The sequence below is a fragment of the Methylobacterium sp. CM6257 genome, from assembly GCF_054611515.1.
The window spans coordinates 6,270,461-6,324,940 of record NZ_CM137735.1 but is presented as its reverse complement, the minus strand read 5'-3'; the positions used below and the strand labels follow the sequence as shown (position 1 = coordinate 6,324,940).

54 protein-coding genes (1 of these 54 running past the window's edge) are annotated in these 54,480 nt (G+C 70.0%); 28 read left to right on the top strand and 26 right to left on the bottom strand.

Features of this window, described 5'->3' with window-relative positions:
* The 5 genes from ACYCO6_RS30800 to ACYCO6_RS30780 all read right to left on the bottom strand — a co-directional run.
* Positions 1–929, bottom strand: the 5' portion of a protein-coding gene (locus tag ACYCO6_RS30800) for a S41 family peptidase (RefSeq protein ID WP_459766486.1). It extends 397 nt beyond the left edge of the window; 929 of the gene's 1,326 nt are visible here — the first part of the coding sequence; it begins with the start codon at positions 927–929; its stop codon lies beyond the left edge, outside the window.
* Between the two features lie 131 nt (positions 930–1,060).
* Positions 1,061–2,059, bottom strand: a complete 999-nt coding sequence (locus ACYCO6_RS30795) for an ABC transporter ATP-binding protein (protein WP_459766484.1) — start codon at positions 2,057–2,059, stop codon at positions 1,061–1,063.
* A 57-nt stretch (positions 2,060–2,116) separates the two neighbouring features.
* Positions 2,117–2,806 (bottom strand): helix-turn-helix domain-containing protein, encoded by a 690-nt coding sequence (locus tag ACYCO6_RS30790; RefSeq protein ID WP_459766482.1) that lies wholly within the window; start codon positions 2,804–2,806, stop codon positions 2,117–2,119.
* A 122-nt stretch (positions 2,807–2,928) separates the two neighbouring features.
* Positions 2,929–3,153, bottom strand: a complete 225-nt coding sequence (locus ACYCO6_RS30785) for a hypothetical protein (protein WP_459766480.1) — start codon at positions 3,151–3,153, stop codon at positions 2,929–2,931.
* Between the two features lie 98 nt (positions 3,154–3,251).
* Positions 3,252–3,617, bottom strand: coding sequence for an SPW repeat protein (locus tag ACYCO6_RS30780; RefSeq protein ID WP_459766477.1), 366 nt, complete (start codon positions 3,615–3,617; stop codon positions 3,252–3,254).
* A gap of 298 nt (positions 3,618–3,915) precedes the next feature.
* Between ACYCO6_RS30780 and ACYCO6_RS30775 the strand changes: the two genes are divergently transcribed.
* The gene (locus tag ACYCO6_RS30775) at positions 3,916–4,233 is read left to right on the top strand and encodes a phasin family protein (RefSeq protein ID WP_459766475.1); all 318 of its coding nucleotides are present in this window, start codon (positions 3,916–3,918) and stop codon (positions 4,231–4,233) included.
* A 79-nt stretch (positions 4,234–4,312) separates the two neighbouring features.
* Positions 4,313–4,636 carry a hypothetical protein gene (locus tag ACYCO6_RS30770; RefSeq protein WP_459766473.1) on the top strand — a complete coding sequence of 108 codons (324 nt, stop codon included), beginning with the start codon at positions 4,313–4,315 and terminating at the stop codon, positions 4,634–4,636.
* A 14-nt stretch (positions 4,637–4,650) separates the two neighbouring features.
* Here ACYCO6_RS30770 and ACYCO6_RS30765 read toward each other — a convergent pair whose 3' ends face one another.
* The 4 genes from ACYCO6_RS30765 to ACYCO6_RS30750 all read right to left on the bottom strand — a co-directional run bounded on the left by ACYCO6_RS30765 (position 4,651) and on the right by ACYCO6_RS30750 (position 8,067).
* Positions 4,651–5,073: a BON domain-containing protein gene (locus ACYCO6_RS30765; protein WP_459766471.1), complete on the bottom strand. Its 423-nt coding sequence runs from the start codon at positions 5,071–5,073 to the stop codon at positions 4,651–4,653.
* Between the two features lie 264 nt (positions 5,074–5,337).
* Positions 5,338–5,727 carry a response regulator transcription factor gene (locus ACYCO6_RS30760; RefSeq protein ID WP_459766468.1) on the bottom strand — a complete coding sequence of 130 codons (390 nt, stop codon included), beginning with the start codon at positions 5,725–5,727 and terminating at the stop codon, positions 5,338–5,340.
* A gap of 191 nt (positions 5,728–5,918) precedes the next feature.
* On the bottom strand, positions 5,919–6,527 hold the full coding sequence (gene fixJ / locus ACYCO6_RS30755; protein ID WP_459766466.1) for a response regulator FixJ: 609 nt from the start codon (positions 6,525–6,527) through the stop codon (positions 5,919–5,921).
* Entirely contained in the window at positions 6,517–8,067 is a 1,551-nt protein-coding gene (locus tag ACYCO6_RS30750; protein WP_459766464.1) for a sensor histidine kinase, read from the bottom strand. The genes fixJ and ACYCO6_RS30750 overlap by 11 nt, the downstream gene beginning before the upstream one ends.
* Positions 8,068–8,375: 308 nt before the next feature.
* Here ACYCO6_RS30750 and ACYCO6_RS30745 point away from each other — a divergent pair, with 308 nt between their 5' ends.
* Positions 8,376–9,236, top strand: a complete 861-nt coding sequence (locus tag ACYCO6_RS30745) for a universal stress protein (RefSeq protein WP_459766462.1) — start codon at positions 8,376–8,378, stop codon at positions 9,234–9,236.
* A 14-nt stretch (positions 9,237–9,250) separates the two neighbouring features.
* Positions 9,251–9,460: a hypothetical protein gene (locus ACYCO6_RS30740; protein WP_459766459.1), complete on the top strand. Its 210-nt coding sequence runs from the start codon at positions 9,251–9,253 to the stop codon at positions 9,458–9,460.
* A gap of 59 nt (positions 9,461–9,519) precedes the next feature.
* Here ACYCO6_RS30740 and ACYCO6_RS30735 read toward each other — a convergent pair whose 3' ends face one another.
* The 3 genes from ACYCO6_RS30735 to ACYCO6_RS30725 all read right to left on the bottom strand — a co-directional run bounded on the left by ACYCO6_RS30735 (position 9,520) and on the right by ACYCO6_RS30725 (position 11,306).
* The gene (locus tag ACYCO6_RS30735; protein ID WP_459766457.1) at positions 9,520–9,891 is read right to left on the bottom strand and encodes a BLUF domain-containing protein; all 372 of its coding nucleotides are present in this window, start codon (positions 9,889–9,891) and stop codon (positions 9,520–9,522) included.
* Positions 9,892–10,167: 276 nt separating this feature from the next.
* Positions 10,168–10,494 (bottom strand): c-type cytochrome, encoded by a 327-nt coding sequence (locus tag ACYCO6_RS30730; RefSeq protein ID WP_459766455.1) that lies wholly within the window; start codon positions 10,492–10,494, stop codon positions 10,168–10,170.
* Entirely contained in the window at positions 10,494–11,306 is an 813-nt protein-coding gene (locus ACYCO6_RS30725) for a universal stress protein (RefSeq protein WP_459766453.1), read from the bottom strand. The genes ACYCO6_RS30730 and ACYCO6_RS30725 overlap by 1 nt, the downstream gene beginning before the upstream one ends.
* A gap of 310 nt (positions 11,307–11,616) precedes the next feature.
* Between ACYCO6_RS30725 and ACYCO6_RS30720 the strand changes: the two genes are divergently transcribed.
* The 8 genes from ACYCO6_RS30720 to ACYCO6_RS30685 all read left to right on the top strand — a co-directional run bounded on the left by ACYCO6_RS30720 (position 11,617) and on the right by ACYCO6_RS30685 (position 22,759).
* Positions 11,617–11,907, top strand: a complete 291-nt coding sequence (locus ACYCO6_RS30720; RefSeq protein ID WP_459766451.1) for a hypothetical protein — start codon at positions 11,617–11,619, stop codon at positions 11,905–11,907.
* Positions 11,908–12,103: 196 nt separating this feature from the next.
* Positions 12,104–12,994, top strand: coding sequence for a CBS domain-containing protein (locus ACYCO6_RS30715; RefSeq protein WP_459766449.1), 891 nt, complete (start codon positions 12,104–12,106; stop codon positions 12,992–12,994).
* Entirely contained in the window at positions 12,991–14,328 is a 1,338-nt protein-coding gene (locus ACYCO6_RS30710) for an HlyD family secretion protein (RefSeq protein WP_459766447.1), read from the top strand. The genes ACYCO6_RS30715 and ACYCO6_RS30710 overlap by 4 nt, the downstream gene beginning before the upstream one ends.
* 8 nt (positions 14,329–14,336) lie before the next feature.
* Positions 14,337–17,081: a ribosome-associated ATPase/putative transporter RbbA gene (rbbA, locus tag ACYCO6_RS30705; RefSeq protein ID WP_459773792.1), complete on the top strand. Its 2,745-nt coding sequence runs from the start codon at positions 14,337–14,339 to the stop codon at positions 17,079–17,081.
* 19 nt (positions 17,082–17,100) lie between these two features.
* Positions 17,101–18,222: an ABC transporter permease gene (locus ACYCO6_RS30700; RefSeq protein ID WP_459766444.1), complete on the top strand. Its 1,122-nt coding sequence runs from the start codon at positions 17,101–17,103 to the stop codon at positions 18,220–18,222.
* A 107-nt stretch (positions 18,223–18,329) separates the two neighbouring features.
* Entirely contained in the window at positions 18,330–20,177 is a 1,848-nt protein-coding gene (locus tag ACYCO6_RS30695) for a PHA/PHB synthase family protein (RefSeq protein WP_459766442.1), read from the top strand.
* Between the two features lie 12 nt (positions 20,178–20,189).
* Positions 20,190–21,587 carry a bifunctional enoyl-CoA hydratase/phosphate acetyltransferase gene (locus ACYCO6_RS30690; RefSeq protein ID WP_459773790.1) on the top strand — a complete coding sequence of 466 codons (1,398 nt, stop codon included), beginning with the start codon at positions 20,190–20,192 and terminating at the stop codon, positions 21,585–21,587.
* Positions 21,587–22,759 carry an acetate/propionate family kinase gene (locus ACYCO6_RS30685; protein ID WP_459766440.1) on the top strand — a complete coding sequence of 391 codons (1,173 nt, stop codon included), beginning with the start codon at positions 21,587–21,589 and terminating at the stop codon, positions 22,757–22,759. The genes ACYCO6_RS30690 and ACYCO6_RS30685 overlap by 1 nt, the downstream gene beginning before the upstream one ends.
* Here the strand turns inward: ACYCO6_RS30685 and ACYCO6_RS30680 are convergent.
* The 3 genes from ACYCO6_RS30680 to ACYCO6_RS30670 all read right to left on the bottom strand — a co-directional run bounded on the left by ACYCO6_RS30680 (position 22,731) and on the right by ACYCO6_RS30670 (position 27,435).
* Positions 22,731–24,302, bottom strand: a complete 1,572-nt coding sequence (locus tag ACYCO6_RS30680; protein ID WP_459766438.1) for a bifunctional aminoglycoside phosphotransferase/ATP-binding protein — start codon at positions 24,300–24,302, stop codon at positions 22,731–22,733. The genes ACYCO6_RS30685 and ACYCO6_RS30680 overlap by 29 nt on opposite strands.
* A 19-nt stretch (positions 24,303–24,321) precedes the next feature.
* Entirely contained in the window at positions 24,322–26,976 is a 2,655-nt protein-coding gene (gene mgtA, locus ACYCO6_RS30675; protein ID WP_459766436.1) for a magnesium-translocating P-type ATPase, read from the bottom strand.
* A 90-nt stretch (positions 26,977–27,066) separates the two neighbouring features.
* Positions 27,067–27,435 carry an SPW repeat protein gene (locus ACYCO6_RS30670; protein WP_459766434.1) on the bottom strand — a complete coding sequence of 123 codons (369 nt, stop codon included), beginning with the start codon at positions 27,433–27,435 and terminating at the stop codon, positions 27,067–27,069.
* A gap of 536 nt (positions 27,436–27,971) precedes the next feature.
* On the opposite strand from ACYCO6_RS30670, the gene ACYCO6_RS30665 reads away from it, so the two are divergent.
* Positions 27,972–28,634, top strand: a complete 663-nt coding sequence (locus ACYCO6_RS30665; RefSeq protein WP_459766432.1) for an RMD1 family protein — start codon at positions 27,972–27,974, stop codon at positions 28,632–28,634.
* Here ACYCO6_RS30665 and ACYCO6_RS30660 read toward each other — a convergent pair.
* Positions 28,624–29,190 (bottom strand): flavodoxin family protein, encoded by a 567-nt coding sequence (locus ACYCO6_RS30660; RefSeq protein ID WP_459766430.1) that lies wholly within the window; start codon positions 29,188–29,190, stop codon positions 28,624–28,626. The two genes, ACYCO6_RS30665 and ACYCO6_RS30660, sit on opposite strands and share 11 nt — an antisense overlap.
* 206 nt (positions 29,191–29,396) lie before the next feature.
* On the opposite strand from ACYCO6_RS30660, the gene ACYCO6_RS30655 reads away from it, so the two are divergent.
* From ACYCO6_RS30655 to ACYCO6_RS30635, 5 genes are all read left to right on the top strand, one after another.
* Positions 29,397–30,218 (top strand): universal stress protein, encoded by an 822-nt coding sequence (locus ACYCO6_RS30655; RefSeq protein WP_459766428.1) that lies wholly within the window; start codon positions 29,397–29,399, stop codon positions 30,216–30,218.
* 338 nt (positions 30,219–30,556) lie between these two features.
* Positions 30,557–30,976 carry a CBS domain-containing protein gene (locus tag ACYCO6_RS30650; protein ID WP_459766425.1) on the top strand — a complete coding sequence of 140 codons (420 nt, stop codon included), beginning with the start codon at positions 30,557–30,559 and terminating at the stop codon, positions 30,974–30,976.
* A 289-nt stretch (positions 30,977–31,265) separates the two neighbouring features.
* A complete protein-coding gene (locus tag ACYCO6_RS30645) occupies positions 31,266–31,796 on the top strand; it encodes an Hsp20/alpha crystallin family protein (RefSeq protein ID WP_459766423.1) in 531 nt (176 codons plus the stop codon).
* Positions 31,797–31,897: 101 nt separating this feature from the next.
* The gene (locus ACYCO6_RS30640) at positions 31,898–33,916 is read left to right on the top strand and encodes an erythromycin esterase family protein (RefSeq protein WP_459766421.1); all 2,019 of its coding nucleotides are present in this window, start codon (positions 31,898–31,900) and stop codon (positions 33,914–33,916) included.
* 40 nt (positions 33,917–33,956) lie between these two features.
* Positions 33,957–34,649: a dienelactone hydrolase family protein gene (locus tag ACYCO6_RS30635; RefSeq protein ID WP_459766418.1), complete on the top strand. Its 693-nt coding sequence runs from the start codon at positions 33,957–33,959 to the stop codon at positions 34,647–34,649.
* A gap of 152 nt (positions 34,650–34,801) precedes the next feature.
* Here ACYCO6_RS30635 and ACYCO6_RS30630 read toward each other — a convergent pair whose 3' ends face one another.
* From ACYCO6_RS30630 to ACYCO6_RS30620, 3 genes are all read right to left on the bottom strand, one after another.
* Positions 34,802–35,359 carry a hypothetical protein gene (locus ACYCO6_RS30630; RefSeq protein ID WP_459766416.1) on the bottom strand — a complete coding sequence of 186 codons (558 nt, stop codon included), beginning with the start codon at positions 35,357–35,359 and terminating at the stop codon, positions 34,802–34,804.
* Positions 35,360–35,521: 162 nt separating this feature from the next.
* Entirely contained in the window at positions 35,522–35,866 is a 345-nt protein-coding gene (locus ACYCO6_RS30625; RefSeq protein ID WP_459766414.1) for a hypothetical protein, read from the bottom strand.
* A gap of 70 nt (positions 35,867–35,936) precedes the next feature.
* Positions 35,937–36,587, bottom strand: coding sequence for a BON domain-containing protein (locus ACYCO6_RS30620; RefSeq protein ID WP_459766412.1), 651 nt, complete (start codon positions 36,585–36,587; stop codon positions 35,937–35,939).
* 243 nt (positions 36,588–36,830) lie between these two features.
* Here ACYCO6_RS30620 and ACYCO6_RS30615 point away from each other — a divergent pair, with 243 nt between their 5' ends.
* From ACYCO6_RS30615 to ACYCO6_RS30605, 3 genes are all read left to right on the top strand, one after another.
* The gene (locus ACYCO6_RS30615; protein WP_459766410.1) at positions 36,831–37,085 is read left to right on the top strand and encodes a hypothetical protein; all 255 of its coding nucleotides are present in this window, start codon (positions 36,831–36,833) and stop codon (positions 37,083–37,085) included.
* Between the two features lie 120 nt (positions 37,086–37,205).
* Positions 37,206–37,772 (top strand): YbhB/YbcL family Raf kinase inhibitor-like protein, encoded by a 567-nt coding sequence (locus ACYCO6_RS30610; protein ID WP_459766408.1) that lies wholly within the window; start codon positions 37,206–37,208, stop codon positions 37,770–37,772.
* A 103-nt stretch (positions 37,773–37,875) separates the two neighbouring features.
* Positions 37,876–38,751 carry a Crp/Fnr family transcriptional regulator gene (locus ACYCO6_RS30605; RefSeq protein ID WP_459766406.1) on the top strand — a complete coding sequence of 292 codons (876 nt, stop codon included), beginning with the start codon at positions 37,876–37,878 and terminating at the stop codon, positions 38,749–38,751.
* A 69-nt stretch (positions 38,752–38,820) separates the two neighbouring features.
* Here ACYCO6_RS30605 and ACYCO6_RS30600 read toward each other — a convergent pair whose 3' ends face one another.
* Positions 38,821–39,204, bottom strand: a complete 384-nt coding sequence (locus ACYCO6_RS30600; RefSeq protein ID WP_459766404.1) for a DUF6455 family protein — start codon at positions 39,202–39,204, stop codon at positions 38,821–38,823.
* A 130-nt stretch (positions 39,205–39,334) separates the two neighbouring features.
* Complete coding sequence (locus tag ACYCO6_RS30595) at positions 39,335–39,565, bottom strand: hypothetical protein (RefSeq protein WP_459766402.1); 231 nt, start codon at positions 39,563–39,565, stop codon at positions 39,335–39,337.
* Between the two features lie 163 nt (positions 39,566–39,728).
* Here ACYCO6_RS30595 and ACYCO6_RS30590 point away from each other — a divergent pair, with 163 nt between their 5' ends.
* Entirely contained in the window at positions 39,729–39,941 is a 213-nt protein-coding gene (locus tag ACYCO6_RS30590; protein WP_459766400.1) for a hypothetical protein, read from the top strand.
* A 57-nt stretch (positions 39,942–39,998) separates the two neighbouring features.
* Here the strand turns inward: ACYCO6_RS30590 and ACYCO6_RS30585 are convergent, their stop codons facing one another.
* Positions 39,999–41,834, bottom strand: a complete 1,836-nt coding sequence (locus ACYCO6_RS30585; protein ID WP_459766398.1) for an AMP-dependent synthetase/ligase — start codon at positions 41,832–41,834, stop codon at positions 39,999–40,001.
* A 2-nt stretch (positions 41,835–41,836) separates the two neighbouring features.
* Complete coding sequence (locus ACYCO6_RS30580) at positions 41,837–44,746, bottom strand: AMP-binding protein (protein ID WP_459766396.1); 2,910 nt, start codon at positions 44,744–44,746, stop codon at positions 41,837–41,839.
* A 275-nt stretch (positions 44,747–45,021) separates the two neighbouring features.
* Between ACYCO6_RS30580 and ACYCO6_RS30575 the strand changes: the two genes are divergently transcribed.
* The gene (locus ACYCO6_RS30575; RefSeq protein ID WP_459766394.1) at positions 45,022–45,390 is read left to right on the top strand and encodes a hypothetical protein; all 369 of its coding nucleotides are present in this window, start codon (positions 45,022–45,024) and stop codon (positions 45,388–45,390) included.
* 158 nt (positions 45,391–45,548) lie between these two features.
* Positions 45,549–45,947 carry a group III truncated hemoglobin gene (locus ACYCO6_RS30570; RefSeq protein ID WP_459766392.1) on the top strand — a complete coding sequence of 133 codons (399 nt, stop codon included), beginning with the start codon at positions 45,549–45,551 and terminating at the stop codon, positions 45,945–45,947.
* 100 nt (positions 45,948–46,047) lie between these two features.
* Here the strand turns inward: ACYCO6_RS30570 and ACYCO6_RS30565 are convergent, their stop codons facing one another.
* Positions 46,048–46,362 carry a hypothetical protein gene (locus ACYCO6_RS30565; RefSeq protein ID WP_459766390.1) on the bottom strand — a complete coding sequence of 105 codons (315 nt, stop codon included), beginning with the start codon at positions 46,360–46,362 and terminating at the stop codon, positions 46,048–46,050.
* A 146-nt stretch (positions 46,363–46,508) separates the two neighbouring features.
* Between ACYCO6_RS30565 and ACYCO6_RS30560 the strand changes: the two genes are divergently transcribed.
* On the top strand, positions 46,509–46,748 hold the full coding sequence (locus tag ACYCO6_RS30560) for an alpha/beta fold hydrolase (protein ID WP_459773788.1): 240 nt from the start codon (positions 46,509–46,511) through the stop codon (positions 46,746–46,748).
* Positions 46,749–46,896: 148 nt separating this feature from the next.
* Here ACYCO6_RS30560 and ACYCO6_RS30555 read toward each other — a convergent pair whose 3' ends face one another.
* Positions 46,897–47,307 carry a DUF6894 family protein gene (locus ACYCO6_RS30555; RefSeq protein ID WP_459766388.1) on the bottom strand — a complete coding sequence of 137 codons (411 nt, stop codon included), beginning with the start codon at positions 47,305–47,307 and terminating at the stop codon, positions 46,897–46,899.
* A 993-nt stretch (positions 47,308–48,300) separates the two neighbouring features.
* Between ACYCO6_RS30555 and ACYCO6_RS30550 the strand changes: the two genes are divergently transcribed.
* A complete protein-coding gene (locus tag ACYCO6_RS30550; RefSeq protein ID WP_459766386.1) occupies positions 48,301–49,083 on the top strand; it encodes a PAS domain-containing protein in 783 nt (260 codons plus the stop codon).
* Positions 49,084–49,179: 96 nt separating this feature from the next.
* Here the strand turns inward: ACYCO6_RS30550 and ACYCO6_RS30545 are convergent, their stop codons facing one another.
* Positions 49,180–50,430 (bottom strand): polyhydroxyalkanoate depolymerase, encoded by a 1,251-nt coding sequence (locus tag ACYCO6_RS30545; RefSeq protein ID WP_459766384.1) that lies wholly within the window; start codon positions 50,428–50,430, stop codon positions 49,180–49,182.
* 1,003 nt (positions 50,431–51,433) lie between these two features.
* Here ACYCO6_RS30545 and ACYCO6_RS30540 point away from each other — a divergent pair.
* Both ACYCO6_RS30540 and ACYCO6_RS30535 read left to right on the top strand, forming a co-directional pair.
* On the top strand, positions 51,434–53,338 hold the full coding sequence (locus ACYCO6_RS30540; RefSeq protein WP_459766382.1) for an adenylate/guanylate cyclase domain-containing protein: 1,905 nt from the start codon (positions 51,434–51,436) through the stop codon (positions 53,336–53,338).
* Positions 53,339–53,475: 137 nt separating this feature from the next.
* Positions 53,476–54,462 (top strand): phosphatase PAP2 family protein, encoded by a 987-nt coding sequence (locus ACYCO6_RS30535; protein WP_459766380.1) that lies wholly within the window; start codon positions 53,476–53,478, stop codon positions 54,460–54,462.
* Positions 54,463–54,480: the final 18 nt, after the last annotated feature.

Sequence of the window (54,480 nt, the reverse complement as noted above, 5' to 3'; positions counted from 1 at the left end):
ACGACCAGCGGCAGGCCGTCGATCAGGTCCCCTCCGGTCCTGTCCAGCGCGAACCGCTCGACATGGTCGGCGCCCCGACCGACCAAGCGGACAATCTCCCCGCGCCCGAGAAACGCGCCGGCCACCGCGATGGCCTGCACGACGAGGCCGCCCGGATTTCCGCGAAGGTCGAGGACGAAGCCGGTGAGAAGGCCGCGGCCGATGCCGGCCTTCAGATCCGCCACTGCCCTAAGCAGCCGTCCGGTGGTGAATTCGTCGAAGTGGTCCAGGCCGACATAGCCGACCGTGCCCAGGGCGCGCAGGCGCACCGGATGCAGCGGCAGCCATTCCCGCGTCAGGACAATCTCGGCCGGGGCCCGGTCCGTCGGGCGGAGGACCCGCAGGCGCAGCGCGGAGCCCGGCTCGCCGCGCAGACGGTCCACGAGTTGGTCGCGTCCGAGCGCCTCGACGGCGATGCCGTCGAGGCGCTCGATGACGGTCCCGGGCACGAGGCCGGCCCGCGCCGCGGGCGCATCCGGAAGCGCGGTCCGGACCCTGCCGCCTGCCTCGACCTCAACGCCGATGCCGGCATAGCTTCCGGTGTCCTGCTCATCGAGGCGACGAAACTCGGCCGCGGTCAGGTACCGTGAGTGCCGATCGAGCGAGGCGACCATCGCGGCGATGGCGGCATCGACCAGCTGGCTCTCCCTGCGCGACTCGACTGCCAAAGTCCGGACGGCGTGGAACGCGTCTCCGAACACGGCGAGAGCCCGGTAGGGCTGCGCGACGGAGGCGGCCGGCTCGGGGCCGGCAACCCGCGAAGCCGGGCTCGCCAGGACGGCCAGGATGGCGCCGAACAGGCCGGCGAGCCCGACGATCCATCGGACCCCCGTGCCGCGGCGGCCGGGTCTGCCGCCTGCCGCCGACCCGCCGCGGGTCGTGCCCCTCATCGTCCAACCCCAGTCTGCGCGGAGGCCGGCACCTCTCGGAGGCGGCCGGTCCCTCGTGACGGCCCCTGCCGCCACCGGACCGGCCTCGAGCGAGGCGTGCGCCCTGGCTGCCTCGCGGGCCTTGAGCTGGATCAAGATGCGGGCTGCCCGGGCAGGGCGTCGAGCGCCTGGCGCAGCAGCCCGTACTTCGCCTGGGTCACGCGCAGGTCGCGGAACCAGTCGACCAGACCGCCCCAGGGATCATTGAGCTGCTTCAGGCCCGCCACGAACGCGACGACGGTTCCGACCTCCGCCTCGCCCAGGACCACGAGGTAGCCGCCCAGGCCCAGCGTGCCCGCCACGCCGGCATGGTGCATCAGGTTCATCAGGAAGTTCATCGAGAACTTCAGCTTGAAGATGCCCATGTTGAGGCCAAACACCCGGTCGACCCGCGTCATCTGCCGGTCCGGCAGGACGAACTGAGGTGTTTCGATGATGCCGCCGCCGATCCGGCGCAGGATGTTGGTCCTCACGACCACGCGACGGTTGATGGCCCGCTGCATCAGCGGGACGAAGACCACCTGCGGCGCGAACACGGCCAGAGCCAGGGCCGCCATCGGCGGGTTGAGGTAGAGCATGTAGGTGAACGTGCCCGCCACGATCCCGCCCTGCAGCACGGGCTCCGACACGCTCAGGCCCACGAAGGCGCCCACCGGTTCCACCTCCGCCAGGACGAGGGAGACCTCCACGCCCTCCACCTTCGGGAGCGCCGCGGGATTGAGGTCGCGCAGGTCTCTCAGGAGCGTGTGGCGGAGCCAGCGAACCGCATTCTCGCTGACGTAGCTCCGGTACACGTTGAGCCCGAGCTTCAGGACGCCCATCGCGAGAGCGACCGCACCGTAGAGTGCGGCAATCAGCACGATGGTCCGGGCGCTTCCGCCCAGGACCGTCGCGTTGACGATGCGCCGCTGCAGCTCGAGGGGCGCGAGGTCCGCCAGGAAGAGGGCGCAGGAGAGCGTCACCAGGGCCAGCTGGTGCGGTGCGCTGGCCGTCCTGATGAAGGCGGCCAGCGTACGCGGTGTGAGGACGCCGCGTTGCGGGCGGCCCAGGCCGCGCAGGCCCGGTCCGGCGGCCGTCAGAGCGAGGGACATGACAGGCCCCTGGTCCCAGGAGGCGGCTGTCGCGCCGCGGGCGGCGCGGCCGCCGGCTCAGTCTTCGACCATCCGGTGCAGGCGGTCCCGCCGGAGCGTGACCGTCCGGGTTCCGGATCGCAGCAGGGCCTGTTCGCCCTCCAGCTGCGAGAGGGTGCGCGACACGGTCTCGATGGTCAGGCCGAGGTAGTCGGCGATGTCGCGCCGGGTCATCGGCAGGGCGAAGGTGCCCGTCGCGCCGAGCCGCTCGTCGGCATCGAGGAGGAAGGCCGCGACGCGCTCCAGGGCCGAGCGGCGCCCGAGCAGGAGCGCGAGATCCTGGGCTTGACGCAGATTGTTGGTCGCCATGCTCCAGAGCTGGCAGGCGACCTCCGCCCGATCGGTCGCGGCACGCTCGATCTGGCGCCGCTTGAAGATCAGGACCTTCGTTTCCGACAGGGCCTCCGCCGTATGCCGGTGGGTTTCGCCCTGCTCGAAGCCGAACAGGTCGCCGGGCAGGTGGAAACCGGTGATCTGCCGGCGACCGTCGCTCAGCACCTTGTGGGTGCGCACCGCGCCGTCGAGCACCTTGTAGACGAACTCGGCCTCTTCGCCCTCGCCGTAGACCTCCTCCTCGCGGGCGTAGGAGAAGGGCGTCCCAATGAGTTCGGGGCAGTTGGCGAAGAGGATGCTGCCGTGGACGCCCGCCGCCGTGACGAAGGCGGTCGAGACTCGCGGTGCTTCCGGCGGCGTGAACTCGGTCGTCATCGCTCTTCTCCTCACCTATGTTGGTTGAGGGGAAGGTGCCCGGGACACGTCCGCGGCGAAATTCCGGTCGGTCGCTTAAGCAGGTCCGCTTAAGGAAAACTACGTAGGCGCGGCCCTCGGGCTCAGACCCCGGCGACCGCGACGAACATCCAGCCGCCGAGGGATTCCGGAAGCGCGGGCAGGTTGTTCCGGGCCATGAGCAGGGATGCGACCGCGACGACGAGCCCGTAGGCCAGGGCGGCAAGGACGGGCGTGACATGCTCGGCCCGATGACCCAGGGCCTGGATCGACGCGCAGCCTACCGTGAATACACCGGCAATGACGAGGGCGAAGGGGTCGAACGGCATGGCTCTGCTCTGCAACCGAGGGACAGACGCCGCCGGCGGCATTGAGGCCCCACGCGGCATGCACCGGCGCGCCCGTTCACATGACGGGTGCACCGCGATCAGAGGGCGTGCGGACGGGGCGCGTTGAGCTGCCGAAGCTCGATCCCCGCCATGGCGGCGACCGCGATCCCGATGACGACGTGAACGCCCATGGCGTACTGCATGTCTGCGAAGCCCAGCGCCCAGGGCGCGATCGCCACCCAGAACCCGAGCGCGAGGTTGAGGTACTCCTCCCACTCGTAGGCTTTGCTGAGGGCGAGCACCGCGATCGCCGCGATGGCGCCGCCGCAGATCCAAGCATTGCGCGCGGCGGCGCTTTCGTTGGCCAGTCCCAAGTACCAGGGCGCCAGGAACAGCGCGACGCCGAGGACGACGATCAGCACGTTCAGGACTATGTCCTCGGTCCGGTTCTCGAAGGTTCGCATCGGCTCCTCCTCTCGGAAGAAGGCCCTGGCGCCCAGAGAGTTGGATCGCATTGGCTCCGGGGCCGGACAGCAGACGGTCTACTGCCCTCGATAAGCGAAGCATTTCATGAGAAGCGCCCGAGGCATTGATTTGGCTCAAGGCTGGACTGTCGAATCGGTGGCTGTATACCTTGAGTTTTATTAACCTATCATAGAATTCTGGTCGGGATTTGATTACGCTGGGGCGGGGTTGATCTGGATCAAAGCGGCGGCGGAGCTGATGGGGACCGATGCCGGGCACTGCATCAGGAGACGCCCCATGGATTCCGGACCCACCACGCTTCCGCACCCCGAAGGACCCACCAACCCGGCCGAGGCCTTCGGCGTCGGTCTGAACGCGTGGCACTCCCTCGCGATCGGTCTGCCGCTTCGGATCGCCGCGGAGACGATACGCTTCACGGGGCGCCGCCTGCAGGCGCAGGCGGATCATCTGGCGGCTCTGGCCCGGTGCGGCTCACTCAAGGACGCGGTCGAGCTTCAGACGACGTTCCTGACCGAGAGCGTGTCCGATTACCGCGCCGAGGCGACGACCCTGTCGCAAGACGTGAACGCGGCGGCCTTCCCCAGAGCGGCGTGATCTGGCGTCGCCGGGGGCGTTCGCGGCTCCGGCGCAGCCTGCCGACCTTATCCGACACTGCCTCAGCAGGATGGCCCGCTTGCCGATCAGACGAGCCCTGCCGACCTTCTATCGCGTGTTCCAGTGCCGGCGGAAGCCGGGGCTGTGCTGTGCCGTGCGCCGGGACATGCTGATCCCGGACTTCATCCGCTCGCAGAGCTGGGACTTCGGCGCCGATCTGTGCGAGAACGACAGCCTGCCCTTCGGCTTCCAGCCTGCCCCGGCGCGCGAGGCCACCGCGGCTCTCGGCTATTACCTGTTCCACCATCCCAGCGAGACCCTGGCCTCGCGGCATTCGCGGCATTGGACGCGAGATCTCCCGGCTTCAGGAGACTTCGTACGGTCAATCCAAGTCGAGGCCTGAGAGGCGGCTGCCGGCTACCCCTCGTCCTCGTCGGTCAGCCGGCGGCCGCCTCTCGTGACGGCGCTCCGGGGACCAGGGTCGATCTGAATGCGGTTCACGACGGCGCGCACCCGGGCGACGCTGCGCACACCATATTCCACGGCTTTCCTGGCCTCCGGGTGGTCCACCGCTCCGGTGAGCCTCACGACGCCGTCCGTGACCGCGATGCCGATCCGCGCGGGCTCGAAGGCCGGCACGAACGCCATCGCGTCGAGGATCCTGCGCCGGAGACCCGCATCCGCTGCGGCTCCGGAGGCGTTGCCCCGCAGATCCGGGCGCGCTCCGGCGACCTCCGGCAACCGGCGCAGCACGCGGAGGATGTGGAGACGGAGCGCGGGGCCGAGATCGGGCTGGTTGTGCTCCGGCGTGGGCGCTGAGGGGGATCGGGGATACGGCACCGGTAGAGCCTCCTCCTCAAGGTGGCGGGGCGTGACCGTGCCGTCCCGATGCACCGTCTCGAAAACCTGCTCTCCTGAGCGGCCGACGCGGGCGCCGCCCGGCGCGATTGCGGCAGATCAAGGTCGTGCCGCCGAGAGCCGGTCAGACATGAGGGTCAGTCGGATGGGGAAGGCGCACGCTGCCCCTCAACGTGCGCTCTGGGCCGATCCGCGCAAGCCGCCGCGCCCGCGAACTCCTGCGGCGGGCTGGCCGCATGCCGGGTCTCAGGACGGGGTTGCGGAACGCCCGTCGCCTCCGCCGGCGGCGAGCATGCCCAGGAGCGCTTCGAAGGCGAGGGGCTTCTCGACCAGCGGCACGCCGGCCGCATGGGCCCGGGTCCGGATGCCTGGATCGGGGTGCCCGGTGATCAGGACCACGGGCACCCGGGCATCGAGGCCGCGCAGCCGGCTGCAAACCTCGAGGCCGTCGATATCCGGCATGAACTGGTCGAGGAGAACGAGCGCCGGGCTCGGACCGGGAAAGGCTGCCAGAAGCTCCTGCCCGCTCGCGAAGGCCGCAACAGGGTGGCCCTCGCTCTCCAAGAGGAAGCGGGTCGAGTGCAGGACGGCCGGATCGTCGTCCACGATGTAGATAGTTGAGTCGTTCGACGACATGATACGTGCACCGGTGCTGATGTCAGGCGGCTTAGAGCCATGCCCGATCACCGCGCGGTGGAGCATGGCCCAGAGCCTTCGATGTCACGGGCTCGCCGACGAGCCGGCATCCACGGCGCCGGCGAGCGTTCGAGACCGGGAACCTCTAGCGGGAGCGGCGTCCCTCGGCCTTGATCTCCCTCAACTCGCGCTCACGCGAGGCCGGCCAGCACCGTCCGGCGCACCAGCTCCTGCAGGCTGCCGACCTGCGTCTTGGCCATGAGCTTGGCGCGATAGATCTCGACGGTCCGCGGGCTGATCGCGAGGGCGCGGCCGATCTCCTTGCTGGTGCTGCCGGTGACCAAGTGCTCCAGCACCTGCCGCTCGCGTTCGCTCAAGGTGTCGACCCGGCGGACGAAGTCCTGCAGCATCGGATCGGGGGCCTCGGTCGCGCCGCTGCGCTCCAGGGCGGCGTGCAGGGCCTGGACGAGGGCGGCGTCGTCGAACGGCTTCTCGATGAAGTCGCAGGCCCCGAGCTTCATCGCGGCGACCGCCAGCGGGACATCCCCATGCCCCGTCATCATGACGAAGGGCAGGTGGTGGCCCGCCGACTGCAGGCGGCGGAGCAGTTCCAGCCCGTCGATGCCGGGCATGCGGATATCGGTCAGGACGCATCCGCGTGCGGACTTCGGGAGCCGGTCCAGGAGGCTCGACCCGCTGTCGTAGAGCGCCACGTCGAAGCCGGCGGCCTCGAGCAGGAAGGCGAGCGAGTCCCGCATGGCCGGGTCGTCGTCCACCACGTGCACGAAGCTAGCTGCCATGGGCATCATCTCCATCGTGCGTCGCCGGCAGCGTCAACCGAAAGGTCGCCCCTCCGTCGCCATTGCGCCCGGCCGTCAGGCGGCCGCCATGCGCCTCGACGATGGTCCGGCAGATCGACAGGCCGACGCCCATGCCGCTCGTCTTGGTGGTCACGAAGGGGTTGAACAGCCGGTCCGCGACCTCCTCGGCGATCCCGGGACCGGTATCCGCGACCGCGATCTCGATCATGGCGTCCGGGAGCGGCTGCACGGTGATGACCAGCTCGCGCCGCTGGGAGAGCTGCATGGCTTCCCGGGCATTCCGGATCAGATTGACCAGAACCTGCTGCACCTGCACCCGGTCGGCCAGGACCGAACCGACTCCGGGATCGAGCCGGACATGCGCCCGGGTGCCTTCCTCGCGGGCCCCCACCAGGGCCAGAGCGCCGGCTTCCTCGATCAGCTGCGCCACCGGCTCGGCCCGCTTCTCCGTCTCACCCCGCGCGACGAACTCGCGCAGCCGGCGGATGATCTGCCCGGCCCGCAGGGCCTGCTCCGCGGTCTTGTCGAGCACCTCGATCGTCCGGGCGATCCTGTCCGGATCGGGCTGGGCGAGGAGCCGGCGGCATCCCCTGGTGTAGTTGCTGATGGCGCCCAGCGGCTGGTTCAGCTCGTGGGCCAGCGTCGAGGCCATCTCGCCCATCTCGCTCAGGCGCGAGATGTGAACCAACTCGGCCTGAAGCTCCTGGAGCTTGGCCTGCGTGCGCCGGTGTTCGGTGACGTCGTTGATGAAGCCGGTGAAGAACACCTGCTCGCCCGAGCGCATCTCGCCGATGGCGAGTTCCATCGGGAAGGTCGAGCCGTCCCGCCGCAAGCCAGTGACCACCCTGTTGGTTCCGATGATGCGGTGCTCCCGCGTCCGCCGGTACCGGTCGAGATAGCCGTCGTGCTCGCTCCGCATGGGCTCGGGCATCAGCATGCGGACGTTCTGACCGACCGTCTCGGCCGCCGTGTAGCCGAAGAGGCGCTCGGCCGCCGCGCTGAACGAATGGATGACCCCGGCCTCGTCGATGACGATCATCGCCTCCGGGATGGTGTCGAGGATGGATTGCAGGTGCGCCTCGCGGGCGCGGAGTTCTGCCTCGGCGCGCTTCTGCTCGTCGATGCTGAAGATGACGCCGCGGTGCCGGCATGGCCGTCCGTCCGGGTTGAGCTGCACCTGGCCGCGCGAGCGCAGCCAATGGCTATGCCCGTCCGGCCGCATCACCCGGTAGTCGACTTCGTAGCTGCCTCCGGTCCGCAGCGCCCGCTGGATGGCCTCCGCCCGGGCCTGCCGGTCGTGCGGGTGCACCAGGGCCTGCGACGCCGCGAAGGTGGTGAGTGCCTCGGGCGGTACGCCGAAGAGCCGGGCGCAGGTCGGCAGCACCATGACGCGCCCGGTCGGGATATCCAGGGACCAGATGCAGACGCCGACCTCGTCGAGCGTCTGACGGAGCTCGCCGGTGGTCAATGCCCCGCTGTCGCCTTGAGCCGTGCTCGGCAGAGCGACGGAATCTGTCATCGGTCACCCCCCCCCCGCGGAGTCGCCCGCGACGCGACCGCGAATCTCCCCTGAGCCGACGATGCACCGGAATACTGCCGTACCTCCAGATTGGGCTGCTGATAACGAGTCTTCCGCAATGCGTCCGGTTTCTGATAACCCAAGTTACTGCTAATCGGCCGTGGGGAACAGCCGTAAAGCCGGCGCGGATCGGGTGTCAGATCCGCCATTGGTGCAACCCGATTCGCCTCGGCGGCCGCTTGCGTTGGATCAAGGCTGCCCGGACAGGGACGGCCGATCATGGGGCCGGTTCAGACCGGAGACGACCCATGTCCAAGACCGTTCCATCTGCTCTCTCGGCTATCCGCGACGTTCTCGTCGGCGTCGCGGTGGAGAGCGAGAGCGAGGAGGCTTCCTCGGCCATCGGCTATGGCCTGACGCTCGCCAAGGCGGCAGGCGCGCACCTGACGGTGCAGTCGGCCGCTTGGCGCCTGTCGGGTGACGATGTCTGGCTCGGCGAGTTCACCGACGATGGCTTCGCGCGCCTCGACCGCCGCCTCGACGAGATGGCCCGCTCCCTCGCGGATCGCGCGGCCGGTGACGCGGCGCAGGCGGGGGTGGTCTGCACCACGGAAGCGGGGAGCCTCCCTTACCCGGATCTCGTGAGCCGGCTGGCGGCCCGGGCGCGTCTGCACGATCTGACGGTCCTGGATTCGGGGCCGCGGATCTGCGACCTCGACCGCGAGACCGTCGAGAAGACGGTGTTCCAGAGCGGCCGTCCGACCATCGCGGTACCGCCGGGGCACGCGGCCTTCGCCGCAGGGCGGATCATCGTCGCCTGGGACGGCAGCGCTCAGGCCGCCCGCGCGGCGAATGACGCCCTGCCGTTCCTGCGGGCGGCCGAGGCGGTGGAGATCGTCTCGGTGGGCGAGGAGAAGGAGATCCACGACTCCGTGCCGGGCGCCGAGTTCGCGCCCCACCTCGCGCGGCACGGCGTCAACGTGACCGTCAACGACCTGCCGGTCTCGGGTAACGTGGCCGACACGTTGCGGAGCCAAGCCGGGCTCTTCCGGGCCGACATGATCGTCATGGGGGCCTACCGGCATTCCCGCGCCCGGGAGTTCCTGTTCGGCGGCGTGACGCGCTCGCTCCTGCGGAGCAGTCCCGCCCCGCTGTTCCTGGCGCATTGACGAAGGAGGTGCCCATGGCCCGGCGAGAAACGCTGCGCCCGGCCCGTACCCGGGCCCTGCGGAGGAACAATCCCCTCCACCGAATCCGGAAACCCCGCCCGGCCCGGCCGCGACCCGACGAGGCGACCGCGCAGAAACCTCCGCTGCCGGCGCTGGACGGTGTGCCGCCCCTGGACGAGGAAGGCCTCCGCGCGCTGGAGGCCGGCTGGCAGTTCATGGAATGAGCCGCCGGTCTGTCCCGAACCCGCCGGCCGCGCCCGGCTTCATGCGCGACGACGGTTTCTCAACGGGCATCCCGCGCAAAATCCTGCATCACCCCGATCAGACGCCGCAGGTGGTGCGGGTCCGGGTGCGGTGAGGTCCGGTCGGCCAGGGCCATGATCAGCCCCTCGACAAAGGTGGAGGCGCCGGAATAGGCGAGCGACCAGCCCGGAAAACGCCGCCGCTCGATGTCGTCGTACAGGAGCACCTCGACGTCGGTGTGACGTCCGTCGCGGCGAATGCTGTCCATCAGCGCGTCCACGGCAGACCGCTGACCCTCCAGGATCTGCGCGAACCGGCCCCGGGACGCGATGAGCGCCCCGGTTACCTGCCACTGGGCGTTCCTGGCCCGCGACACGGCGACGATGTCCTGAACGTCGTCGGCCGTCGCCAAGGCGCCGGCTGACGTAGAGCAGCGACCGCTCCAAGCCCCTCTCCCTTCACCAGCCTCCCCGGAGCACGCTCACGCGCCGAAGAGGCATCCGGTTCGGCACAGGAGAGCGTGTTCAGCCAACGCTCTAGGGCATATGCAGGACAATGGAATTCAGTTTCCGGCAAGCGTCACAAAAATCGCCGTGAGATCGCGCCGGCTGCGCTGTCCCTGGAAAAGCCGCACGCTCGGGTCGCCCGTCCTTGGTTTTACGAAGCCGCCGCTCCCGAACGGCCGGCCTCACCGCCGCAATGTCTTGAGGTAGGCTGTGAGGTCGGCAGCCTCGGAGGGGGCGAGCCGAACGTCGGGCATGGACGGATGGCGCCGCTCGACCCCCTCGACCAGGACGTCGGCGAGGTCGTCGATGGGGAAGCGCCCGGCGAGCGCGCGGAACGGCGGCGCCGCATGCATCGGGCTCGCGCCGCGCGCACGGATCGCATGGCACCGCGCGCAGACAGCCCGGGCGAATGCCTGGCCGCGCGCGGCTCCCGCCTCCTCCGCCCCGGTCGGTCCGGCCAGCAGAAGGAGCGCGGCGGTCGTGCCGAGGAGGCGAGCACGCCCGCGCATCAATGGCACATCAGGCTGCAGATCGGCGAGCGGTCCAGCATGTCGCGTGTGACGCCGCCGAAGATCCACTCCTGCAGCCGGGAATGGCCGTAGGCGCCCAGGACGACCAGGTCGGCATCTTGGAGGAGCGCGAAGTGCAGGATCTCATCGCTCACGCGGTCGACCGCCCGCAGGTGATGCGCGGTGACGCTCGCCCCGTGCCGGGCGAGGTGGCCGGCCACGTCCTCGGCCTCCCCGGGTTGGGCGCTCCCGCCGACGGTCGCCACGAAAACCTGGTCGGCTTCCCGGATCAGGGGCAGGGCGGCCGATACAGCCTGCCGCGCCTCGGGCGCATCCTGCCAGGCAACCACGATGCGCGCCGCCTTCAGGTGAACGGCCCGCGGCGGCACGACCAGGACAGGCCGGCCGGCCTCCATCAGGATCGGCTCGGGCGTCACCCCGAGCGGCCCCGGGTCCTCGTCGTCGGGTCCGCGGCGGCTCACGACCACGAGATCGGCGGCGCAGGCCTGCGCGACGAGATGGGTCACCGGATCGTCGAAGCTCGAATGCCAGTGGGTGTTGACCCCGGCCCCCGCGCTGCGTGCGAACAGCTCGCGCGCCTGTTTCAGGAGGCCGCGGACCCGAGCCGCGTTCTCTTCGATGTGGTCGACGGCGTCGCAGACGTCGCGCACCAGGATGGGAACGGGGATCTTGTGGGCGGCGACGCCCGTGAGGCTCGCCCCGAAGCGCCGGGCCAGGCCCGCGGCGAGGCTGATCCGGTCCGCGGCCGCCTCACCGAGGTCGGCGGAGACGAGGATGTTCGCGTAGTCCATGAGCCCACTCGCCATCCATCATTGCCGAGGCGGCACATGCTGGGCCCGGCTCGCCCCCTGTGCCTTGATCCAGCGCAAGGCCCGGAAACGGTCCGTCGCCGGTACCCCGGGAAGGGCACAGCCTGCCCTGATCCGGCGATCCGGATCCGATCACGCCCCGAGCGGCCGCTTCCCTCGCCATGCCGCGGTCGCTCCCGGCCGTCGCCACGTGCTGACGGTCGCATTGCACCTCCAGCTCTCACCTTGCGCTGGATCAAGGCCCAGGCTGCGCCGGCGAGGATGAATGGCAGGACCGCGAAGAGGTGAAGCCATGAAGCGCGATCTCGCCACGAGCCTGAGCGAGGAGGCCGAACGGGCCAGCGCTCGCATCGACCGGTCTTACAGCAAGCTGGCAACCAAGCTGAGGCGGCGGGCCGACAAGGCAAAGGCCGCCATGGTCAAGAGCAAGAACCGCATCAAGCGGGCCGTCCTCCAGCGACGGTTCGAGATCTACGCGAATGCCGCGCGCGATATCGACCAGTCGGTGATGGACCGGCAGGCCTATGCGGGACCGGTGCTGCGGCTGAAGCCGGACGAGCGCGGCACGCCCGCTCAGCCGTGACGGCACAAGCCGCGGCATACCCGCCGCGGCCGACCGGGCTTGATCCAGCGCAAGGCGAGCGGAACGCCGGGATGCGCAACCTGCTCCGGTGGCCGGCGATCCCTGCGGGATGCCGGCTCGGTCGATGCCCCGATCCGACGCGCGGCAGGATGAGGCGGTCCCGTCCGCGCACCGATCCCAACCCGGGAGGTCGTGAATGCCAGGGCTCGCCCATGATGCGGATCAGGCGCTGTCGCCCGATGCCCTGTTGCCGTCCGCGCGCGACCGATCGCATCCGGGACCGGACCAGATCTGCGCGCGCCAGATCATGTCGGCGCCCGTCGTCAGCGTCTGCCCCGAGACGACCCTCCGGCGCGCGATCGACCTCATGCTCGAAGCCGATGTCAGCGGTTTGCCGGTCATCGATGCGCAGGGCGCCCTCGTCGGGATCCTGACGGAGGGCGATCTGCTCCGCCGGACCGAACTCGGCACCAAACGCCGCGCGCCGCGCTGGATCCAGTATCTCCGCAGCCCCGGCGGGCTCGCCGAGGAATACGCCCACGCCCACGGCCGAAGGGCCGAGGCGGTGATGTCCAGCCCCGTGACCACCGTCACGGAGGACACCCCCCTGCAGGCGATCGTCGAGACCCTGGCGCGGGCCGGGATCAAGCGGGTGCCGGTCCTGCGCGGACGCTCCGTCGTCGGGATGGTCAGCCGGGCGGATGTCGTCCGGGCTCTCGGCGCCGCACTGGACGCGGACCGACCCGCCGGCGACCGCAGCGATGCCGAGATCCGCCAGGACATCCTCGCCGAATTCGACCGCGCCGTCTGCATCCCGAAGGCCGCGATCGAGGTCGCCGTCCGGCGCGGGACGGTCGAGCTGCACGGCTGGATCACCGACGAGCGGGAACGGGGCGCGGTCCGCGCCGCCGTCGAAGGTGTGCCGGGCGTCGTCGCCGTGCGCGACCACCTGACCTGGGTCGAGCCGATCACCGGCACGGTCCTGCCGTCCCCGGACGACGCGGAGGCTGCCGCAACGGGCGCGGCCGCCGACCATCCCGGGGCGCCTCCCGACGGCGGCGCGCAGATCGGGGGCACCCCTCCATGAGCGTGGATACGGTCCTGCCCGCCGTGAGACCCCGCGACCGGACGGCGGAGGTAATCCCGGGCAAGATCGTTCCCGGCGCGGTTGTCCCCGCCTCCGGGGCCATCGTCCCGGCTTCCGCGCGCCCCCCACCTGCCGGACCGCATCGGCGTTCGGTGGGCCTGTGGCTCGCGGCCGCCCTCGTGCTGCTGATCCTCGCCGGGGGCGGCTATGGCTGGTGGAAGGCCCACCGGCCGTTGCTGCCGCCGGGCTTCGCCTCCGGGAACGGCCGGCTCGAAGCGAACGTGATCGACATCGACACCAAGTTCGCCGGCCGCATCGCGCGTCTTCTCGTCGAGGAGGGCGACATGGTGCGGGCCGGGCAGGTCGTCGCCATGATGGATACCCGGGATCTGGAGGCGCAGCTGGGCCAGACGGAGGCCCAGATCCGCCAAGCGCAGAAGGGCGTGGAGGAGGCCGAGCGGACCTTCGCCCAGCAGCAGGCCCAGGTTCTCGCCACGCAGGCGGCGGTCAGCCAAGCCGAGCGCGCCGTCGAGGAGGCCAAGGCCAACATTCAGGAGCGGCAGAGCCACGTGAGGCTCACCCGGCAGGAGCTGAGCCGCTCGACCTATCTCACGGCGCGGGGCTACGCGTCCGCCGAGCAGCTCGACACGCGCCGGCAGGCGGCGGACGAGGCCGCCGCGGCGCTGAGTGCGGCCGAAGCGCGGCTCGGCGGCGGTGAACATGCGCTGGAGGTCGCGCGGCAGAACGCCGACGCGGCGCAGGCGGCCCGCGAGGCGGCGGCCGCGCGGGTCGGCGCGGCCCGGCACGCCCTCGAAGCCGTGACGCAGAGCGCCGTCTACATCCGGGTCAACATCGCCGACAATTCCCTCGTCGCGCCGCGCGACGGGCCCATCGAGTACCGCGTCGCCAATGTCGGCGAGGTCCTGGGTGTTGGCGGCAAGGTCTTCACGATGCTCGACGCCTCCGACGTCCGCATGGATGTCTACCTGCCGACGCCGGAGGCGGGCCGCGTCCGGATCGGCGCGGAGGCGCGCATCGTACTCGACGCCTATCCCGGGCACGTCATTCCGGCGCGGGTGGTCTTCGTCTCCAGCCAGGCGCAGTTCACGCCGAAGACCGTGGAGACCCGCGACGAGCGCGACAAGCTGATGTTCCGGATCCGGGTGCGGATCGACCCGGAGCGGCTCCGGGGGCGCGAGACCCTCGTCCGCAGCGGTCTGCCCGGGATCGCCTACATCCGGACCGACGCGGAGGCCGCGTGGCCGGCCGCGCTCCTCCCGAGCCCGCCGCCGAACCCGCCCCCGGCCCCCGCGCCGGTCCCGACGGCGCCCTGAGATCCATGATGAGGCCGCAGGATCTCACCGTCGCCCGGGTGGAGCACCTCGCGCACCGCTACGGCCGGACCGTCGCGCTGGACGACGTGACGCTGGCGATCCCCGGCGGCCGGCTCGTGGGCCTGATCGGGCCGGACGGCGTCGGGAAGTCGTCGCTGCTCGCAATCCTCGCGGGGGCCCGGCGGGTCCAGGCCGGCCGCGTCACGGTGCTCGACGGCGACATCGCGTACGCCCGGCACCGGGCGGCCGTGTGCCCGCGGATCGCCTACATGCCGCAAGGGCTCGGGCGCAATCTCTACGCCAGCCTCAGCGTGCGCGAGAACATCGACGTCTTCGGCCGCCTGTTCGGGCAGGAACCGGCGGAGCGGGATGCGCGGATCGCCGAGCTCCTGGCCGGCACGGGGCTCACGCCCTTCGCGGATCGCCCGGCGGGGAAACTGTCCGGCGGCATGCGCCAGAAGCTCGGCCTCTGCTGTTCCCTGATCCACGATCCCGACCTGCTGATCCTCGACGAGCCGACCACGGGGGTCGATCCGCTCTCGCGCCGGCAGTTCTGGGAGCTCATCGGACGGATCCGGTCCCGGCGCCCGGCCATGTCGGTGCTGGTCGCCACGGCCTACATGCAGGAGGCGGAGGCGTTCGACTGGCTCGTCGCGATGAACGACGGCCGGGTGGTCGCCACGGGCTCCCCGGAGGCGCTGCGGCGGCGGACCCGCGCGGCCAGCGTCGAGGCCGCCTTCGCGGCCCTGCTGCCGGAGGCGGACGCGGCCCCGCCCCGGGAGCCGGTGCCACCCAGGGCCGCGCCCGGGCGCGACCAGCCGATCATCACGGCGCGCGGCCTGACCCGGCGGTTCGGCGCCTTCACGGCGGTGGACCGCGTCAGCTTCGACATCCTGCCCGGGGAGATCTTCGGGTTCGTCGGCTCGAACGGCTGCGGCAAGACCACGACCATGAAGGTCCTGACCGGCCTGCTGCCCCCGACCGAGGGCGAGGCGCTCCTGTTCGGGAAGCCGGTCGCCGCGGGCGGCATCGCGGCGCGCCGGCGGGTCGGCTACATGTCGCAGGCCTTCTCGCTCTACGCCGAGCTGACGGTGCGGCAGAACCTCGCCCTGCATGCCCGCCTGTTCCAGCTCAGCCTGGAGGTCCGGCGCGCGCGGGTGGCCGAGCTCATCGCGCAGTTCGACCTTGCCCGGCACGTCGATCAGCGTGCCGAGGATCTGCCGCTCGGCATCCGGCAGCGCCTGTCCCTGGCGGTGGCCGTCGTCCACGGGCCCGAGCTTCTGATCCTCGACGAGCCGACCTCCGGGGTCGATCCGCCGGCGCGCGACCGTTTCTGGGACCTGCTGCTCGACCTCGCGCGCCGTCAGGGCGTGACCATCTTCGTATCGACCCACTTCATGGCCGAGGCTGAACGCTGCGACCGCCTCGCCCTGATGGATTCGGGGCGGGTCCTGGCGATCGACACCCCTGCGGGACTGGTCACGCGCTCCGGGGCCGCCACCCTGGAGGACGCCTTCGTCGCCTTCCTTGAACGGGCCGCCGCCGGCGGCACCGGGGCGCCCCCGCAGCCCCCCGTGATCGCGGAAGCGGGGGCTCCGCCGTCCGGTCCCCGAGCGAACGGCGCCACCGTGTTCAGCCCGCGCCGGCTCCTCGCCTGCGCGCACCGCGAGGCGCTGGAACTCGCGCGCGACCGGATCCGCCTCGCCTTCGCGGTTCTCGGCACGACCTTCCTGATGCTCGTCTTCGGCTTCGGAATCTCCACCGACGTGAACAGCGTCGCCTTCGCGGTGCTCGATCACGACCGGAGCCACGAGAGCCGCGCCTATCTCGAGGGGCTCCGGGGCTCGCGCTACTTCGTGGAGACGGCGCCCCTGTCGGGGTTCGGCGAACTCGAGCGGCGGCTCGCCCGCGGGGACATCGCGGCCGCGATCGAGATCCCGCCGGGCTTCGGCCGGGACGTGGCCCGCGGGCGTCGGACGCAGGTGGCGGCCTGGATCGACGGAGCCCGGCCGTTCTTCGCGCAGACCATCCGGGGCTATCTGTCCGGTGTGCACCAGCTCTACCTGTCCGATCGCCGGAGGTTTCCCGCGCAGGCCAACCCGGCTCCGCAGGCCGAGATCGCGGTGCGCTTCAAGTACAATCAGGATTTCGACAGCATCTTCGCGATGGTCCCGGCGCAGATCGCCCTCCAGCTCGCCCTGATCCCGGCGATCATGATGGCGCTGGCGGTGGTGCGCGAGAAGGAGCTCGGCTCGATCACCAATCTCTACGTGACGCCCCTGACGCGCCTGGAATTCCTGCTGGGCAAGCAGCTCCCCTATATCGGCCTCGCGCTGGTGAATTTCGCGCTGATGGTCGCCCTCGCGCAATTCGTCTTCGGGGTTCCGTTGAAGGGCAGCGCCTCGGTCCTGCTCCTCGGGACGCTGATCTACGTCACGGCGACGACAGCCTACGGGATGTTCGTCTCGACCTTCGCCCGGACTCAGATCGCGGCTCTGTTCGGCACCGCCATCCTGACCGTGCTGCCCGCCACCATGTTCGCCGGGATGCTCGTCCCCGTCGCCGCCCTCACGGGCCTGGGGCGTGTCCTGGGTCGGCTCTTCCCCATGAGCTACTATCTGCCGGTGAGCCTCGGGGCCTTCACCAAGGGCCTCGGCTGGGCCGACCTCGCCGGCAACCTGGCCATCCTGGCGGCCTTCATCCCAGTCCTGACCGCCGCGGCCTGCCTGGCGATGCCCCGGCAGGAATCCTGACCCTCTTCGGGGCTGCGCCGTGACCGCCCTCGCGAACATCCTCTGGCTCGGGACCAAGGAACTCCGCAGCTTCGGGCGCGACTATGTCCTGCTGGGTCTGGTGATCTACAGCTTCTCCCTGGCGATCCTGGCGCAGGCGCAGAGCAGCTCGCAGGAACTGCACAACGCCGCGATCGCTGTCGTCGACGAGGACCGCTCGGCGCTGTCGCGGCAGATCACGCAGGCCTTCCTGCCCCCCGACTTCAAGCCGCCCGTCCCCATCGCCGAGCGGGACATCATCCCGGCGCTGAACGCCGGCACCTACACGTTCGTGCTCGACATCCCGCCGCGCTTCCAATCCGACCTGCTCGGGCTCAGGCCCGCACGGATCCAGCTCAACGTCGACGCCACCGCGATGGTGCAGGCCGGGCTCGGCGCGGCCTACGCGCAGCAGATCGTGGCCGACGAGGTCGCCCGCTTCGTCACCCGCGAGGGGATCCCGGCGCCAGTGCCGGTCGAACTCGTCGCGCGCATCGCCTTCAACCCCAACGCCGAGACGGCGTGGTTCACGAGCGTGATGGGAATCCTCAACAGCGTGACAATGCTGGCGATCATCCTGGCCGGCGCGGCCGTGGTGCGCGAGCGCGAGCGGGGAACGCTGGAACACCTGCTGGTGATGCCGGTCACACCCTTCGAGATCGCCATGGCGAAGGTCTGGTCCAACGGCCTCGTGATCCTGGTGGCCGTGGGCCTGTCCCTCGTCCTCGTCGTGCGGGGCCTCCTGCACGTGCCGATCATCGGCTCCATCCCGCTGTTCCTGGTCGGGACGGCGGCCTACCTGTTCTTCGCGACGGCGATCGGCCTGTTCCTGGGCACCCTCGCGCGCTCGATGCCGCAGCTCGGCCTGCTCTACCTCCTGGTCTACCTGCCGCTCGCCATGCTGTCCGGGAGCAACACGCCGCTGGAGAGCATGCCGCCTTGGCTCTCCACGCTTCTCCAGGCCTCCCCCACGGTGCATTTCGTGGCCTTCGCGCAGGCGATCCTCTACCGGGGCGCCGGTCTCGACGCGGTCTGGACCCGCATCGTGGTCGTGAGCGCGATCGGCGCCGTGTTCGTCGTCGCGGCGATCCTGCGATTCCGGAAGACGATCGCCCTGTCGTGAGTCCGGGCAACCGCGATCGGTGGCCGCCCTGTCCCGGTGTCTTGATCTGAATCACGGGCTCGCGGTCGCGCACGCCGTAACCTCCGCGGCGTCGCAGGAGATCGTGCATGCTCGACGCGGATGTGAGAGAGACGGCCGCAGAGCCGTCGTGGCCCGGGTTGCGTCTGCTCCCGGTCCCGGAGGTCCGCAGCCCGGCATCCCGGTCCGATCCCCCCGAGGAAGAGGACGATCTGGCGCCGGTCCGGCGCGCGATCGATCAGAGCGTGCACGCCTCCGTCGCCCGGATGACGGCCGGCCTCTCGCCCGCGGCCCTCGCCGAGGCGTGGTTCGACTGGGCCATCCACGCGGCCTTCTCGCCGGGCAAGCAGGCCACGCTGGGCATGAAGCTCCTGCGGAAGCAGATGCGTCTCGCGCAGTTCGCGGCCCGGAGCGCCGTCCTGCAGGGCCATGCCGCGCCGTGCATCAATCCGCTGCCCCAGGACCACCGTTTCGACGATCCGGCCTGGCAGGTCTGGCCCTTCAGTCTCGTCTACCAATCGTTCCTGCTGACCCAGCAATGGTGGCACAACGCCACGACCGGCGTGCCCGGCGTCTGCCGCGCCCACGAGAACCTCGTCGCCTTCGTGGCGCGCCAAGTCCTCGATGCCGCCTCGCCGTCGAACCTGCCCTGGACCAATCCGGTCGTGCTGGGCGAGACCGTGCGGACCGGCGGCGCGAACCTCGTTACGGGCCTGCTCAACGCCGCCGAGGACGCCGCGCGCGCGGCCGAAGGACTGAGGCCGGTCGGCGCCGACGCCTTCCCGGTCGGGCGCGCGGTGGCCGTCTCGCCCGGGAAGGTCGTGTTCCGCAACCGGCTGATCGAGCTGATCCAGTACGCCCCGACCGTGGCCGCAGTCAGGCCGGAGCCGGTGCTGATCGTGCCGGCCTGGATCATGAAGTTCTACATCCTCGACCTGTCGCCCGGGAACTCGCTGGTCCGGTACCTCACGGGTCAGGGGCACACCGTCTTCATGATCTCCTGGCGCAATCCCGGTCCGGAGGATCGGGACGTGTCCTTCGACGATTACCGCCGGCTCGGCGTGATGGCGGCCCTCGATGCCGTTACGGCCATCGCTCCCGGCCAGCCGATCCACGCTGCCGGATACTGCCTGGGCGGCACGCTTCTCGCCATCGCGGCCGCCGCGATGAGCCGGGACGGCGACGCGCGCCTCGCCTCGCTCAGCCTGTTCGCCGCGCAGCTCGACTTCACCGAGGCCGGCGAGCTGACGCTGTTCATCGGCGAGAGCCAGATCAGCTTCCTGGAGAGCCTGATGCGCAGCCGGGGAACCCTCGATGCCCGGCAGATGGCCGGCGCCTTCCAGCTCCTGCGCTCGAACGACCTGATCTGGTCCCGGATCGTCCGCGACTACCTCCTCGGAAGACGGGAGCCGATGACCGACCTGATGGCCTGGAACGCGGACGCCACGCGCCTGCCGGCGCGGATGCATGCCGAATATCTGCGCCGCCTGTTCCTCGACAACGACCTCGCGGAGGGGCGTCTCCAGGTCGGTGGCCGGCCGGTCTCCGTCTCCGACATCCGCGTCCCGGTCTTCGCGGTGGGCACGGAGCGCGACCACGTCGCGCCCTGGCGTTCGGTGTTCAAGATCCACCCGCTCGCCGATACCGACGTCACCTTCGTCCTCGCCAGCGGCGGCCACAATGCCGGGATCGTCGCGCAGCCGGGTCGCCCGTACGGCCATCACCGGATCCGGACCACCCGCGCGACCGACCATTACCGCGATCCCGACACCTGGATCGCCCAGACGCCGCAGAGCGAAGGGTCCTGGTGGCCCGCCTGGGCCGCCTGGCTGGCGGAGCGGTCGGGGCCGCCCGCGCCGCCGCCCGCGATGGGCGCACCGGCCGCGGGCTACGCGGTGCTCGAGGACGCGCCCGGCGCCTACGTGCTGGAAGCCTGAGCGGGTGGCATGATGGAACCGCTCCGCTTCATCGAGAACCGCACCTTCGACGAGATCGCGGTGGGCGACACCGCCAGCCTGACCCGCACCCTGCAGGCGCAGGACATCAGCCTGTTCGCGCTGGCCTCCGGTGACGTGAACCCGGCCCATCTCGATCGGGACTATGCTGCCACCGACCGCTTCCACGGGGTGATCGCGCACGGGCTCTGGGGCGGGGCGCTGATTTCCGCCGTGCTCGGCACGGAGCTGCCGGGGCCCGGCACGATCTATCTCGGCCAGTCCCTGCGGTTCCTGCATCCGGTCCGGATCGGCGACGCGGTGACGGCGCGTGTCACCGTGCGCGAGAAGGACGCCTCCGATCAGCGGGTGCGCCTCGACTGCGTCTGCCTGAACGCGCAGGGCGAGACGGTCATCACCGGCGAGGCCGAGGTGCTGGCTCCCACCGAGAAGGTGCGGCGGCCGCGCGTCCTGCTGCCGGAAGTGCACCTGCACGAGCGGGGCGTGCACTGGAATCGCATGATCGAGGCGGCGCGCCGCTTCGCCCCGGCGCTGACGGCCGTCGTCCATCCCTGCGATGCGGCCTCGCTCGAGGGCGCGCGCGCCGCGCGCGAGGCCGGGCTGATCGTGCCGGTTCTGGTGGGGCCGCGGCCGAAGATCGAGGCCGCGGCGCGTGCGGCCGGCCTCGCCCTCGACGGGATCGAGATCGTCGACGCGCCCCACAGCCACGCCGCGGCGGAGCGGGCGGTCTCCCTGGCCCGCGCCGGAAAGGTGGCGGCGCTGATGAAAGGGGCGCTCCACACCGACGAGATCCTGGCGGCCGCCATTTCCCGGGAGTCGGGCCTGCGGACCGAGCGGCGCATGAGCCACGTCTACGCCCTCGACGTGCCGAGCTACCCCAAGCCGCTGTTCCTGACCGACGCCGCCGTCAACATCGCGCCGAGCCTGGAGGAGAAGCGCGACATCGTGCAGAACGCCATCGACCTCGCCTGCGCGCTGGGGATCGCGCAGCCCAAGGTGGCGATCCTCTCGGCCGTCGAGACGGTCTCCACCAAGCTCGGCTCGACCCTCGACGCGGCCGCCCTGTGCAAGATGGCCGAGCGCGGGCAGATCACGGGGGGGCTCGTCGATGGTCCGCTGGCCTTCGACAACGCCATCTCCCGCGCCGCCGCCGCCGCGAAGGCCATTGTGTCACCGGTCGCGGGCGATGCCGACATCCTCGTGGTGCCGGACCTCGTGTCGGGCAACATGCTCGCCAAACAGCTGATCCACCTCGCAGGCGCGGACGCCGCCGGCCTCCTGCTCGGCGCGCGCGTCCCGATCATCCTGACGAGCCGCTCCGACGGCCCGGAAGTGCGCCTGGCCTCCTGCGCCCTCGCGCAGCTCTTCGCCCACCGCACCGGGACGCCCTGATGAGCCCGACGATCCTCGTGCTGAACGCCGGCTCTTCGAGCCTCAAATTCGCCCTCTACGCGGCAGGAACCGCGACGCTTCTGTGCCGGGGTGGCGTCTCGGGTATCGGCCGCGCGGCGAAGGTCGACGCGTCGGGCTCCGAGACGTCCTTCCTCGCCGCGTCTCCTCTGGTCCCGCAGGCCGACCACGCGGCGAGTGTGGCTTGGCTCCTCGACGCGCTGTCCCGTGCGCCGCACCTGACCCTGACGGCCGCCGGGCACCGGGTGGTCCATGGCGGGCCGGATTTCGCCGAACCGGTCCGCGTGGACGACGCGGTGCTGGCTGCCCTCGACCGCCTCACGCCGCTGGCGCCGGCCCACCAGCCGCACAACCTCGCGGCGATCCGGGCGGTGGCCCGGGCCTGGCCCGGCCTGCCCCAGGTCGCCTGCTTCGACACCGCCTTCCACCGCACGCAAGCCCGGCTGGCGCAGCTCTTCCCGATCCCGCACGCGCTGACGGACGAGGGTATCGTCCGCTACGGCTTCCACGGCCTGTCCTACCAGCACGTCGCCGAGACCCTGCCGCGGATCGCGGGCGCGCGGGCCGAGGGACGGGTGATCGTCGCCCATCTCGGGCACGGTGCCAGCCTCTGCGCTCTGAAGGGCCGGCGCAGCGTCGCGACCACGATGGGCTTCACGGCCCTCGACGGGCTGATGATGGGAACCCGCTCCGGAGCGGTGGACCCCGGGCTGGTGCTCCACCTCATCCGCGAGCGCGGCCTGGACCCGGACACCGTGGCGCGGCTCCTGAACGAAGGCTCCGGCCTGCTGGGCGTCTCGGGCCTCAGCGACGACGTGCGGGTGCTCCAGGCGAGCGCCGATCCCCGCGCCGCGGAGGCGCTCGCCCTGTTCGCCTACCGGGCGGTGCGGGAGGCCGGATCGCTCATGGCCGCGCTCGGCGGGCTCGACGCACTCGTTTTCACGGCCGGGATCGGCGAGAACGCGCCCGCGGTCCGGGCGGCGATCTGCGCCGGGCTGGCCTGGGCGGGCGTCACCCTCGACGAGGGTCGCAACGCCGCCGGGCACGAGCGGATCAGCCGGGCTGAGTCCGCGGTCGCCGTCTACGTCGTTCCGGCCGACGAGGAGGCGCCGATCGCCCGGGCGGTCAATCGGTTGGTATCGGCGCCGTCCTGACCGCGGGAGGCTGCATCTCCGTCGCCCCGCGGTCGCCGCAGAGGGACAGGATGTCCGCGCGCAGGGCCGCCAGCGGCCGGTCGGCCGCGAGGCGATGCCACGCGAGCGGACCGCATCCCCGCGCGACCTGGGCGGCCAGGACGGCGGCCGTCGCGTCGGAAGGGTCGTGGGTGCGCGCATCGATGCGGCGCGCGAGGGTCGCGGCGGGCGCCTCCAGCCAGACGCCGCGGAACGGCACGCCCCGCGTCCGGGCCACCGCCTCAATCGCCGCCCGTTCCGCGGGCCGGTCGAACACCGCGTCCGCGACCGCACCGTGGCCGGCCTCCAGGACGCGCCCGGCCTCCTGCCGCAGGGTCGCGTAGACGCGCTCGGACGTCACGGAATCGTAGGCGGAGTCGGGCAGGCGCGTGAGCGCGCCGACCCCGTGCAGGCGCTTGCGGATGCGGTCGCTCGACAGGACGCGGGCCCCTGGAGCTGCTCCGATCCAGGGCGCCGCCGCCGCGGCGACGCTCGACTTGCCCGACCCGCTGAAGCCGCCCACCGCCAGCAGGGCTGCGGGAGCGTCTGCGAGCAGGTTCCGCGCGAGGTCGAGATAGGCGTGCGCCTCCGCGGTCCTGGAAGCGGCGTCGCCGGCGCCCTCCGCCTGCGCCGCCGTGACGTGGGCGCGGATCGCGGCGCGCGTGGCCATCAGGAACGGCAGCAGGCCGATCCCGTCGGTCTCGTCCGCCGCGTCGAGGTAGCGGTTCATCAGGAGGTTGGCGAGGTCGGCGCGTTCGCGATGCCAGAGATCCATCAGCACGAAGGCGAGGTCGTAGAGCACGTCGATCGTCGCGATGGTGTCGCTGAACTCGATCCCGTCGAAGGGTGTGGGCCGGCCCTCGAACAGGCAGATGTTGCGCAAGGTGAGATCGCCGTGGCAGCGGCGGACCTTGCCGGCGGCACGACGGGTGTCGAGCAGGGGGGCATGCCGCGCCAGGACGGCCCGGAACCGGGCCGCGAGCGCCTCTGCCGTGTCGGCCGGGACGAGGCCGGTCGCCCGGAGCGCGGCGTCGTTCATGTCGACGAGGGCCGTCATGGCGGCGGCCCCGCCTCCCGCGCGGTGGATGTCCGCCCCGGCATGGAAGGCCGCCAGCGCCTGCGCGAGATCGGCGATGTGCTCCGGCCCGAGGCGCCCGTCCCGCGCCATCGCGTCGAACAGATCCGCCTCCGGAAAGCGGCGCATCTCCACGACGGCATCCACGAGGTCCCCGGTCCCGTCGAAGGCCAGGGCGCCGTCAGGCTCGCGGGTGATCCGGCGGGCGCCGCGGTAGAGCGCGGGCGCGGTGCGGCTGTTGAGGGCCACCTCCGCCGCGCAGGCGGCGAAGCGCCGTTCGGGGGTCGAGAAGTCGAGATAGGGGAAGCGCACGGCGCGCTTCAGCTTGAGCACGCGGTCTCCCGCCAGGAAGAGGTAGGAGATGTGGGTCGTTACGGTCTCCACCGCGCCCGCGCCCGCCAGCGCCTGCTTCAGGAATGTCACGACCGCATTCTGGTCCTCGGGCGGCATGGAGCGATTCCCCGCGGGTTCAGGCCGGTCTGGATCGGCGCCGCCCCCGCGCCGGGACGCGGCGCGGGCCGAAGGCGGCATGGCCGCCGAGCACGAAGGGCTTCACCAGTTCGGCGAGGACCAGGTAGGTCACCGTGATCCCCAGGATCGCCAGGAGGATGGGGGCCTGCGGCGGCGCGAAGCCGAACCAGGGACCCACCGGCGTGAACGGCAGCGCGAGGGCGACCGTGAGGGCGGCGAGCGAGGAGGTCGCAAGCGCGGCGCCGGGCCGGTCGCGCCAGGGGCGCCCGCTGGTGCGAATGACGAAGATCACGAGGATCTGCGTCGCCATCGATTCCATGAACCAGGCCGTGCGGAAGGTCTCCGGCGCCGCGCCGAAGACGACCAGCAGGAGCGCGAAGGTCAGGAGATCGAACAGGGACGACAGGGGGCCCATCACGGCGGCGAAGCGGACGAGGCGTCCCATGTCCCAGGTCTGCGGCTCGGCCGTGGCCTCGGGCCTCACCCCGTCGAAGGGGATGCCGACCTCGGACAGGTCGTAGAGCAGATTGTTCAAGAGGATCTGGGTCGGCAGCATCGGCAGGAACGGCAGGGCCACCGAGGCGGCGGCCATGGACAGCATGTTGCCGAAGTTCGAGCTCGCGCCCATGCGGACGTATTTCAGGATGTTCGCGAAGGTCCGGCGTCCTTCCGCCACGCCGTCGGCCACGACCTCCAGATCGGGGGCGAGCAGGATCATGTCGGCTGCCGCCTGCGCGACGCCGGTGGCGCCCTCCACCGACAGGCCGATATCCGCCTGCCGCAGGGCCGGCGCATCATTGATGCCGTCGCCCAGGAAGCCCACCACCGCGCCGTCACTCTTCAGGGCGCGCACCACCCGCACCTTCTGGTCGGGCGTGAGGCGCCCGAACGCGTCGACCGCGCGCACGCGCACGGCGAGCGCCTCGTCGCTCAGCGCCGCGACCTCGGCCCCGGAGAGCGTGGTCTTGCCCTTCAGACCGACGAGGCGCGCGAGGCGATGCACCACGACCGGATCGTCCCCGGACAGGATCTTCACGCGCACGCCCGCCGCCGCGAGGCGGGCGACCGCCGCCGCTGCGGTCGCCTTGGGCGGGTCCGCGAAGGCGCAGAAGCCTTCCAGGACCAGACCCGTCTCATCCCCCGGCGTCACGCCGGCCGGGCCGGCGCGCGAGGCCACCGCGATGCTGCGCAGGCCCTCTCCGGCGAGCGCCCGGACGCGGTCGAGCGCCGCTGCACGCTCCGCCTCCGTCATCGGCCGGTGCCCGTCGCCGTCGCGCCGGTGCGTGCAGACCGCCAGCACCGCTTCCGGCGCGCCCTTCACGATCAGGATCGCGCCCTCGGGACCCTCCGCCAGGACCGAGCCGGAGCGCCGGGCGAAGTCGAAGGCACGGCGGCCCGCGAGCCGCCACCCGGCGGCGGCTTCCGGAACCGCACGGATGAGGGCGGCATCGAGCGAGCCGCGGTCGCCGCCGAGATCGGCCGCGACTGCGGCGAGCCGGGCCGGCCGCGGATCGTCGCGACCGGCACCGTCGAGGCTGCGGGTCAGGGTGATCTCCGCGGCGGTCAGGGTGCCGGTCTTGTCGGTGCACAGGATCGTCATCGCGCCGAGGTCATGAATGGCGGCGAGCCGCTTCACGATGACCTTCCGCCTCGCCATGCGCAGGGCGCCCCGGGAGAGCGTCACGGTGGTGATCATCGGCAGGAGTTCGGGGGTGAGCCCGACCGCCAGCGCCACGGAGAAGAGCAGCGAGTCGAGGACGGGGCGGCCGAAGGCGACCCGCAGGGCCAGGACGGCGACCACGAGGGCGATCGTCATCCGGGCGACCACCAGACCGAACTCGCGCAGGTCCCGCTGGAACGGCGACGCGTCCGGGGCCTCGCCGAGGGACGCGGCGGCCGCGCCGAACATCGTGGCCCGGCCCGTCGCGGCGACCAGCGCGACGGCTTCCCCGGTCTGCGCCACCGCCCCGCGGAACAGTGCGTTGGAGGCCTCCGCGGGGTTCGCGGCGGTGACGGCGCCGGGCCGCTTCTCCACCGGATAGGGCTCGCCGGTGAGCGCCGCCTCCGCGGCCGTGAAGGCGGTGCTCTCGACGACCAGGGCGTCGGCCGGGACGATGTCGCCGGCCCGGACGCGGATGAGGTCGCCCGGCACAACCGCCTCCACCGGGATCGTGGTGTAGACGCCATCGCGGCGGACCTCCGCCTTGAGGGCGACCGAGCGGCGCAGGGCCTCCGCGGCCCTGAGCGCGTGCCCCTCCTGCACGGTGTCGAGGCCGATGGAGAGCGCGAGGATGATCGCGATGATCGCGCCGCCGATCCAGTCGCCGGACAGAGCCGAGACCAGCGCGGCCACCAGCAGGATGAGCGAGAGCGGCTCGAGGATTCGCCGCAGGACGGCGCCGAGATGAGTCACGACGGCGGCCGGGGCGTCGACATTCGCCCCGTATCGGACCAGACGACGGCCGGCCTCCTCGGCCGAGAGACCGCCGGGTCCGCAGCCGAGGGTCGATGCCAGGGCCTCCGGGGTCGCAGTCCAGAAATCCGGGACCAGGGGCGGGACGTGGTGATTGTGGGCGCGCGCCGCACGGAGCGGCCATCGAAGACGCTGCGTCCACGACAGCGATGGGGAGACCCCGGTCGGTGCGGCGGTCATCCAGACCTCGATCCTGGGCCCGGTCCGGGCACCGCTGAATTCATGCGCGCCGCGATCTCCGCGGAGTTCCGGCCGGGAGCGAAGGACCGCTCAGACCTCATAGGCCGACGGAGACTCGCGCAGGCGCCACAGTTCGGAGCTCGCCGAAACGATCAGCGCGACGCCGAAGATCACATGCGCCCACGTCGCCACGGCGGCCTCCTGAAAGCCGAGCGCCCAGGGGGCCAGGCAGGTCCAGATCCCCGCCGCCGCGATCGCGTAGACCTCCCAGTCATAGGTCTGCATCAGCGCCAGCACGGCGAGGATCACGGCCGTGGCGCCGAAGATCCAGGCGTTCCAGGCTGCGAAGCTCTCGGCCGCGAAGCCGAAATACCAGGGCGCCACGATCAGACCGATCCCGAGCAGGAGACTCCACCCGTTCAGGAAGAAGTCCTCCGGCTGATTGTCGATGGTGCGCATCGTCCGCTCCCTCCATAGGCACGGCGCGAGCGTCGCCGTGCCGGCCGGAACCGTGTTGCAAGGGGCGGCGCGGGACCTTGAGCTAGATCAACCAGGGGGCTCCGCGTGGGGAGCGGTCCGGGCGCCGCAGCGTCTCCTGCGCCGCCCTGCCGCCCGTTCGGCCAGGAATCCGCCAGGAACAGGCTCGGCTGTCCGGGCTTGTCCCACACGGATCGTCCGGCGCGGGGGCGACGGTCGGGGCGCTCCGGCGGACCAGGGCGGGGCCGCGCCCGGAACAGGCAATCTGCGGTGCGTCGAGGCCGACTCTGCGCTGCCTGCCCCGGGCTGCTGAACCGGGCGCCGGGTCCCTCACGCGGCCCGGCGCCGTATCAATGAGGTAGGGGGCTCCGCTGAGCCAGGACACGCATCCGGTCGAACCGCAACGCCTGATCGCCCGCGCGCGCATTCTCGGCGACCGCATCGATACGGCGGGCCTCGAACGCAACGACACGCTCTCGAACAATCCGCTCGCCTTCCGGGCGGGGCGCGGCTTCGCGGTGGTCTTCCGCTACGGGGCCGTGGTGACCGTCGGGCTGTCCCCGATCGAGGAGGACGAGATCGCCGCAGGCCTGCGGTCGCGCGTTCGTGGTCCCGTGACGCGGCCGGAAGAGGAGACTGCCGCGATCGAGATCGCGCCGGATCACGACGATCAGGTCGCGCCCGGCGGCAGAATCGCCATCCGCCAGCTGACGCCCGAACGCCTGATCGTCATCGCCGACATCCTCGCCAAGAGCACCGCCCTGGCGCAGAACGAGATCGAGGTCGCGGCTGTCTTCGACGTCATCGAGCCGCTGGCGCGGCGCCTGGCCGAGAAGGGGCGCGCGTCGGGCGGCCCTCGGGCCGTCCTGAAGCATATCGGTAGCACGCTGCTCGTCCAGCACCGGGTGTCCGGGCGGGTGGCGGTCGAGGAGAAGCCCGAGGTGCTGTGGGATCAGCCGGGCCTGGAACGTCTCTACGCCCGCATCGAGGACGAATATGAGTTGCGTGAGCGGACGGCCACCCTGCATCGCAAGCTCGCCGTGATCGGCGAGACGGCGACCGCGCTCACCGACCTGATCCACACGAATCGCTCGTTGCGCTTGGAGATCGTGGTCGTCCTGCTGATCGCCCTCGAAATCGTGATCAATTTCCTCCCGCTGGTGCACACCCTCAAGCGATGAGGCCGCCACCCGGAAGGCCGTGCGCGCCGGGCCGACCCGCGGCGTCCCCGCCCGCGCGGGGGCGATCCTCGGCCGCTTCGCTCCAGGCACGGCGCGCCTTCCGCGCAAAGGCGTCCAAGGCCGAGCGATAGGCGCCGGTGAAGACCTGGCGTTGGGTCAACGAGAGGGCGGGAATGCCGGCGCGGCCGCTGATCTGCTCCAGCTCCCGGAAGAAGGATGTCTGCGGGCCGCCCGAGCCGGACACGGCGACGCCGAGCACGTGGGACAGCTCTCCGGCCTCGCGGAGGTAGGTCCGCATTGGCGCGGAAAGCCTTCCGGCCCATACGGGGGAGCACAGAACGACCGTCTTGAACTGCGCCGGATCGAAGTGTTTCCGGATCGGCGGGCCGACCCGGCGGAGCGCGTGCCAGATGCCTCTCATGTATCCGGCCGGCCCTGCGTAGGATGTCCCGGTCGTGACACGATCGAGGTCGGCGCCGAGCGTGTTCGCGAGCGCCTGGGCGACCACGCCGGTCGTGCCCGAGCGCGAATAGAAGACGACCAAGACATCACGCATCGCATGCCTCCGCGCGTCCGGGATGAGCGGCCAGAATCTGCCGGTGAGCCGGGTGCGGCTTTGAGGGACATCAAAATGCGACCGCCCGTGGGGCCGGTCCGCGCATCTTTGCGATGAATCAAGGCCGGCCAGCCCTGTCGGCGCACCCTGCGAGCCTGGACCGGTACGCGGATCGCGCTCCGGCCCGCCCCCACAGGATGCGCACCATGATCAAGGATCTGCTCATCGTCACGGACGCGGTCGGAGAGGCTGCCGGGCCCTACGCGCTGTCCCTGGCCAGGGAGGTCGGTGCTGCCGCCGGTTGCCTGTGCATCCAGCCGGACGGCGGCGGTGATGAGGCCGCCCTGGCGGAGTTGCCATACGACTTCGTCGCGTCGACGCGTGAGGCGGCCGTCGAGGCCGCGCGCGATGTCGCCGACGACCTGGCCTACGCCGCCAGAACCGCCAACGTGCCGATGGAGATGGAAACCCTGTGCGGCAGCGCGGGCGAGATCCGGAGCCGCCTTCTGGATCGGGCCCGCATGTCCGATCTCGTCGTGGTCGAGCAGGCGGATCCCGGCCGCGACAAGCCGACGGATGCCTATACCGAAGATCTTCTCCTCGGAGCGGGACGGCCGATCCTCGTGGTGCCGGCGCGCTGGACCCGGCCGGCGCGGTTCGGCGCCGTCACGGTGGCCTGGGACGGCAGCGCCTCGGCCGCGCGGGCGCTGTCCGATGCGTTGCCGCTCCTGAGCCGCGCCAATCGCGTGCGCGTCCTTACGGTGCAGACGGAGGCCGTCTCCGGCGTCAGCGAGGGCGGCCCCCGCTTGGTGAAGCATTTGGGCCGCCATGGCATCGCTGCCGATTACCGCGCGATCTTCAGCGGCACTTCCGTCACCGAGACCCTGCTGGCCGAAGTCGCGCAGGCCGGTTCGGACCTTCTCGTGATGGGAGCTTACGGCCATTCCCGCCTGCGCGAGGCCTTCCTCGGCGGAGCGAGCCGCGACGCCCTCCGCAGGATAACGGCTCCGACCCTGATGGCGCACTGAACCGAGGCGGTTCTCCCGAACCCGTCGTCTCCCGAACCTGTCGCCGCCTGTGCCGCGCCGGAGCATCCTCGCCTTCGCGCGGATCGGCAGGCCCGGGTTCCTGCGCCGACCCCACCGGCAAGCGCCCACACGGCCCGAGGACGTTCGCAGCCTCGCCCGGTGTTGCCGATCGGCTCTGGTTCCGGCCCCTGATTCACATGAATACTGGGGCGCAGCGGAGGTTATTCTGTTGACCTGCATCAAAGCCGGCCGTTTCGACCGGCGGGAAGGTTCGACATCGTGGCCGCCCGGGGTTGATCTGCGGGCAGGGCTGAAATGATCGGCATGAGGGCAGGCTCATGAAAGTCAGTGACGTCATGCACAAAGGTGCGACTTTCGTCGCGGCCGAGACGCGCGTCGATGTGATCGCGAGGCAGATGCGGGATGCCGATGTGGGTGCGCTCCCCGTGAAGGCGGACGGCCACTTGGTCGGTATCGTCACCGACCGCGACATCACGTGCCGCGCCCTGGCGGACGGCAAGGACCCGCAGACCATGACGGCGAACGACGTGATGACCACCCGGGTCGTCTGCTGCGCGCCGGATGACGATCTCGCTCAGGCGATCAAGATCATGGAGAACAAGCGGATCCGCCGACTTCCGGTTATCGACGCGCACCAGAAGCTCGTCGGCATGGTGAGCCTCGGCGACATCTCGCACAAGGTCGGTGCCGGGCTCTCGGGCGAGGTTCTGCGCGCTGTATCCGCGCATCACCGCTGAAGCAGCATCGCCGCGCAGACCGCCCGGCGAACCGGAGGCTGCCGTGCCCCATAGAAGAAACGCAGCCTGCCACCGCGGGTATGCTACGCAGGCGGATTCCGCGCGCCGATAATATTGGGGCTCCCTTGTCTTGGTGTCTGTGCCTTTAGTCCTCGACTATTCGTGCTCAGGAGTGCCGGTCGACATTGAAATTCATTCTGCGAGCGCGGCTGATCTTGAGATGGATCAATGCTGCGTCGGTGGGCTGGCCGTACCAATGCGGACCGCTTTTTCAGAGGAGGCATTCAACATGGCCGAGTCGGGTACAAGAGTAGCGGTCAGCAGCGACGGGCCTGAGCGCGCGTCCGCACCGGCCGAGTGGCGACCCTTCGAGAATGTGCGCCGGGACATCGATCATCTCATCGATGATCTGGCGCGCAGCCTGAAGCGCGTGCCCTTCGATTTCCTCGGGGCGGCCACCACGCCGTTCACCAGCGGCGCGATGTGGCAATTGTCTCCCGTGGCCGACATACAGAACAAGCCGACCTGTTATGAAGTGACGGCCGAGCTTCCCGGCATTGATGAGAAGCATATCGAGGTCAAAGTCACCGACGGTATGCTGACGATCAAGGGGGAGAAGCGGCAAGAACAGGACCGGAAGGGCGAGGGCTTCTACCTGTCCGAGCGCCGGTTCGGCTCGATCGAGCGCGCCTTCCGCATGCCGCCGGGCGTGGACGCGAGCAAGATCGAGGCGGTCCTCAAGAACGGCGTGCTGACGGTCACGCTGCCGAAGACCGCGGAGGCGAAGACCGAGAAGACGATCGCCGTTCAGGCCGCATAGCCGGCATCCGGACGCGTGTCCGGGGTGGGCCCGGCGCATCGGGTTACCCGCCCCGGCGAACGACAATCCTCTTCCAAGAACTGCGCAGCGGGAGGGTGGTGATGGCCGAGCGCATTTTTCGCGACCGCGCCGAAGCGGGGCGCGAGCTCGCCAAGGAGCTCGCCACCTTCGCCGGGCGCCCCGACGTCGTGATCCTGGCGCTGCCGCGCGGCGGCGTTCCGGTGGCGGCCGCGGTGGCTGACGCGCTGCACGCACCCCTCGACGTGTTCGTCGTGCGCAAGCTCGGTGTGCCGGGCTACGAGGAGCTCGCCATGGGCGCGATCGCCAGCGGCGACGTGCGGGTGCTCAATCACGACATCGTCGCGTCCCTGAAGGTCCCCCCTTACCTGATCGAGGCGGTCACCGCGCAGGAACGGGAGGAGCTCCTGCGGCGCGAACGCGTCTATCGCGGCGGTCGCGCTCCCGCCGAGGTCAGCGGGCGGACCGTCATCCTGGTAGACGATGGCCTGGCCACCGGCGCCTCGATGCAGGCCGCCATCCAGGCGATCCGGCAGCGCAATCCGAAGGAGGTGGTCGTGGCCGTGCCCACCGCCTCCCGCGAGACGGTCGAGCGCCTGAAACACGAGGCGGATGCGGTCATTTGCACCGACCTGCCCGAACCGTTCTGGGCGGTGGGCGCCGCGTACCGGGATTTCACGCAGACGAGCGACGACGAGGTGCGTCGCCTGCTCGGGCGCGCGCAGGCCTCGGGCGCGGGCAATCCCGCCGCGGCGGGCACTGACGATGAGCCCGACGCGGCGATTCTCCGGCGCCTGCGCGACGCGGCGATCCCCCTGGCGGGCGGCCCGAATGAGTATAATCCCCTGCTGGCGCTGATCGGCGATGCCGGCTTCGCGCTGCTCGGCGAAGCCTCCCACGGAACGCACGAATTCTACCGGGAACGGGCGGAGATCACCCGGCGGCTGATCATGGACAAGGGGTTCGGGGCCGTGGCTATCGAGGCCGACTGGCCCGATGCCTGGCGGGTGAACCGCTATGTCCGCGGCGACAGCGACGACCTCGACGCCGTCGAGGCGCTCGCCGGCTTCCGCCGGTTCCCGACCTGGATGTGGCGCAACACCGAGATGGTCGATTTCATCGAGTGGCTGCGCACCTACAATCTGGGCAGGCCGGCTGAGGCCCGGGTGGGCGTCTACGGCATCGATCTCTACAGCCTGCGCGCCTCGATGAAGGCGGTGCTCTGCTGCCTGCAAACGCTCGATCCGGCCGCGGCCGAGGCGGCGCGCGCGCGTTACGCCTGCTTCGACCGGTTCGGCGACAGCGGGCAGATTTACGGCTTCATGACCGGGCTGAAGGGCATCGGATCCTGCCAGGAACAGGCCGTAGCCCAGCTCCTGGCCCTGCAGCGGCGCACGGCCGATACCCTGGCGTGGAGCGGCAGCACCGACGACGAGGAACTCTTCAACGCCGAGCAGAACGCGCGCGTCGTCAAGAGCGCCGAGGCCTATTACCGCACGATGTTCCTCGCGGAGGTGTCCTCCTGGAACCTGCGGGACCGCCACATGGCCGAGAGCCTGGAGCGGCTGGTGGCGCATCTGGAGCGCCGGCCTGGCCCCGTGAAGATCGCCGTCTGGGCGCACAACTCCCATCTCGGGGACGCGCGCGCCACCGCGATGGGCGAGCGGGGCGAGCTGAACCTGGGGCAGCTGCTGCGGGAGCGCTACGGCCGTGCCGTCGTGAACGTCGGCTTCACCACTTATGCGGGGACCGTGACGGCCGCCTCCGACTGGGATCAGCCGGCCGAGCGCAAGCGTGTCCGGCCTGCGCGCCCCGGCAGCTACGAGGCCTTGTTCCACGCCCTCGGCGCAGGCCGCTTCCTGCTGCCCCTCACGGCCGGCAGCGAGGCGGCGCAGATGCTCCGGGCGGCCCGCACCGAGCGGGCGATCGGCGTCATCTACCGGCCCGATACGGAGCTGCAGAGCCATTACTTCCGGGCCTGCCTGCCGGATCAGTTCGACGCGATCCTCCACTTCGACGAGACCCGCGCGGTGACGCCTTTGGAACGGACGGCCGCCTGGGATGCGGGCGAGGTGCCGGAGACCTTCCCGGTCGGCCTGTGAGCCGCCGGCGCGATTCTTCACTCCAGCGACGGAGCTGGCCATGGACGAGATTCTCGCCCCGCGCGAGCAGCAGATCCGGATTCCGGCCGCCGCCGCGTTCCTGGATGCCGACCTGCGCGTCCCGCGAGATCCCGGGGGCGTCATCCTGTTCGCGCATGGCTCCGGGAGCGGCCGGTTCAGCCCGCGCAATCGCAGCGTCGCGCAGGCCCTCAACGCGGCGGGCTTCGCGACGGTGCTGGCCGATCTTCTGACCCCGGACGAGGAGACGGCCGACCGCCGGACCGGTCGGTTGCGCTTCGACATCCCGTTCCTGGCCGCGCGACTGCACGCGGTGGCGGCGTGGCTTCCCGGCCAGCCGGACCTGCGGCAACTGCCGCGGGGCTATTTCGGCGCGAGCACCGGGGCCGCGGCCGTGCTGGTCGCGGCTGCGGCCGAGCCGGATCTGGTCGGTGCGGTCGTGTCGCGCGGCGGCCGGCCCGACATGGCGGCCGCGGCCCTGCCGCGCGTGCGGGCGCCGACGCTGCTGCTCGTGGGCAGCCGTGACCCGGAGGTTCTCGCGCTGAACGAGGCGGCCCTGGCCCGTCTGACCTGCGTCAAGCGCCTGGTCGTCGTACCCGGTGCGTCGCACCTCTTCGAGGAGCCGGGCACGCTCGAGACGGTGGCGCAGCACGCGGCACGCTGGTTCCGGGAGCACCTGAAGGTCCGCACCTCCGGCGCCCCGGCTCCGCTTTGACGGCCCGGCGATCCCGGAATGCACCGTGGATCGCCGGGGACGGCAGCGCTATCGGCGCCCCTCCGCCGGCCGGAGAGCAGGCTCGGGCATTCGGCGAATCCGCCGGGAAGCCGAATGCCCCCTTTTCGGCACCCTCGCGCCGCTGCGCGGCGCTAGCTGCTCGCGAGGGTCTCGGTCTCCGCCTCGGTCGTCTTCCCGAGGCCCAGCCACGCCTTCATCGCTGCGGGCAGGAAGCGGGCGTTCCTCTTCTCCGGCTTTGCCGGGGGGCGCACCGCTTCCAGCCGGGCAGCCGCCACGTCCATCCCGAGCGGGTCCGCCTGCCGCCCGATCGCCAGGGCACCTTCGAGAGCGGCGAGGCCCCGGTCGAAGGAGAAATGATAGCGCAGCGTCCGATCGAAGTTGATGTGCTGGTCGATGTAGCGGGCGCGCTCAAGCTCGATCTCGGGCGTGTCGGCACAGGCCAGGCGGGTCACGAACGGCAACAGGCGCGCCCGCTCCTCGTCGGTGGCCTCGTCGTTCAGACGCATGGCAAACTGACAGATCGGGCGCGAGAAGCAGTCCGGCATGCGGCCGACGGAGGCGACCGGCTGATAGGGAAAGCCGCAGGCGACGATCGCCGCCTCGTTGATGCAAGTCCCCCCGTCGGGGCCGGGAAACCGGTGCGAGCCCCGGAGAAGCTTCCAGTTCAGGATGTGATCGAAGTCGTCCATGGTGGCGAGTTCCTTCGACTGTTTTCAGATCTCATGCACAGATTTGCCGTATGGGGTTTCGGGTCTCGGAAGATGCGCGGCCGGTCGGCCGCGGGTGAAGTCAGTCGGGGCGTGGAGCCTGTTACGGAAACGCGGGACCCGGCCTTCCGGTGGCAGCACGCGCTAGACCATTTGTTCGCTGCTGTGGCTCATCCGGCGCGCAACGTAATCCGTCCGGTGCCAATGCTGGCCGAAGATCAACCAAGCCAGGCCGAAGCCGATCCCGCCGGCAGCGAACAGCGCCGTCAATGCGGCCGGATCCAAGCCGTTGGCCACCCGGCGGCTCAACTGATGCTCGTGCGGTCCCGACAGGAGCGCCTGCCGCAACGCTTCGGGGCTTTTCAGGATGTCCTGCAAGGCCCGTCTAACATGGTCGCCGATGCGGCCGGCTAACCGGTCATCCTCATGGGCGCGCTCCCCGCGCATGCCCTCATGCTCGACGACGTCGTGTGAATGGCTGTCCGTCATAACGCGTCTCCATGGCTGTCTGCGGGTTCGTCGGCGATCGGGCGGGTGCGTCCCTGTCCGGTCGTTCCTGTCAGGCGAGGGCGACGATGCGGTCGTTGACGGCGCGCACGCCGGGCACGGACCAGGCGGCGCGCTCGGCGGCCTCGCGCTCGGCCCAGGCCGAGACGGCGCCCTCCAGGGTGACGGTGTCGCCCGCGACGCTGACCTTGATGGCGTCGGCCTCGAACAGCGCGCTGCGGCGGAACGCCTGCAGGATCTTGTCCTTGACCGCGCTGGGCGGGACCCGGGGCTGGACCGTGATCAGGTTGGTCACCCCGTGCACGCCCGACAGCTTGCGCACCGCTGCCTCGGCGGCCGCCACCTGGTACTGCCAGGCCACCGCGCCGGTGAGCGTGATCCAGCCGCCGGCGACTTTGACCTGGAGGGCGTCCTTGGGCAGGTGCACCGACCAGTCGATGATCGCCAGCGCCCGGGCGGCGATCTGGTCGTCGGCGACCTTCTTGTCGTCGGGGTAGCGGACCTGGATCTCCTGGGCGAGGGCGCGCACGCCCCGGACGCGGCGGGCGGCGCGCTCGGCCTCGACCTTCTCGGCGTAGCTGCCGACATGGCCGGTGAGCGTGACGACGCCGTCCGCCACGCTCACGCCGATGGCGCCAGCGTCCAGGCTGGGATCGAAGTCGAGCTCGTCGAGCACGGCCCGGCGCAGGTCCTTGTCGGTCATGGCGTCCCTCCCGGCCTGCCTCCCGCAGGCCCGTTCCGAAGAGGCTCGGCCCGAAGGCTCCCGGCCCGCAGCCTCGGGCGGACTCTGCCCGCCCTAGACCGGCGAGCCTTGATCTAGCGCAACACCAACCCCACCCACCGCACGCGCCAGCGCGGCGATGCCTGCTGAAGTCTTGAGGTACATCAATGTGTCGAACGATGATCGGCCTTTGATGTCGTATCAATCTCTTCGGCGGAGGTGGCGATGCGGTATCCTCTCGCTATTGGATATTTGATCGGTCTTTCGGTGGTGTTGCCGGATCTGGTCTCGGCTGGCGATGCGTCAGATCCGATGGAAGTTGCAGCCAATCGGAGCGACTACATTGCGAAGAGCGGCGCGACCGTGCCGAAGCCGGGCATGCTCGATGTCAACAAGAGCAACGAGATCCAGCGGCGCACGCCGGATCAGATCCGCGACGATGCCATCACGCGCGGAATCTGCGTCGGTTGTACGCGGTGACCCTCCCGCAATCCGTGGCGCGGACGCGCGACACGCGGGTTGGGTCGTTCGAGCGCATTGGTGCGGCGTGTCCGCGGGGCCATGCCCGGATCCGTCCTCCCAACCCTTGGGCGGATCGGCATGGTCGTCCCGGCTCCTGCGCTACCACACGAGGGCGGTTTGAGCGCGTTCGAACAGTTCTCGGTCGAAGATGACCGTCACAAAGGGGGGGCGACGATGGCCTTTGCCTTGAGCAGCCCGGCATTCGAGAATGGCGGCCCGATCCCGGATCGCTACGCCCGGCGCGGCAACAACGTGTCTCCGCCGCTGCAATGGACGGAGCCACCGCCCGGCACCCGAAGCTTCGTCCTTCTGATGGAGGATCCCGACGCACCGGTCCCGTCGTTCCGGCACTGGATCGTCTACGACATCCCGGCCGAGCGGCGGCATTTGCCCGAGGGCGGCAGCTCGGGAGCCCGGGTGGAAGGGCTGCGGCATGGGGTCAACGACTTTCGGAACCCGCACTACGACGGGCCGCAGCCGCCTGTCGGCGATCCGCCGCATACCTACCGCCTCCGTCTCGCTGCCCTCGGGGTCGGAACGCTTGGCCTCGAGGGGCAACCCTCGGCAGCGGAGGTCTGGGACCACGCGCGCGCGAACATCCTCAGCGAAGCCGAGCTGACGGGCACCTATCGGACGCAGGCATGAGCGGCACCCCGCCGCGCGGTTGATGGGCATCGATTCGGCCCGTCAGCCGGAGACCTGTTCGGCAGGCCGTCTTAAGCTTTGGAGGCTGCAGGGGAGGGCTGACTTGGTCGAGCACCTGATCCGCAAGCTCGGGACGTTCGCGCGCCTCAGCGACATCGATTGCCTCCGGCTCACCGAGGCCCTTGCGCCGGTGCGCAACGTGGCTGCCCGCACCGACATCGCGGTGGAAGGCGACTGCCTGAACGGCACCCAGTTCATTCTGACGGGCTGGGCCTGCCGCTATCGGCAATTCGCGGACGGGCGCCAGCAGATCGTCTCGATCCTCCTCCCCGGCGATCCCTGCGAGCCTGCTATCCCGTGGCAATGCCGGTGCACCCACGCCGTGGCGGCCCTGACGCCGGTCACTTTCGCCCAGATCCCGGCCTGCTCGCTTCGCGACCTGATGGCGAGCAGTCCGGCACTGGAGGAGGCGCTTCAGCGCGAGGCGCTGGCCACCGCGGCGATCCAGTGGGAGTGGGCGGTCAGCCTCGGCTGCCGCACCGGCATCGAGCGCCTCGCCCACCTGCTCTGCGAGCTGCACGCGCGGCTGGCCGCGGTGGGCCTCGCGGACGGGGATTGCTGTCCCATGCCGATCACCCAGAGCGATCTCGGTGATGCGCTGGGCCAGACCAGCGTGCACATCAACCGTACGCTGCAGGAACTGCGCCGAGGTCGCCTGATCGCCCTGAAGGGCCGGCGCCTGACGATCCTGAACCGGCGCAAGCTGGAGGAGCTCGCCCAGTTCAGGCCCGCCTACCTCTCCCGTGCCGAGCCGTCCTCCCGCCCAAGCGCCGAATGTGCGCCGCCGCCTCCCGGGCTCCCCTGTCCCGACCGCCATGGGCCAGGGGAGCACGGGCGGGATTCGGGCGGCTCAGCCTGCACGACGGTCGCGGAGGCCCATCGGGACGCTTGGCTCAGTCGCTTCGCTTTCGGCGTATGAAGCCTGCCTTGCGGTCGTATCCACCGGGCCTCCGGGATCGGGAGGTCACCGCGGCGCGGCCTGTCCGGCTCAGGCGGGCGCAAGCCGGCGGAGGCGCGGCGCGTTGAGGCAGAATTCCGGGTAGGTGCCGGCGGCCGTTCCCGAGGCGAGTTCCCGCAGGCAGCGGTCGCGCTGCTGGCAACGGCAGCAATTGGCCTCAAGCGCGTTCATGAGGTCAGGCTCGCTCAGCCTGATCGTCTCCGGATCGACGTGGAGGGTCCTCATCAGCCTCGCGAGATTGCGGAATCGCGACGGCGTGCCGGAGGTGTCGTTCTCCAGCATCGTCTGGACGTAATCGGAATCGATATCCTTCAGCTCATGGGCGGCGCCGAGGAGGGGCCCCCATTCTGCGGCGAGGAAAGGCACGATCCCGAACGGATCGAAGAACTGAGATTCCCTTGGGGGTTTGGCCATCACGCGCTCCGGCGGATCTCGAATGCAGGCATCCTGCACGCCGCAGCACGATGTCCCTTGATCCAACGCAAACCCGTTCCGAGGGCCGGCCTTCCCGCGGCCGCCAAGCTCGGCTGGACAGGCCCGCGCTTCAGACCGCCCCGACCGGCTGATCCAGCAGGAGGCCGTCGCGTCGCGCCCGCGCGACCACGAGACGTGCGGCCTTCCTGGCCCTTGCGGCTCGCAGCGCGCTCTCAGGCTGGCCATCGCGAAGCGCCCGGCAGGCCAGGGCCCGAAACCAGTTGGCATTGGCGATGGCCGTCGCCCGGCGGCCGGCAAAGCCGGTCGATGGGGCCGGGGCTGGGCGCGTGACTGTCACCATGATTCTGTCTCCCCCGAAAATAAGGGCCAGCGTCATCACGCCGGCACCGATATTCGCTGTCCGTCGCAGAGTAGAGTCAGCGCGCCCTGGCGCGGATTGACAGAGATCAACGCTGCCGTTCCCGGCTTCGGCTTCAAGCCCTCTTGCAAGAAGGGAGGTCGCGATGTCGCCATCGGATATTCGGCTTGCCGTCGAAGCCCACAAAGAGGCGGTCGAGGCGCTGTCCGGGTTTTTTGTCGAATTCCCCATGATTCCGGAATATATATCCAAAAATCATATCGCCTTTGAGGTCGCTCATCGCATCCGGGCGGGCATAAGATCGAAAGATCGGCTGGTCCGCTACGGAATCGAGGCGGTTCTGACGAACAAATACTGAGGGGCTAGGTCGGGCCGGAGCCGCGCTCGGACCGCCCTCCCGGAGCACCGGCCCTGCTCAGGGGGGCGGCGGCTCCGGTTCGCCGCGCAGGGCCGCCACCGCGTCCGCGAACCGGTCGAGCAGGGCGGCGCGTCGCAGCTTCAGCGTGGGGGTGAGCAGGCCGGCCTCGACGGTCCAGGGCGCCCGCAGGAGACGCACGGCCTGCACGCGGGCGGCGCGGGGGCAATCGTGCAGCGCCGCGGCGATCCGATCCAGCGCGGCCCGCCGGGCGGCCGCGTCGTCGAGCGCGCCCTCCGCTGCCGGGTCGAGACCGAGGTCCCGCGCGAGCTGCATCCACGTTGCCGCGTCGACCACGGCCAGGACCGACAGGCGCGCCTGGCCTTCGCCTACCACCATGGCCTGCCTGAAGAGGGGATCGCGCGTGATGGCGGCCTCCACGGCTTCGGGCGAGACCTTCTCGCCGGTCGACAGGACCAGGATGCCCTTGAGCCGGCCGGTGATGCACAGATCGCCCTTCCGCAGGACGCCGACGTCGCCCGTGTGCAGCCAGCCGTCGCGCAGGGCGTTCCGGGTGAGGTCCGGACGCCGCCAGTACCCGAGCATCACGCCCGGCGAGCGGACGAGGATCTCCCCCGACGCGCCGATGCGGATCTCCATCCCGGGCAGGGGCGGCCCGACGAGGCCCGGCCGCGTCCGGCCGAGCTGGAATCCCGTGACCGCCGAGGCCGCCTCGGTCAGGCCGTACCCCTCGACGAGGGGCAGCCCGAGGCTGAGGCAGAAGCGGGCGGTGTCCTCCGGGAGAACGGCTCCCCCCGAGACCGCGAGCCGCAGGCGGCCGCCGAACGACCGACGGATGGATCTCCCTACGATCCCACGCAGCAGGGTGCCGATGGCGGCCCGGGCGAGGCCGAGCCGCCGGCCGTCACGCCGGGCGGCGCAGAGGTCCCAGCCCCGGGCAAGCGCCGCGCGCAGCAGCCAGCGCGTCAGCCGCGTCCGTTCCGCCCGCTCCGTCACGGCGTGGCGCAGGCGCTCGAGGAGGCTCGGCACCACGAGCAGGATCGTCGGGCGGGCGAGGAGGAGATCCTCGCGCAGCTGCGCCACCGAGCGCGCGAACACGACCGGCGCCCCGAGGATCAGGGGCAGGTAGCAGCCGACCACGCGCTCGAAGATGTGGGCGAGCGGCAGGTAGGACAGGAAGACGTCCCGGTCCGAACCCGGGTTGCGGTCGAGGACCGCCTGCGCGACCGACAGCAGGTTGCGGTGCGAGAGCATCACGCCCTTCGGCGTGCCGGTGGTCCCGGAGGTGTACACGATGGTCGCCAGCGCGTCCGGGTCGAGGGCGGTGCGGGCACCCGGGGATCCGCCCGCGCCTGAAAGCCAGGCGCGCAGGCCCCGCAGGCGCGGATCCGAGGCGCCGGATCCGAGCGGCTCCTCGAGCACGATTACGCGCCGCACGGCGGTGCGCAGCTTCGCGCGATCGCCGAGGCTGTGCCAGTCCTCCGCCGCACGGACGACCACCACGCGGGCGCCGGAATCCGCCAGAAGGTCGGCCGCGTTCGCCCGGGCATCGTCGGGGAACAGCGGCACCACCACGAGGCCGAGCGACAGCGCGGCCTGATCGAAGGCCACCCACTCGACCCCGTTCGGCAGCCAGAGCGCGATCCGCTCACCCGGCCCGAGTTCCTCGCGGGCCAGGGCGGCGGCCCGTTCGGCGACCCGCCCGGCCATTGCGGCCCAGGTGATCGCCTCGAAACGGCCCGTGGCGGAATCATGCGCCATGTAGGCGGTCGCCCTTGGGCGGCGGGCAGCCTGGGCCTGGAGCAGGGCCGGGATCGTGCCCGCCGCGTCCGCGGGCGGCTTTGCGCAGATCGGTGCGTCGGGGTGGGCGCGCATGGTCAGGCCGGAGCCGCCGCGACGGGCGGCTCTCCCCTCTCGTGCGCTAGATCCGGCTCGCCGCACTGCGCGAGAATCGCCGCGCGCGCCCGGTCGCGGAGGCGGATCGCCGCGTGGAAATCCGCACCGTCGGGGGCGATCGGCGCACCGATATGGACGTGGATGGCGCCGCGACGCGGGAACCACTGATCGGCGCGCAGAACCGACCGCGTGCCCGCGATCGCGACCGGCACGACCGGGACGCCGGTTCGGCACGCGTCCAGGAAGGCGCCGGGATGGAAGCCGAGGAGGCCCGGGTTCCGGGTGAAGGTGCCTTCCGGGAAGGCGACCAGCTGCTCGCCCGCCAGGATCCGCCCGAGAGCGGCCTGCGCGTCCGCGATGCCGGCCACCGTGCCGCGATGCACGAAGGCCGTTCCGAGCCGCCGCAGGAAGGGCCCGGCGATGTGCTGATGGGCCAGCTCGTCCTTGGCGAGGAAGACCGGCGTCCCGGGCAGCACGGCCGCCAGCACGGCGCCGTCGAGATAGCTCGCATGGTTGGCCACGATGACGGCACCGTGCCCGGCGGCCGCGCCCGAGACGGTCAGCGGCGTCCGCGTGAGGCCGAAGAACGCGCGCAGGCCCGTCCGCAAGGCGGCGTAGCGCCACGCGCGGTTCGGCAGGAGGAGCACCAGTGGCCACAGGACGGCCCCGATGGCGACGAGGACGCTCCACCAGAGCGCCGCGTAGGCCGCCTCCGACCAGAGTCGCCCGATCCGGCGCAGCCGCGCCCCAGCCCCCGTGAGGGCGAGCCGGGCGAGCTGCGTCCGCAGGGCGGCTTCCGGCCGGCCGAGTTCGCCCGCCTCGTAGAGCGCCCGCGTCGCCGCGCGCCGGATCTTCCCGCTCGACGTCTTGGGCAGCGTGCGGGGCGGACACAGGACCACCGCATCGGGGGGCTGCTCGATCACGCCGGCGGCAGCCCGCGCCAGGGTGCGCCGCAGCTCCGCCAGGGCCGCCGCATCGGTCAGACGCGTCTCGGCCGCGAGGATCAGCCGTTCCGTCCCGCTTTGCGGATCGGGGCTCGCGAAGGCCGCGACGCAGCCCTTGCGCACACCGTCGAGCCCGCCCGCCACCTCTTCCAGTTCGTGCGGATGGATCTTCCGCCCGGCCCGGATGATGATGTCCTTGGTGCGCCCGGTCACGTAGACGTCGCCGCCCGCCATGTAGGCGAGGTCGCCGCTCTCCAGCCATGACCCGGCGAACAGGGCGCGCGTCACCTCGGGACGCCGGAAGTAACCGGTCGTCGCCGAGGGGCCCTTGAACTGCAGCCGGCCCTCCCGGCGCTCCGGCGCCTCGCGCCCGGCCTCGTCCACGATCCGGATCTGGTGGCCGCGCAGGGGGTGCCCGCAGGCCGCGAAGGCGATAGACCCTGCGGCGCCGGGCGGGGCCGGGCAGGCCTCGCCCGCGCGCGACAGCGCCGCGCGGTCGATCCAATCGATCTGCGGGCCCCGGCCGAGGGGCGGGAAAGCCAGGCCGACCGCGCATTCGGCGAGACCGTAAACGGGCGTGAGGGCGGAGGGGCGCAGGCCGAAGGCCGCGAAGCGCCGGGCGAACCGTGCGAGCGTGTCCGGGCTCACGGGCTCGGCCCCGTTGGTCAGCACCCGCAGGGAGCTGAGGTCGAGCCCCGCGAGGTCCTCGTCGCGCAGCGTCTTGAGGCACAGCTCGTAGGCGAAGTTCGGGGCGGCCGAGATCGTCCCGCGCTGCCGGTGGATCGTCCGGAGCCAGCGTCCCGGATCGGCCAGGAAGGCGAGGGGCGACAGGATCGCCGCCGGTGCGCCGAAATAGAGGCTCCCCAGCCAGCAGCCGATCAGCCCCATATCGTGGTAGAGGGGCAGCCAGCTCACCACCACATCCGCCGACGAGGCTCCTACCGCCTCGCCCATGGCGCGCACGTTGGCGAGCAGGTTGGCGTGCGTCAGCATCACGCCCTTCGGGTCACCGGTGCTGCCGGAGGTGTACTGGATCAGCGCGAGGCTCGCGCCCGTGGCTGGCACGGCCGCCGCCAGGCTGTCCCCCGCCGCGAGGTCCTCGGTGGTCGTCAGCACCCGCAGGCTCTCGACGCCGTCGCGCAGGAGCCGGGCGAAGGGCTTGATCGCGGCATCGGTGATCAGGATCTCCGGCGCGGCGTTCGCCAGGATGCCGACTTGGCGCTGCAGGTGATCCTGGATCTGGGCGCGCCGGAACGGTGGGTAGAGCGGGACCGGGACGCCGCCCGCCAGGATGGCGCCGAGAAAGGCCGGGAAGAAATCGGGCCCGGTCGGCAGCATGAGGGCGACCCGGTCGCCGAAGGCAAGACCGAGCTTCAGGAGGCCGGCCGCGACTTGGCGCGCGCGCTGGTCGAGGGCCGCGTAGGTGAGCACGGTCTCGGATCCGCCCTCCTGCTGCAATCGGAGATGGGGGCGGTCGGGGTGGTGGCGGACATGGAAGGCGAGCACCTCGGGCCAAGTGGCGGCCCGGTGCGGCTCGGCCGCCGGCGGCAGCGCCTCGGGGCACGGGGCGGCGACGGGTCCGCGCATGGTGCCGGCGGCCCGAACGGCCGCGAGCAGCTCGGCCGGCGTCCCCGCCTCGCCGATCAGCCGCTCCGGCAGCGACACCCGGAAGCTGCGCGACAGGCGCAGGAGCAGCTCGGCCCGCCCGAGGCTGTCCAGGCCGAAATCCCGTTCGAGGTCGCTGTCGAGGTCGACCGTGATCGATCCGCCGCGCTCGGGGTGCAGTTCGAGCAGGAGCGCCCGGACGAGATCCAGGACGGCGGCTCCGGTGGGTTGCGGCGCCGCATCGGCCCTCTCGCTCGGCAGGCGTGCGACGTTCGGCACGAAGAACTCCCGGATGCCGGGGCAGTGGCCTCGATGGGACAGGCCGTCGAATCCTCGGCCCAAGACTAGCCTCATTTTGCCGACGCGCGTTGATCCTCCTCAACAGATGGATGCGGCGCCAAGTCAGGTATGGGAGGGCCCATCCCTGCATGGCCGCGTCCCGGCGCGGGCCTCCGAAGAGGCGGGAGTTGAGCTTTGCCTCAGGCCGAAGAGGAACCGGATCCCTTCCAAGCGTTCGGGCTTTCGGCCGAAGTCACATTGATGTCGATCAAATGCGCAGGCCCAGGATGCAGGCTAACTGACCTGCACCGTCGCATGGAGGCCGGGAGAGAAGCACCATGCTCCGCCATGTCCTCATCGTCGTGCTTCTGGCCGGACCAACCGCGGCGCTCTCGCGGCCCGGGCGTGCACCGCCGCTCCCCTTCGCCCATGTCGACGCTGGTCGGCCCAGCGCTTGCGTGTGCGGCCCCGTCCGCCGGAGATCGGCTCAGGTCAGGGCCCGGCGGCCAAGCCATCTTGGCCGGACCGTCTTCGAAGGCGGGGTGCAAAGCCGGGGCCTGCGCGCCCGCCGGTTCGGCTATGGCGCGGCAGGATCGGTGATGGCGCTGGGTGTCGGCTACGCGCCCTGGAGCCGCTACGACGACTGTATCTGGGGCTTCGCCGGTGCCATCCCCCCGGCGCATTGCACCGACTACTACAGCTTCTGAGGCGAGGGGCGCCAAAGGCAGGATCCCGGCCGCGCGCGCTCCGGAGCACGATCAGACGCGCGTGTCCGATCCCTGATCCGCGCGTCCCATCGCGGCTCCCGCACCCGGTGGCCACGCGTCTCTTGAATCGGCCGGCACGTGTCGGCATCTCTGAAGCAATGCTCGAAGCCACCCTCGATGAAGCCAGCCTCGCCCGCTTTCTCGATGCCTTCTACGCGCGCGTGCGCCGCGATGCGCTGATCGGTCCGGTCTTCGCGGCTGCGATCCCCGATCCGGACTGGCCCCGTCACATGGCAACCATCCAGGACTTCTGGTCCTCGGTCCTGTTCAAGACCGGACGCTACAAGGGCAACCCGTTCGGCAAGCATCTCGCACTCGGCCGCCTGGAACCGGAGCATTTCGCGCGCTGGCTCGGCTTGTTCGAGGAGACGGCGTCCGCGCATTTCCCACGCGAGGTCGCCATCGCCCTGATCGAGCGCGCGCACCGCATCGGCGATAGTCTGAAGGCAGGCTTGTTCTTCCGGCCCGTCCCGCTGGGCGCGTCGGGCACAGCCTGAGCCGGGTTGTTGGAGCCTCCTGCCGTCTCACGGACACAGCAGGATGCTGTCGCTCTTTAGTGGTCGGCGCGTGTTCGAGCCGACGCGGCGAGAGGCCTGATCAGGCGGCTTGGCGCTCGGTGCTCACCGTCTTGTCGGCCCGCGACCGCGCGAACAAGGCGGCGCCCGCCTCGGGTCCTGCGGCCTTCACAAGCGTGGCCTCGTCGCAGGCCCGAGCCACCTTCAGGCCAAGCTCCACCAGTCGCCCATTCTCGGCGCAGTAGGCTGCGAGCCGCGCACGACCGTAGGCCGGCATGCGGGCGAGCATCCGCTCGCGCTCCTCGTCATCCGCGCGGAACAGCGCGGAAATGAGCCCGATCGGGACTGGATACTTCGCCAGGGCGCCTGGATGCGGTCGGTTCCCATCGAGCGCCATGAATACCTCGCTGCTGCGGTTGTGCGGCGAGGTTCTGCAAGCTTGGTTAACGATCGGTTGAGAGACATCGCCGGCGACCACCTGATCGGGTGGCGGACGACGTGATCGCACCCACCGACAGCTACGGCGCTGGCGCATTCGACGTGATGGGGCATGACTGGGGCGGCCTCGCCGGATGGTGGCTCGCCGCGCGATCTCCGGAGCGCGTTCGGCGCCTCGCCATTCTGAACGCCCCCATCCGGATGTGCTCGTCACCGATGCGCGCCGCCACCCGAGCCAGGCCCTCCGGGCCTTCCACTTCTGGGTTTTTCGTGTGCCTCGGCTACCCGATCCGTGCGCAAGGCCGGATCGCGTGGTTGCCCGGCCACGCACGGGATGCACCATGAAGAGCCAGACCGCGTCAGCGCCGCGCCGGCGAGTTGTCCCTGCGCCTTCGTGGCCTTCGCTCCCTCTGACCATCGTGGGCACTCGGCCTGGACCTGAGCCCAGCCGTTGACTCGATGGGGAGCGAGGGCGCTGATCGAGATTCTCGATTCACAGTGACGCCTGACCGACTCGTCGCGACAGCGCCAGAAGCCGTCTTGTCTCGGCCAGCGTGGCCCGCAGCGCTGCTCGCTCCTCGCGTATCGCGCTGATCAGGTAGGCCGTGCGCGCCATCTCAACCGCGGCGTCCCGCACCTGCGCTGCCGTGGACGGCGGAACGGGCTTGCGCCCGCAATCCAGAACCTCCGTGAAAGGCACTTCCATCAGCATGTTGCCGCTCGCGTCGGCGATCTCGAAGGCGTATCGGGCCGGGTTTTCCTTTCCCTGAGCCAAATCGGCGCTCATTGCCGGCACGGCGCGGTAGGCCTCGAGGTAGGCCGCCTCGATGCCGGAAAGCTCCAGGCCCGCGTCATCGCGCTCCAAGCCTCTCGGGCCGTGCAGGTGGAAGTAGAACAACGGCATCGACTGCTCGCGCTTGAACGGTCTTCCGCCATACCAACAAACGAAGTTGGTCCTGGATCACCGAAGCCGAGGCGGATCTCTGCACATCCATCGCCGGGGACGGCTCCTGCGCCTCAGGGGCGACCGAGAGCCGTTCCCGATCGCGTTGCGATCGGAAGCGGCTCTCAGGTCTTGATCTGACGCGCTCGCCTGCGCCGAACCGGCGTCCACTTCGGCGACGAGCGCTCGAAATCGAGTGCGACCCTTGGGAGGGCCGTTGCCCAGAGCGCAGGGCTATGGGGATGGTCGCTGCTCGACCGGGTGGGGCAGCATCCCCGGATGACTCGGGCGCTCTGGTGGGAGACGCTGGTCGCGGCTGCGATCCAGCGGGAGCGGACGGTCAACCTCGGCCAAAGCTGAGGCATGGAGCGGGCAGCCCTTTGTCCTGTGAGTTGTGCCTGCGCCTGCACGCGGAGCGTGAAAAGAGGAGCCATCCGCGTCGCTTCTCTCAAATGGGCAACGTGATTCAGGCTAGGGCGGGTCCGATGATTTGCTGGCATGCAGCATTCCTTCGAGCGCAGCCGTCAGTCCCGAGAATCCAACTCGCGATCTTGGAATTCATCCTGCTCATCGGTACAAAATCTCATTGCTTTGAGTCGGAAATCAATCTGTTCTGAAGGCGGTCGGGAGAATGAACTGCCCGAAAACGAGCAAAAATCCTCAATATGCTATTGAACGGCTTCGCCGCCTGTGCGAGACAGCGGCGTCCGGAACAGGACGATTCGAGAGAGCCCAGGCTGGCGTGAGCCGGTTATGGCGTCGAGGAGCGACCGCCCCTGGAAGCTCCGCGGCACAATCTCGCGTCGTTGGACGATCTGGAGTGTGACGCGTCCTGCGTCCGTGAAGAGCCAACGCCGCCCATAAGAGGCCGTGGCTCCCATGAACCCGCGACAGAGGGGGCGACCGGAATGCTTCGACGGGCATTTCATCGCCCGTCCGTCGAGGGAGAGCAGCATGTTTCCGGACGACGACAAATTCGAATCTGTCGGTCCCGATCGCGGCTGGAACTACGAGCCGCCCTGCAGCGACGTCTTCAGGGATTTCACTTCCCCTCTCTACACGACCGACGCGGACGGCTGGTTGACCTACTACAACGAGGCGGCAGCCGATCTCTGGGGCTACCACCCCGAACTCGGCAAAACGCGCTGGTGTGGATGCTGGCGTATTTTCACGACGGATGGCGAGGTGCTGCCACTCGATCAGTGCGCGATGGCCGTGGCCATCAAGGAGGGACGACCCGTGCGCGGCGCGCAGGCTGTCCTGGAGCGGCCAGACGGGACACGCATCCCGTTCATGCCCTTCCCAACACCCCTGCGTGACGCTTCCGGCGCTCTGGTCGCCGCATCCAACGTCCTTCTGAGGATCACAAGGATCAACTGGGCTGAACCGGCCGATTTTCCCGCCGGTCCGTGGGCCGAAACGATGCCGACCACGCTGAGAGCAGGTCTCGAACTCGACGATTTGACAGGTTCGCTCCAGACGACCCTGGCTACGCTGGCCGATGTCGAGTGCGATTATGAGAGTGATTGCGAGCGTCTCGAGGAGTGGTCCGGTTCAACCGAAGAGAAGGACCAAATCCTGCGCCAGCTTGAGCAGAAGCGGCAGCGGCTACGCGCTGCTCTGAGCAAGCGCGCCGAACATCTGAAGCGACAGGCCAGACGGTTCATCGGGCGGCAGCCAGCAGTCGTGACGCGACGGCCGGCACGCGTTTCAGCGGCGCACTACAGGTTCAACTGATCGCCTTCCTGCATTGCTCGGCCCGATCAGAGGGGGGCATGCAAGCGAGGAGCAGCCTCGCGACGTGCAAGCCTGCTGTCAGAGGGCAGAGTACCGCTAGGCTGTCCCGATCAGGTTCACCCACGCGCGCGGCTGCAATTTTGACGGCGGTGCAGCCATTGCTGTCTCGGCCTGCGCCTCCATGAAGGCGACGATCTTCGGCACGATCTCGGCGCGGAAACGCGAGCCATTGAAGACGCCGTAGTGACCCGCCCCGATCTGAAGGTGGTAAGCCTTCCTGTCGGCCGGCAGATTGGGCGTCAGGTCGAGTGCGGCTCGGGTCTGGCCGAGACCGGTGATGTCGTCCTTCTCGCCCTCGATGGCCATCAGCGCACAGCGCCGGATCGCGCTGAGGTCCACGGGCCTGTCTCGGTGGCGCATCTCACCTCGGGGCAAGCGGTGCTCGATGAACACCGTCTCGACCGTCTGGAGGTAGTACTCGGCCGCAAGGTCCATCACGGCCAGGTACTCGTCGTAGAACTCCCGGTGCTTGGCGGCCGAGTCGCCGTCGCCCTGGACGAGGTGGTTGAACATGTCCCAGTGCGCCGTCTGGTGCCGGTCGAGGTTCATGCTGATGAAGCCGGCCAACTGGAGGAAGCCTGGATAGACCTCACGGCCGTGCCCCTGATGGGTCCACGGAACCGAGTGGATGCAGTGGCGCTCGAACCACGCGATGCTTCGCTCCTGCGGCAGCCTGTTCACCGCCGTGGGCGACCGGCGCGTGTCGATAGGACCGCCGACCAGCACGGCCGAGCGGGGGACCAGCGGGTGATCCTCGGCTTCCATGCGGGCGATGGCGGCCAGCACCGGCACGGAGGGCTGGCACACGGCCATCACGTGCAGGTCCGGTCCGAGCGCCTCGAACATCGCCATGCAGTAGTCGATGTAATCGTCAAGGTCGAAGCGTCCCGCCGAGAGCGGCACCTTCTTGGCGTCGGCCCAGTCGGTGATGAGCACCTGATGCGTGTCGAGGAAGGCCGCCACCGTGCCACGGAGCAGGGTCGCGTAATGGCCCGAGAGCGGGGCGACCAGCAGCAGCTTCGGCTTGGTGGAGGGCTCACCGAAGGCGATCACCCGGCAGAACGGGCGCTCCCAGACCACGCGTTCGGCGGCGGGCAGGTTGAAGGCCGGCTTGGGATAACAGCGCGTGGCGCGCTCGAACAACTCACAGGACGCGGCGACGGCCCGGCTGTTGGGCGCGTAGGAGAGCGGACTGAACGGGTTCTCGCAGGCGGTTCTGGCCATCTCTGCCGCCACCCGCATGGGCGAGAGCATCTGGTCGTAGGCATCACGCATCAGGTACAACATAGAGATGTATCCTCTGAAGCCTCACAACCGTTCGGCTCTGAATGGCTAACGTATTGGCATTATGCTGCGGTTCCCGAATCGAGATGGACCATATTGCCTCAGTCTGTGGCATAATAATGCTCTGCCTCGTACTGATTCGATAGGCATCTCTCGGCTGAAAGCCGCCCGACGATCAGGTTTGGTGCGCGGCGGCAGCGCGAGTCCGGAAGGAATCCTTAGCCGATGCCTCGGCCCGGCGGCCAATTGTCGGCCGGCCTGCTGCCAGTAGCGAACCGAGCAGCGAACGAGTTGTTCAGCACGGGGCAACAGCGGTCTACGGGCGCGGCTCTGCGGGAACAGTGGAGGACATCGCTGAATATCACTCCAAGTTTTGGGATGCCCAGCGCGCGACGCGAAGGGATCGCAAAGAGGATCGAGCCAGCGTGTCGGGCCTTCGGCTTCATCCGTGCCGCGCGTCAGACGGTTGCGACCTCTCAGGGCTCGGTTCAAGCGGCCGACACGGGCCTGCAGAAGGTCGCATCTCACAGCATCCAGGCTTCCAAGAGCGGAAGGCCGCGCGCTCTGCCACCCACAGAAACCGATCGCCGGATTCGCGCAGGGTCATTTCGGATGGAGGGGGGCGCCCAGTCGTCGCAGCCGCGACCGTTGCCGCTCGGTGGACGCTTCGAGGACTCTCGAGCCGTCATCGGCACAATGCGCGGCCAAGACCAGACTGGGTCGTGCGCCAAGCCGAACTGTCTTTGTTCAGGTCTGTCGGTTCGAGTAAAGAGGTGGGTGGCTAAAGCGATATCGGTGGCCTCATTCTGGATTCGTCGCAAATACGAGTTTATCTATGAAGACCCGGCCTCGTCGATGCGGATGCGTCTGAGTGCGCGCGGTACACAGGAATTCGTCTGCTCTGCATAAAAAGGTAAACCAATCGGGGCGGCTTCGGTAGCGCGCGATGTTGCGGCGCGAATATGGTATCTACAGGAGATAATGAATCTTCCGGCGCTGATTCGAGGTGAATGAGGGCTTGGCCATTTTACGTGATGAGCCGTGCAACCTTCCCGAGCGCCTGGGCTCGCAGTCCGCGGGCTTGGGACTCGTGCGCGAGGAGGTCGTCATCCTGCTGGTCGATCTCGTCGAGTCGGTGCGCCTCATGCGGCAGCATGAATACGAAACGATTCGTCGGTGGACCGACTTCGTTGGAATCGTCGTACGGGATGTATTGCCTCGCCATCGCGGCGTGCTCGTCAAAAGCCTGGGCGACGGGCTTCTGGCGCGGTTCGAGACTGTATCCGATGCTGCGGCCGCCGCGCACGACATGCATCGGGCGGCGGCTCAGCAGAACGTCGGGTTTCCGGAGGATCAGCACTTTCATCTCCGCGCCGGCCTGAACGCGACGGCGGCGTGGAGCGACGGCAGGGACGTGTACGGCACGGGCGTTAACTTGGCGGCGCGGCTGGCAACGCTGGCTGGCCCGGGCGAGACGGTTGCCGGCACTTCGGCATACGAGAAGGTCGCCGCCGCGCTTGCCCAGCTGGGCAGGCCCGGGGAAACCATCGGAAACGCTGCGGCCCGGGATGAGCTGACGCACGGGGTGGATGCGTCCTGTGAGGATCTCGGTGACTGCTTCCTCAAGCATTTCGATCAACCGGTCCGCGCCTACCGGCTCGGGCCGGCCGGCCCGCGACCGAGTATGATCGGTCGGCACGATTACGAAACGGCGATGGCACCGGCGATCGCCGTCATTCCCTTCCAGGCGCGCAGCAAGTCGGCCGAGTATTTTGATGTCGGAAACCTGATTGCCGACGGCGTCATCTGGCGCTTGTCGAAAGCCGCAAATCTCAAGGTCATCTCGCGACTTTCCACGTCGGTCTTTCGCGATCGGCCCGATGATGCGGGGCGGGTCTCGGCCTGCCTCGCGGCCACCTATGTCCTCAGCGGGAGTTATGTCGCAGATCGCGGTCGCGTGCTGGTCACGGCAGAGCTGTCCAAAGGTCGCAGCAACCAGGTGCTCTGGGCAGACCGGTTCAGTGGAAGCGTCGACGATCTCCTCCAAGCGGACAGCGAGCTCGCGGCTCGGATCGTCCAGGCCGCCCACGTCTCGATCTTCGAGACCGAAGTCGAGCAAATCCGGACCCAGCCCCTGCCGAGCCTGGAAAGTTATTCCCTGCTCCTCGGCAGCAATATCCTGATGCACCGCTCAAACAAGCAGGACTTCCTTCAGACTCGCCGACTCCTCGATGAGCTTATCAGCCGCCACAACCGCATGGCCGCACCGCATGCCCTCCTCGGCAACTGGTTCGTCCTGCGCGTCACCCGCGGTTGGTCCGAAGATCGCGCTCAGGAAGTAGCCGAAGCCTTGCGGGCCACGCGCGCGGCGCTCGACCGAGATCCATCGGACGCCCTCGCCCTCGCAACGGAAGGCTTCGTCTACTGTCATCTGCTGAAGGACTTGGATGTCGCACAGGCCCGGTGCGAACAAGCCATCACCATGAACGCGAGCCATGCCTTGGGGTGGCTCTACCGCGGGACTGTCCAGGCCTTCCTGGGTAAGGGCGAAGCGGCGGTGGACTCGACACGGCGCGCGCTGGAACTCTCCCCGCTTGATCCCCTGCGCTACTACTTCGAGTCTCTGGGCGCGACGGCAGAGCTGTCGGCGCAGCGATATGAGAACGCCGAGCGACTCGCGCGCTCATCGTTGATGCTCAACCGCATGCATTCCTCGACATGGCGCGTCCTCACGATCGCGCTCGTGAACCAAGGCCGGATGAACGAGGCGCGCGAGGCCCTTCAGAACATTCGTCAGCTCGAGCCGGCGTTGACCGTGGATGGTTATCTCGCGCGGATGCCTAACGCGAACCTCGACACGGGCCGAGAGTGGGCACGGTGCTTGGCATCGGCAGGATTACCGTCGGGGTGACGACCCGACCTGCGGGAGGGGCAGGAATGGCACAGTTGGGCGGAGCGGGTGGTGCCGGAGGGGCTGGCGGCGCAGGCGGGGCCGGGGGGGCTGGCGGCGCAGGCGGGGCCGGCGGAGTGGGGGGGGCCGGCGGGGCAGTGCTCGGCACCCTGGCCGATGCTTACGCCAATCCGGTCATGGTGGATGCGCTGATCCTTGAGCGCGAAGGGATCACGACGACCGACCCCACGCTGCACGCACCCAACCTGCCCGCGATCGACGCGCCGAAGCAGCTTGAACGCTGGGAGCCCTGGGTGCGCGCCTACATCGCGATCGGAGATCTGCTGCAGGGTATCACGTTTCGGGACACGCCGTCCGGCTTCAAAGTCTCAAGCGGCTCTGATCTGATCGCCCACGTCGATCGGCCGCAAAAATCCACTTTCGAGGCGCAGATTCCACTGGTCCTGAGCTGGTCTGAACTGCGCAACGAGCGTGCCACCGAAATCATGGCGCAGATTGATCCTCAATACGCCTTCTGGTCGTCGATCGTCTACATGCATCCCGATCGCACCAGGCGCACATTCGAGCTCCTGAACATCACCTTGCAGTTCTGCGTGTACGTTGAGATGCGGCTCAAGCAAGCCCTGGCCTGTTGGCGCCCAGTTGAGTACAGCGCCCAGGTGCAGCCGATGATCACGACACCGGGGCACGGAAGCTTCCCGAGCGGGCATGCGACGCAGGCTTACGCGGTCGTCCACGTTCTCAAGGCGCTGCTTGGCCTCAAGCCGAAACACGTGGCGGTCGTCGAGCAACTCGACCGCCAAGCCGCGCGCATCGCCACGAACAGGGTGATCGCCGGTGTCCACTTCCCAGTCGACAACATGGCCGGACGGATGCTGGGCACTGCGCTCGGCGAATACATCATCGGGCGTTGCACCGGAAAGCCGCCCTTTCCCGGCCGCAGGTTCATCGCGTCGGCGATCGACGGCGCTCCGAAGACCGACTTCAACCCGTTCAACGCGGCCCAGGCCTCGCTCGGGGCTCCCTTCTACGCACACGCGGCGGGTGGGCCGATCCCGCCGTCTCCCCTGATGAAACATATCTGGGCGAAGGCCTGTGACGAATGGGTCGGACGCTATCCGTGAGCGGAACGGGAGGCTGCG

What these genes read in the sequence shown, in the direction of transcription:
- ACYCO6_RS30795 (WP_459766484.1), bottom strand. Translation starts at nt 2,059, where the DNA reads ATGTCCCTCGCTCTGACGGCCGCCGGACCGGGCCTGCGCGGCCTGGGC.
- ACYCO6_RS30790 (WP_459766482.1), bottom strand. Translation starts at nt 2,806, where the DNA reads ATGACGACCGAGTTCACGCCGCCGGAAGCACCGCGAGTCTCGACCGCC.
- ACYCO6_RS30785 (WP_459766480.1), bottom strand. Translation starts at nt 3,153, where the DNA reads ATGCCGTTCGACCCCTTCGCCCTCGTCATTGCCGGTGTATTCACGGTA.
- ACYCO6_RS30780 (WP_459766477.1), bottom strand. Translation starts at nt 3,617, where the DNA reads ATGCGAACCTTCGAGAACCGGACCGAGGACATAGTCCTGAACGTGCTG.
- ACYCO6_RS30775 (WP_459766475.1), top strand. Translation starts at nt 3,916, where the DNA reads ATGGATTCCGGACCCACCACGCTTCCGCACCCCGAAGGACCCACCAAC.
- ACYCO6_RS30760 (WP_459766468.1), bottom strand. Translation starts at nt 5,727, where the DNA reads ATGTCGTCGAACGACTCAACTATCTACATCGTGGACGACGATCCGGCC.
- fixJ (WP_459766466.1), bottom strand. Translation starts at nt 6,527, where the DNA reads ATGGCAGCTAGCTTCGTGCACGTGGTGGACGACGACCCGGCCATGCGG.
- ACYCO6_RS30750 (WP_459766464.1), bottom strand. Translation starts at nt 8,067, where the DNA reads ATGACAGATTCCGTCGCTCTGCCGAGCACGGCTCAAGGCGACAGCGGG.
- ACYCO6_RS30745 (WP_459766462.1), top strand. Translation starts at nt 8,376, where the DNA reads ATGTCCAAGACCGTTCCATCTGCTCTCTCGGCTATCCGCGACGTTCTC.
- ACYCO6_RS30740 (WP_459766459.1), top strand. Translation starts at nt 9,251, where the DNA reads ATGGCCCGGCGAGAAACGCTGCGCCCGGCCCGTACCCGGGCCCTGCGG.
- ACYCO6_RS30730 (WP_459766455.1), bottom strand. Translation starts at nt 10,494, where the DNA reads ATGCGCGGGCGTGCTCGCCTCCTCGGCACGACCGCCGCGCTCCTTCTG.
- ACYCO6_RS30725 (WP_459766453.1), bottom strand. Translation starts at nt 11,306, where the DNA reads ATGGACTACGCGAACATCCTCGTCTCCGCCGACCTCGGTGAGGCGGCC.
- ACYCO6_RS30720 (WP_459766451.1), top strand. Translation starts at nt 11,617, where the DNA reads ATGAAGCGCGATCTCGCCACGAGCCTGAGCGAGGAGGCCGAACGGGCC.
- ACYCO6_RS30715 (WP_459766449.1), top strand. Translation starts at nt 12,104, where the DNA reads ATGCCAGGGCTCGCCCATGATGCGGATCAGGCGCTGTCGCCCGATGCC.
- ACYCO6_RS30710 (WP_459766447.1), top strand. Translation starts at nt 12,991, where the DNA reads ATGAGCGTGGATACGGTCCTGCCCGCCGTGAGACCCCGCGACCGGACG.
- rbbA (WP_459773792.1), top strand. Translation starts at nt 14,337, where the DNA reads ATGAGGCCGCAGGATCTCACCGTCGCCCGGGTGGAGCACCTCGCGCAC.
- ACYCO6_RS30695 (WP_459766442.1), top strand. Translation starts at nt 18,330, where the DNA reads ATGCTCGACGCGGATGTGAGAGAGACGGCCGCAGAGCCGTCGTGGCCC.
- ACYCO6_RS30690 (WP_459773790.1), top strand. Translation starts at nt 20,190, where the DNA reads ATGGAACCGCTCCGCTTCATCGAGAACCGCACCTTCGACGAGATCGCG.
- ACYCO6_RS30685 (WP_459766440.1), top strand. Translation starts at nt 21,587, where the DNA reads ATGAGCCCGACGATCCTCGTGCTGAACGCCGGCTCTTCGAGCCTCAAA.
- ACYCO6_RS30680 (WP_459766438.1), bottom strand. Translation starts at nt 24,302, where the DNA reads ATGCCGCCCGAGGACCAGAATGCGGTCGTGACATTCCTGAAGCAGGCG.
- mgtA (WP_459766436.1), bottom strand. Translation starts at nt 26,976, where the DNA reads ATGACCGCCGCACCGACCGGGGTCTCCCCATCGCTGTCGTGGACGCAG.
- ACYCO6_RS30670 (WP_459766434.1), bottom strand. Translation starts at nt 27,435, where the DNA reads ATGCGCACCATCGACAATCAGCCGGAGGACTTCTTCCTGAACGGGTGG.
- ACYCO6_RS30660 (WP_459766430.1), bottom strand. Translation starts at nt 29,190, where the DNA reads ATGCGTGATGTCTTGGTCGTCTTCTATTCGCGCTCGGGCACGACCGGC.
- ACYCO6_RS30655 (WP_459766428.1), top strand. Translation starts at nt 29,397, where the DNA reads ATGATCAAGGATCTGCTCATCGTCACGGACGCGGTCGGAGAGGCTGCC.
- ACYCO6_RS30650 (WP_459766425.1), top strand. Translation starts at nt 30,557, where the DNA reads ATGAAAGTCAGTGACGTCATGCACAAAGGTGCGACTTTCGTCGCGGCC.
- ACYCO6_RS30645 (WP_459766423.1), top strand. Translation starts at nt 31,266, where the DNA reads ATGGCCGAGTCGGGTACAAGAGTAGCGGTCAGCAGCGACGGGCCTGAG.
- ACYCO6_RS30640 (WP_459766421.1), top strand. Translation starts at nt 31,898, where the DNA reads ATGGCCGAGCGCATTTTTCGCGACCGCGCCGAAGCGGGGCGCGAGCTC.
- ACYCO6_RS30635 (WP_459766418.1), top strand. Translation starts at nt 33,957, where the DNA reads ATGGACGAGATTCTCGCCCCGCGCGAGCAGCAGATCCGGATTCCGGCC.
- ACYCO6_RS30630 (WP_459766416.1), bottom strand. Translation starts at nt 35,359, where the DNA reads ATGGACGACTTCGATCACATCCTGAACTGGAAGCTTCTCCGGGGCTCG.
- ACYCO6_RS30625 (WP_459766414.1), bottom strand. Translation starts at nt 35,866, where the DNA reads ATGACGGACAGCCATTCACACGACGTCGTCGAGCATGAGGGCATGCGC.
- ACYCO6_RS30620 (WP_459766412.1), bottom strand. Translation starts at nt 36,587, where the DNA reads ATGACCGACAAGGACCTGCGCCGGGCCGTGCTCGACGAGCTCGACTTC.
- ACYCO6_RS30615 (WP_459766410.1), top strand. Translation starts at nt 36,831, where the DNA reads ATGCGGTATCCTCTCGCTATTGGATATTTGATCGGTCTTTCGGTGGTG.
- ACYCO6_RS30610 (WP_459766408.1), top strand. Translation starts at nt 37,206, where the DNA reads ATGGTCGTCCCGGCTCCTGCGCTACCACACGAGGGCGGTTTGAGCGCG.
- ACYCO6_RS30600 (WP_459766404.1), bottom strand. Translation starts at nt 39,204, where the DNA reads ATGGCCAAACCCCCAAGGGAATCTCAGTTCTTCGATCCGTTCGGGATC.
- ACYCO6_RS30595 (WP_459766402.1), bottom strand. Translation starts at nt 39,565, where the DNA reads ATGGTGACAGTCACGCGCCCAGCCCCGGCCCCATCGACCGGCTTTGCC.
- ACYCO6_RS30590 (WP_459766400.1), top strand. Translation starts at nt 39,729, where the DNA reads ATGTCGCCATCGGATATTCGGCTTGCCGTCGAAGCCCACAAAGAGGCG.
- ACYCO6_RS30585 (WP_459766398.1), bottom strand. Translation starts at nt 41,834, where the DNA reads ATGCGCGCCCACCCCGACGCACCGATCTGCGCAAAGCCGCCCGCGGAC.
- ACYCO6_RS30575 (WP_459766394.1), top strand. Translation starts at nt 45,022, where the DNA reads ATGCTCCGCCATGTCCTCATCGTCGTGCTTCTGGCCGGACCAACCGCG.
- ACYCO6_RS30570 (WP_459766392.1), top strand. Translation starts at nt 45,549, where the DNA reads ATGCTCGAAGCCACCCTCGATGAAGCCAGCCTCGCCCGCTTTCTCGAT.
- ACYCO6_RS30565 (WP_459766390.1), bottom strand. Translation starts at nt 46,362, where the DNA reads ATGGCGCTCGATGGGAACCGACCGCATCCAGGCGCCCTGGCGAAGTAT.
- ACYCO6_RS30560 (WP_459773788.1), top strand. Translation starts at nt 46,509, where the DNA reads ATGGGGCATGACTGGGGCGGCCTCGCCGGATGGTGGCTCGCCGCGCGA.
- ACYCO6_RS30555 (WP_459766388.1), bottom strand. Translation starts at nt 47,307, where the DNA reads ATGCCGTTGTTCTACTTCCACCTGCACGGCCCGAGAGGCTTGGAGCGC.
- ACYCO6_RS30550 (WP_459766386.1), top strand. Translation starts at nt 48,301, where the DNA reads ATGTTTCCGGACGACGACAAATTCGAATCTGTCGGTCCCGATCGCGGC.
- ACYCO6_RS30545 (WP_459766384.1), bottom strand. Translation starts at nt 50,430, where the DNA reads ATGTTGTACCTGATGCGTGATGCCTACGACCAGATGCTCTCGCCCATG.